Raw genomic sequence first — 57,671 nt, forward strand, 5'->3', positions numbered from 1 at the left:
CCGGAGCCATCAATGGTTCCAGTTCGCCTCGCTGTTCTGCAGCGCCGTGGCAATCGTCTGCAGGTTGTTGTCCGGCAGGCTGTCCGGGAGCAGGTCGGTGCCGGAGCTGACGTACAACTGCGCGTAGGCATTGCGCAGCTCTGCGTAGGACAGATCGCGCTTGAGCTGGGTCTGCAGGTTGTTCAGTTCGCCCTGGATCAGTTCCAGTTCACCGATGTTCTGCGTCTGGAAGCGGTTGCGCAGTTGTTCGGCGATCTGTCCGTCGAGGGTCGCCAGCTCTTCGCTGGTGTGGAACTGGCGCACGGCTTCGCTGTAGTTGGCGCGGGCCACGTACAACTGCGCCAGTACCGCCATCGACATCGCCTGACGACGGGCCGCGGCAACGTCTTCACCCGCTTCGGCGACCTTGATCGCCGCCGGCGCCGAGAGCACGTTGAACAGGTTCCAGGTCACCTTGACGCCGTAGTCCGCCCAGCTCTGGTTGACCAGGAAGGAGTTGCTGTCGTAATGACCGCCAACCGAGAATTCCAGGCCCGGCAGCAGGCGCAGCATGGCCTTGCGGGTTTCCGCGGCGCTGATGCGCGCCTGATAGTCCTGCTCGCGCAGTTCCGGGCGGTTGGCCAGGGCCTTCTGCTCCAACTGGGCGAAGTCAGCCTTGAACTCCGGCACCACATAGCCCTCTTCCGGCGCCAGGGCGAAGTTGGTGTTCAGCGGCAGGTTGACCAGCGCCGCCAGTTCGGTCTTGGCCAGCGACAACGCACGGCGCTGCTCTTCCAGTTGGCGCGTGGCTTCGATCAGCGCGCGCTGGTAGCTGAGCGACTGCACCGGATCACCGACCCGCTGGGCCGCCATGTGTTGGCTGTTGGTGCGGGCTTCGTGGATACGCGCCATCAGGCCGTCGATCTGGGTCAGCAGGCGCTGGGCCGCCACCGCACGCCAGTACGCCGAACGTACGTCCTGGGTGATGGTGTGGATCACTTTGCGCCGGCGTTCTTCGAGGATCAGACGCTGATCGGCCTGCTGCTTGGCGCTGACGTAGCTGACACCGAAGTCCAGCACGTTCCAGACCATGGTCAGGTCCGCCACTTCGCGGTCACGGTCCTGGGAGGTCGACGGTTCCAGGGACTGGGTGCCGGTGCGGACGCTCTGGCTGCTGGAGGCGCTGGTGTTGTTGCGGCCGGCGTAACCGGCCGCCACGGCCATGCGCGGCAGCATGTCGAAGCGCGCCAGGTCGACCTGGCGCTTGGACAGCGCTTCTTCCATCACTTTCAGGCGCGCTTCGAGGTTGTATTTCACCGCGCGGGCCATGGCCTGGTGCAGGGTCAGCGGGCCGTTGAGCGGTTCCTGGTCCTTGAACATGGTCGCCAGGTCGGTGCGTGCACGTTCCTCGCTGGCACTGCGGTCGATTGGCTGGCTGGTGACAGCGCAACCGCTGATGGCCAGCGCCAGCAAGCTGGCACCGAACAATTTCTGGCTTTTTTTCATCCTTGGGCCGCCCCCTGGTACGGCTTTATTTCGCAAGTGTGTGCTGTACGTCATGCCCGCTTCCCGATCTGCGCCGGCTGAGCCAGGGCCATGGCCAACTCGCGCACCTGGCGCTGGTCGGTTTCATTGATGTGATGCAGTTGCTGGCCGAGGGTCGGTGCCCCGAACACCCCGCGCAGCCCCTGGTTGAGGTCGCTCTGGCGCCACTGGCTGCCATTGAAAATGTTCATTTCGCTGACACCCGGCACATCGCGACCAAAGATGTTGGCGAAGGTACTGCTGCCGAACACCCCGCCATCGCCGCCGCCAAAGCCGAGGAATCCGCCCTGGCCGCCGCCGATACCGGCGTCGCTGCTGGCGAAGACCTGGGCGATGAAGCTCGGCGCGCTGCTGCCGTTGCCGAGGAAGATGGTGCCCAGCGGCTGCAGGCTACCGCCGACGGTGCGTATTTCGAACAAGGCCGGCGCCGCCAATGGCGACACCGCCTCGTTGACGACGAAGCCCGGGACTTGCGGCTGCACCACCGCTACCTGCGGCGCGACGAGGGTATCCGGTGGGTTGAGCCGGTAGTTGAGGTCGCCGACGTCCTGCGACTGGATGGTCTGCGACTGCCCCGTGAGGGACACCGCCAGTTCGTTGCCGGCCTGGTCGCGGATGCCGCTGCCGAAGGCGTTCAGGCTCAGGGCCAGGGCTCCCGCCCCGCTCATGTTGCCGACGGTGATGCGATAGGTCTTGGCGTCGATCTGCTGCACCGACTGTACCGAACCACTGGCGCTGCCAGTACCGACCACGCTGAAGTCGCCGGCATCGACGCCGCTGACCGCCTCGTCGAAGGTCAGGGTGAAGTTCAGGGTGCGGTCAGCCGGCTGGACGGGGCCGTCCACCACGATGCCGGTTGGCCGCGGGGCCTTGGCGTCGAGGAGGATGCCGCGGGTATCGGCGACGTTGTTCAGGCCAGCCTGCACGTCGTTGCCACGGGCGTCACGGATGCTGCCGCCGTTGAGGTCGATGGCCGAGCCGACATTGAAGGTGCTGTTGCCGGACATGCCGCTGGTGACATTCAGGCGGAACACCAGGGCATTGCCGTTCGAGCCGGACACGTAGTCGGCGTAGACCACGCGACCGTTGTCCAGGGTAATCGCCAGACGCGGATTGCCGTCGCCGCTGTCCACCAGCACCGCTTCGTCGGTGCGCACGGTGAAGTCCAGGTGCTGGCCGGCGACGTAGGTGCCGCTGGCCGGGACATCCACGCTGCTCACCGACGGCGCGACGCGGTCGATGCTGTAGATGGCGCCCTGCAGGCCACCCGTAATCGGGTTGCCGGCGACATCGACGATGCCGGTGCCTGTGGCATTCAGGTCCAGGCGCACGTTGCCGGCGCCGGCCAGGTTGTCCACCAGGATGGTGTAGGTGCGGTCGTTGACCCGCTCCACCGAAGCGATGCGGCCACTGGCCGAACCGGTGAAGGCCAGCGAGAAGTCGGCGCTGTCGACGCCGGACACACTCTCGTCGAAGGTCACGGTGTAGCGCACCGAACCATTGTTGGTCGGGCTGAGGTCGACGCGGACGATGTCGCCGACCTGCGGTGCCACGGTGTCGATGACCACGCCGGACGCCACGCCCGGGGTGTTCAGCGCCAGGTTCAAGGCGTTGCCGGCGGCGTCGCGCACGGTCCCACCGTCGAGGTCGAGCGTACCGCCCAGGCCTATGCCGCCACTGGCGTTGTTGCTCGGCGCGACGGTGTACTCGAACACCAGCGCATTGCTGCCGCTGCCGGACACATAGGTGGCGTAGCGGGTCACGCCGCCGATGTTCAGCGCGATACGCGGAGTGCCGCTGCTGGTGTCGACATTGACCGTTTCGCTGACGTTGACGGTGAAGCGCAGCACGTCGCCGGCGTTGTAGGCGCCCGGCGCCGGCAGGCCAACGGTGGTGACGGTCGGGACCACGGCATCGACCAGCACGCCGTCGGTTGCCGAAACGCCGTTGAGGCCCAACTGCGCATCGTTGCCGACAGCGTCACGCAAGGTCGCGCCGTTGAGCTGGATGGCATTGCCCACCGTGATGCCGTTGGTGTCCAACAGGCCGGTGCTGACGGTGAGGCGGAACACCAGGGCGTTGGTGCCGGCGCCGGACAGGTACTCGGCGTAGGCGGTCTGGCCGTTGTCCAGCAGCACTTCCAGGCGCGGCGAGCCGTTGCTGGTATCCAGTTGTGCCGCTTCGCTCAGGTGCACGGTGAAGTCGAGGTTCTGCCCGGCGACGTAGGTGCCGTTGGCTGGCACATCGACGCCCGTCACGCTTGGCGCGACCCGGTCGATGGTGTAGTTGACGCCAACCCGCGCACCAACCACCAGGTTGCCGGCGGCGTCGGCGATATCGGTGCCTGGCTTGACGTCCAAACGCACCAGACCGGCGCCGCTGAGGTTGCCGATAGTCACGGTGTAGACCTTGCCATCAACGCTGCTGATGTTGTCGATGCTGCCGTTGGCGGTGCCGGTGAAGAACACCGCGAAGTCGCTGGCATCAACGTTGTTCACCACCTCGCTGAAGGTCACGGTGTAGCTGACCGTGGCGCTGTTGGTCGGCGTCGCATCGGCACGCACGATGTTGGCGGCGTAGGGCAGCGTGGTGTCGACCAGCACGTTGCCGGTGTTGCCCACGGCGCCGAGGTTGAGGTTCAGGGCGTTGCCGGCCGGGTCGTTGATATGGCCGCCGTTGAGGTCCAGGGTGCCGTTGACGGCGATGCCGCTGCTGGCGGTGTCGCCAGACTGCACGGTGTACTGGAAGACCAGGGCGCCATTGGCGGCACCGGAGGTGTAGGTGGCGTAGCGCGTCACGCCGCCCACGGTGAGCACCAGTCGCGGGGTGCCGCTGGTGGTGTCGACCACAACGCCTTCGCTGGTGTTGACGGTGAAGCTGAGCACGTCGCCAGCCTTGTAGCTGCCGTCAGCCGGCAGGCCGACGCTGTCGACCACCGGGACGACCGCATCCACCATTACGCCGCTGGTGTCGCCGACGCTGTTCAGGGTGGTGACGGCATCGTTGCCGGCCCCGTCGCGCACGATCCCGCCATTAAGGTCAATGGCACTGCCGAGGGTGATGCCGTTGGTGTCCAGTTGGCCGTTGACGACGTCCAGGCGGAACACCAGGGCGTTGCTGCCGGAGCCGGACACATAGTTGGCCCAGGCGGTCTGGCCGTTGTCCAGGGTTACCTGGATGCGCGGGATGCCGTCGGTGGTGTCGACGGTGGTGTTCTCGGTCAGGTTGACGGTGAAGTCGAGGGTCTGCCCGGCGACGTAGGTGCCGTTGCCCGGCACGCTGACGCTGGTCACCGTCGGGGCGATGCGGTCGATGATGTAGGTCTGGCCGACCAGGCCGCCCGTCACTTCGTTGTTGGCCGCATCGACGATGCCGGTACCGCTGTTGTTCAGCGCCAGCGTGACCGTACCGGCACCGCTGAGGTTGCCGATCACGACACTGAAGGCGCGGCCGTTGATCCGGGTGACGCTGGCCAGGGTGCCGGTGACGGTCCCGCCGAAGATGACGTTGAAGTCGTTGATATCGACACCGCTGACGTCTTCGCTGAACGTCACGTCATAGCTGACCGAACTGCCGTTGGAGATCGCGCCGCCGGAGCGGGTGACACCGGTCACGCTCGGTACGCCGGTATCCACCAGCACCGCCGTGGTGCTGCCAACACTGTTCAGGGCCAGGGTCAGGTCATTGCCAGCAGCGTCCTTGACGCTGCCGCCGTTGAGGTCGAGGTTGCTGCCGACGCTGATACCGTCGCTATCGTTGTCACCCGCCTGCACGGTGTACTGGAAGACCAGGGTCGCCCCGCTGCTGCTACCCGGGACCAGGGTGGCGTAACGAGTGACCCCGTCGATATCCAGGGCCAGGCGCGGCGAACCGCTGGCGAACACCGCTTCGCTGGCGTTGACCGTGAAGCTCAGCACGTCGCCGGCCTTGTACGAACCGTTGGCCGGCACGTTGACCGTGGCCACGGTCGGTACCACGCCATCAACGAGGATGCCGCTGGTGCTGCCCGGGGTGAAGGCGGTGGCGCTGTCGTTGCCGGCCAGGTCGCGCAGGCTGCCGCCGTTGAGCTGGATGCTGTTGCCGACGGTGATGCCGTTGCTGTCCTGCTGGCCGCTGGCGACCACCAGGCGGAACACTAGCGCGCTGGTACCGCTGCCGGAGACGTACTCGGCGTAGGCGGTGCCGCCGGTGTCGAGGGTCACCTCGATACGCGGGGTGCCGCCACTGGCATCGACTACCACGTTCTCGCTGAAGTTGACCGTGAAATCGAGGTTCTGGCCGAGGATGTAGGTGCCATCGGCCGGGCTGGCGACGTTGCTGATGGTCGGCACTACGCCATCGATGACGATGGCTTTCTGGCCGGCGATCGAGGCGTTGCCGTTGAGGGCAGGCAGCGTCAGCGTCGCGTTATTACTGTGGACGCTCTGGATGGTCGCGGCGTTGAGTTGCAGCGCGCTGGTGCTGTTGTAGTTGAGGTCAGCGCTGACGTCACCGGCCTGCACCGTGTAGCTGAAGCTCAGGGTGTTGCTGCCAGAACCACTGACATAGGTCGCCAGGCGGTCGATCAGCCCGGTTTCCAGCAGAAGGGTCGGTATGCCGTTGGCAACGATCACGTTCATGTCGAAGGTAACCGTGATCGTCAGTTGCTCGCCCACCTTGTAGGCACGGTCCGGTTGCACGACGCTGACATTGGTTACGTTGGGGTTCAGCGGCGCGACGGTGATGGCGATGACATCGGTGTCGGTCTGAGCGCCACCGGTGCCGACGGAGCCATTGTCAGTGGTGTGGATTTGCAGCGCCGCGACGCCGTTGTAGCCCGCGGTCGGGGTGAACGTGAGGCCGTCGAGGGCGGCGTTGACCGCAGCCAGCGAACCGACAAACCTGACAGTGGCATCGCCCGTGCCAGTGCCGACCAGCAGACCCAGTCCACTCTGGGTCGACAGGGTGATCAGGCCATTGGTCGCGGTCAGGGTGACGTCGATCTGGTTGCCGCCCAGGTCCACGTCGCTGACCACGATGGCATTGCCGTTGCCCGTGCTGAATGTCAGCACGCTGTCCTGCGGCACGCTCTGGCTGCCCGGCACGGTGTTGACCGGCGCATCGTTCACGGCGTCCACCACCAGGCTGACGGTCTTGCTGTCGGTCTGCGCGGAACCGCCGGTGTTGCCGTTGTCGTTGATCGACACGGTCAAGGTGACGGTGCTGGTGCTATTGAGCGCGGTCTGGAATTTGACGGCGGAGGCGGCGATGAAGGCGTTGATATCGCTCAGCGAACCCGACAGCGTCAGCGCGCCGGTGCCGGAGCCCAGCACCGTGACGCCGCTGCCGGAGGTGGCGATCAACGTACCGCTGGGCACCGAGAACGTCGCGGTGACCGAGGCGCTGCCGGCATCGACATCGCTGAAGCTGATGCCTGTCAGTGCACCCGGGACATCCTCGACCACGCCGATCGATGGCGGCACCGTCGCCACCGGTGCATCGTTCACCGGGTTGACGGTGAGGGTCATGGTGGTACTGGTGGTGCTGACGCTGCCGGTATCGACGCTGATGGTCAGGGTCACGTTGGCGGTGGCGTTGGCCGCCGTGGTGAAGCTCAGCTTGTTGCTGGCGATGAAGCTGTTGATGTCAGTGATGGTGCCGGTCAGGGTCAGCGCGCTGGACGTACCGCCCACGGTCACGCCGCTGCCGCTGTTGGCGTTGAGCGTGCCCGAGGCGACACTCAGGGTCACGATGGCGTTGCTGGAATCGACGTCGCTGATGCTGATCAGGTTGATGACCGAGGCAATGTCCTCGACCACCTGGGTGTTCGACGGCGCCGTGATGATCGGCGAGTCGTTGACCGCGGTGAGGGTGACGCTGCGGGTCACGGCGGACGCAGCCAGACCACCGCCGTCGGTGACCTGGAACTCGATGTTACGGGTGGTGGTGGTCGGGTTTTCCGACAGGTTGGTGTAGGTCACCGAGCGCAACGCGGCCTGCCACTGCGCCAGGCTCGCCTGGTTGCCGACCGACGTCAGGGTGAGAACGCCAGTGGTGGCGTCCCAGCTTCCGATGATGTTGCCCATGGTGGCGGGGTTGTTGATGAAGCCCAGTTGGTCCTGGCCCACGTAATGGTTGGACACGATCACAGTGGCCTGGCTCAGGTCCGGACCATCCGGGTCGGCGATGGTCACGCCGGAGTCGATGACCACCGGCGTGGACGTGGTGTTGTTACCTTCGACCCAGGACACGGTGCCGGAACTGGAGGTCATGGTCGGCGCATCGTTGACCGCGGTCACGGTCACGCTGGCCGTGTCCAGGGCCGTGGAGAACGCGGTGGTGCCGCCGGCAGCGGAGGCATCGACCTTGGTGCCCTGTTGTCCGGCGCTGGCGCCGGTCTGGTCCCAGGCGCGGAAGGTGACGCTGGCACTGGTGCCGTTGATGCCGTCCGGCACGAAGCGCACGTGATCGCTGGCACGCAGCAGCAGCGCGCTGCTCGCCGACACGGTGCCGACGTTGCTCCAGGTGGTGCCGTCGAGGCTGTACTGCCAGGTGCCGTTGCCGCTGTTCAGGCTGGTGATGGCGATGCCTTTCAGGGCGCCGGTATCGACGTCGGTGTAGTTGGCGCCATACAGCGAACCGACCAGAACGCCGCTGTTGTTGATCGAGCCGTCGGTCAGGCCTGGCAGGGTCGGCGCGGCAGGAGTGAGCACCGGCGCGTCATTGACATCGGTGACGGTGAGCGAGGCCGAGGCGGTGCCCGAGGAGAACGCGGTGCTGCCGCCGGTGACACTGGTGTCGGCGGTACGCGGCACGGCACTGGAGGACGCCAGACCACTGGTCTGGTCCCAGGCGCGGAACGTCAGGGTCGCGGTTTCGCCGTTGGCGCCGCCTGGGACAAAGCGCACGTACGTGGTTTGCGCCAGTAGCAACGAGGCTCCGGTGGACACCGTGCCGAAGTTGGTCCAGCCGGTGACCCCATTGGTGGAGTACTGCCAAGAGCCGCTGCCGCTGACCGCGGTCACCGCGATACCCTTCTGGGCGCCGGTGTCCAGATCGCCGTAGGTGAGGCCGGCCAGTATCGTGCTTATCGAGGTTCCAGTGGAGATGGTGTCTTCGTTCGTGCCCGTCAGGACGTAAGGCCCACCGGCCAGGGTCGGAGCATCGTTCACCGACACCAGGGTCACCACGCTGGCGATCGACAACATGCCGATTTCAGTCCCGCCGTTGGCGACGCCGCCGCTGTCGCGAACGGCGGTCAGGGTGGCGGTGCGTGAAGCGCCCTGCGGGCTGTCGCTGTCGTTGCGGTAGGCGATGTTGTTGACGATGGTCTGCGCCAGCGCCGTGGTTATCCCGGCATGGGTGACGGTCACGGTGGCGGTACTGCCGGAGACGGCAACCGACACGCTCAGGCCGTTGGTGCCCGTGGTCACCGACGTCAGGTCGGTGAGGTTGACAGTGGTGCCGTCGATGACCAGCTTTTCCAGGCTGCCATCGGCCAGGTTGCTGACCTGCATGATCAGCCCGGTGATGGTCTGCCCCGCTTCGATGGTACTGATGGTGGTGCCGCTGAAGAGAATGGCCGCCGTACCGTTCTCGGTGAAGGTCGGGTTGGCGCCGGTGGCGGTCAGGGTCGGTGCGTCGTTGACCGCGTTGATACCTACCGTCACCAAGGCCGCAGCGCTGGTGGCGCCGGCGCCATCGCTGATGGTGACCTGCACGGTGCGCGCCGGCGTGGCAATGTCGGCATCGTTGGTGTTGCGGTAGGTCAGGTTGCGCACCAGCGCAGTGACGGCAGTGGCGTCCGCGGCGCCATTGAGGGTGATCACCAGCGGGCTGCCCGCTGTGCCACCGGTGAAGGTGCCGATCTGGACGCCGCCATAGGAGATGTTGCTGCTAGAGACGCTGATCTGCGTGGGGCCTGTGCCCTCGTTGAAGACAAACAGGACGTCTTCACCGGACACACCGTTGCTGGTGATCGACGCGGTGACGGTGCCACCGGTGAACAGGGTGGTGTCGGCATCGGTGACGGTGGCATTGCCGCTGGCATCGAGCCGCGTGCCAGTGCTGCCTTCGGTGTAGCTGACGGAGTCGCCGTTGAGGTTGGCGATTACCGGCGCGGCGTTGGCCGCGGTGGCGAAATTCAGCGTGGTGTTGTTCTGGATACCCTTGAAGACAATGCCGTCGGCATCGACGAAGGTCTTGGCGTCGGCACGCAGGGCATAGGAAGTGCCAGCGGCCAGGGTGATCGACGGATCGATGGTCCAGGTGGTGCCGGAACCCACGATCTGCGTACTGCCGACCGGGATGGTTTCGACTATCACGTTGTCCGAGGTCCGCACGATGTAGAGGTTGCCGGTGCCCTTGGTGACCGACTCGCTGAAGGTCAGCACGATATTGGCGGTCCGGCTGACACCGGTGGCATTGTCGCTCGGGGTGGACGCCGTGACCTCGGGCGGCGAGCCGTTCTGCACATAAAAATTGCCCGAGCTGGAGTTGGTGGCCGAGAAGATATCGAGGTCACCATCGCCGTCGAAGTCGCCGACGCGGTAGTTCGCGCCGGTGTGGTCGACCAGGGTCAAGCCCGCCAGGGGCGAGTTTGCGAGGGTCAGGATGGTGAAGGTGCCATCACCATTGCTGCGTGCATATTGGAAGGCAGTACCGTTGGCACCGGTCTGGTAGAGAATGTCGGCGTCGCCATCGCCGTCGAAGTCGCCGACCAGCAGGCGTCCGTTGGCGGCGGCCGCGGGGAAGGTTGTAGTGGAGCCGCTACTGAAGCTGCTGCCATTGTTGCGCAGGAAGGTGCCGGTGGCTCCGCTGACCGCGGCCAGGATGTCCAGGTCACCATCGCCGTCGAAATCGGCAACGTAATAGTTGTTGCCCCCATGGTCCGGAAGTGTCAGCCCGGCGAAAGGCGAAGTCGCCTGAGTCAGAATCGTGAAGTTGCCACCGCCTTCGCTGCGGGCGTAGGCCCAGGCGCTGCCAGAGCCGCCCGTCTGATAAAGGATGTCGGTATCACCATCGTTGTCGAAATCACCCACCACCATGCGGGAGCCGACAGCGGGCTGCGGAAAGCTCGCACTGGATTGGCTGCTGAAAACACCATTGTCGTTGCGCAGGAACATCCCGGTGGTGCCGTTCACCCCGACCAGCACATCGATATCACCATCGCCATCGAAGTCACCAACGAAGTAGTTGGAGTTGGTATGGTCCGGCAGCGCTAACCCGGCAAACGGCGATTGCGCCAATGTCAGTTGGGTAAAGGTGCCATTGCCGTTGCTCCGCGAATAAGCCCAGGGGCTGCCATTGGCGAGGGTCTGATAAAGAATGTCGGTATCGCCGTCGCCGTCGAAATCGCCAACCACCACACGACCGGCCGCGCCAATGGTCGAGGAGCCCAGCGGGGCATTCCCGGTGCTCCAGGTGGTCACCAGCAGACCGTCGTAGGCATCCACCGTCAGGGTGGCCGTTTCGATCACACCACTGCTGCGCTCCAGCGTCCAGTTGCCGCCCAGCGCCGCGGCCCCGGTATCGTCCGAGGAGGCCGCCACATCGGCGCCGGTGATGCTTGCCAGGTCATCGATAAACGCCTGGCCCTTGCTGCTGTCGCCGACGCGGCAGCCGTAGAGCATCAGGTCGCCGTCGGCCTTAAGCGCGGCACCGATGCTTTCCAGCGCCGCCTGATGCTGGGCCAGGTTGCTTTCCGCCAGCCAGACATTGCCCACCTGCACGGTGCCGTCTGCGCCATGGGACAGCAGGTGGATCGCGTCCAGGCCTTCGCGGCCCTTGAGGTAGTCGGCCATCTGCTGCAGGCCGTCCTTGCTCGGGTCGAGCACCACGACCTCGGCGTTGGCCGGCAGGCCGGCGATCAGCCCGGCGGCGTTGCCGACCTGGCTGTCGACGAACACCACTTCGTGGCGTTGTGCATTGTCGCTGGTGCTGGCACGGGTGTCGGCGCTGGCGGCGGCCTGGCTGGTGTTGTCTGCGGAGGTGCTGTCCTTGGCGGGCTCGGCGGCGGCCTGCGCGGCATCCTGGGCAACCACGGCAACGGACGCATCGAACATGATTCGCGGCTCGAGGGCCATCAGCAACGGCGCGGCACCGGGGTCGACGGAATGCGGCTGCGAAGCGGATTTACGCGAGAATCGTTCGATGAATTTCATGTTGCACCTCCTGGTGTGCCACCGCCCTGTCCGATGCGGTCAAGGCGGCAAAAAAAGTGGCGGTCCCCATGGGCACCGCCGGTTGTTGCATTAGTTGCGGCTCGGGAACTCGCCCACCAGCGCGATGATGAAGCTGACGGCGAGGAACGGGTTGCGAATACCGAACGGCTGGGAGCCACCCGTGATGGTGCTGGGCAAGGAGCTCAGGGCGACCGGGGTACCCGCGTCGGTGGTGTACAGATTCACCGGGTTCAGGTCCTTGTCGGTGGCCGCGCCCAGGTAACCGTTGGCGATCGGCGTGGGGCTGGTGGCGTTCGCAGTGGAGACCGTCAGTCCCATCTGGTGGATGTGCGCAGGCATCTGGCTGGTCACTTGGGTGACCGACTCGGCGCCCGCCACCTCACCGAGGAGAATGTTCGTCAGGCCGGTGCCCTGACCCCAGTGGAGGGGCGAACGACCGCGGAAGTCCGGCAGGCCGAAGGTCGACTGACCGTTGCCGCCGTAGGTGGTGCCCAGAATCGCGAACAGTGCAGTGTTCTGGGTGAGTGGCAGCAATTGCCCGTTGCAAAAGGAGTAGCCGCGCGGGGCGAAATTTCCGCCAAACATCTTGATTTCGCCAATAAACGGATCGCTCATCGAACACTTCCTTAAGTTGAATAGCGTTAGGGTGAAACTCTTCAGCTCTCGGTGCTGGTCGCCAGACCCACTTCACGGTGGATCACGCCTTCCAGCACATTGCGACCGTCCGGTTCCGGCATCACTTGGGTCAGCAGCAACAGCCATTGCTGCCCCTCGGGACCGAACAGTCGATACACGTCCGATGGCAACGTCACCCCGACGGGCAACGCGAGCATCAGCGAATAGCATTCGTAGCGCGCATCCATCGGCACGCCTTCGCGGACTTCCAACAGTGAAACCCGCAGCCCCTGTTCCGGGGCGAATTGCAGAATGAAGCCCTCGGGATCCGCCGTTTCGAGTTCGGCCCGGCTGGGCATGGTGAAGAGCGGCTCTTGGCTCATGACACTTTCCTGACTGCGGTCTGGGGTTCGCGGCGCAGGCGCAGGTAAACCCCGGACTCGTTGATGACATGGAATCCGAGGCGGCCATACAGCCGCTGGGCACGGTTGTAGTTTTCGACGAACAGCTCGACCACCAGGCCTTGCTCATCGGCGCGGCGCAGCATGTCCTCGATCAACCCACTGCCAATGCCCCGCCCCTGATACTCGGCGACCAGTGCGATATCGATCAGGTTCACGGTGCTCGGCCCCCAATACCGATACAGCCGGCCGATAGCCTGCCCTTCATGCTCAATGATGAGGAACTCGGCGTCGGCGTAATGGGCTTGGTAGTAGGCGTGCTGGGTATGGAATTGCTGGCTGAGGAAGGTTGCGATCTGCTCGGCGGGCCAACCGCTATGAGACATTTCTTCCGCGCGCGTAGCGGCATAGAGGCGTTCGATGAACGCCATATCATCTGAATGCAAGGCACGGAGCGTCACAGCGTACTTCGGCATCAAAGCAAACTTCCCTGTCATGACTACTTTGTGGACTAAATAATTTTGTGACGGGCGTCACAGTTAAGGGCGTGGCAAATTGACAGCAGATTACTCCAACTGTCTTACAATCGCACTACTAAAATCCACTTTCTCTTACGCCTAAAGCGGCCAGTCGTCGCCATGCGGATCCCAATAACGACATGGCCTCTCCGTCCAGCACCACAAGGCCTCTTTGCGGGTGTGACACCTGCTGCGGCGCACCCTTTTCGAGCGCGAAACGAACGCCATATTGAGCCTCCAGCGGCTGCGCCCGCTTCTCTTCGTCGCGGCGCACGGCAATCGGTCCGTGCTGGTCCGACACCAACGCTTCCTGGTCGATGTAAGAGACGCCATTGGCATCCACATCTTTAAGACTCACCGGCAGCGAATCACGCAATACGTCATCGGCGACAAAATGCCCCGACGTGCCCGGCGCCACGCGCCACAGGTCAGCCTCGGCCAGGTAACCACGCAAACGCAGACCACCGCCCGCGACCTGAGCCAGCGGCAGGTCCACGCCGATCCAGCGTCCGGGCGCGAGATTCTTCGCCAGGTCACGCACCACGCCGGCGTGCGGCGCACGCAGGCTCAGGCGTTCGCGCTGGGCCGCCAGGCCACGGTACTCGGCCACCGCCTCGGCCAGGCGCTGTTCAAGAATACCGCTGTCGGCCGCGGTGGCACTGCGCCCCGACTGACGGCGCAATTGCAGTTGCAGGATCTCGATCTCGCGGCGGGTGATGCTCATGCGCGAGGCGAGGTCCGGAGACTCCAGTTCCACCACTATCTGGTTTTCGGCCACTTGCTGGCCATCTTTAACCAACACTTCGCGAATCCGTGCCGGGGCCGGCGCGTGCAAGGCACTGACCCGCTCCGCTTCAAGCATCGCCGGCACCTCGACGCCGCTGCGCCATGGCACCACCAGTACCGCCAGCAACACCAACAGGCCAGCGCCGAGGAACAGCACCTTGCGCGGCTGCGCCTTTTCCCGGTGCTCCCACCAATGTCCCCACTCGCGCCAGATCGGCAGACCGATGAACCACACCAGCTCGACCATCATCAGGAAGATGCCAAGCACCTTGAAGAACAGGTGATAGACCGCCAGGGCGATCCCGAAGAACAGCGCCGCGCGCCAGATCCACGAGGCGTAACCCCAGCACAGCAGGCGCTTGCGCAGCGCCGGCGACCAGCGCTCGGGCGCGGGCTCGCCATAGCCGAACAGGCGCTCGCGCAGGTGCCAGCGGCACAGGGCAAAGCCGCGGCTCTGCAGGTTGTCGACGCCCCACAGGTCGCTGAGCAGGAAATAGCCGTCGAAGCGCATCAGCGGGTTGACGTTGATCGCCACGGTGGTGATCCAGGTGGCGCTGGCCAGCATGAACGCCGCCGTGCGCCCTGCCCCGTCCGGCAGCAACGACCAGGCAAGCAAGGCGATACACGCCAGCACCAGTTCGGCCAGCACGCCGCCCGCACCGATCAGCAGCCGGGTGCGGCGGTCCTGCACGCGCCAGGCATCGCTGACGTCGGTGTAAAGCATCGGCAGCAGCACCATGAACGCCACGCCCATGCTCGGCACCCGGCAACCGGCGCGCTTGGCCATGTAGGCGTGGCCGAATTCGTGGCAGAGCTTGGCGAAACCCAGGGCAATGGCGAAGGCCGCCGCACCGCCCAGGCTGAGCAGGTGTGGAAAGGTCGCGAGGAAGCGCTCCCAGTCGCGCATCACCAGGAAAATCCCCAGCAACAACACCGTCGGCAGGCCATAGCGCAGCAGGTTCGGGCCGAACCGCTCCAGCCACGGCCAGGTGCGATTGAGGAACGCGTCCGGGCGCCACAACGGAATGCGGAAAAACAGGTATTTGTGCAGCAGTTGCGTCCACACGCCCTGGCGCTGGCTGGCCGCCTTGACCTCATAACCGGCGCGCTGCTCGGCGTCGCTGGCGCTGATCAGGTCATGCCCGCGGAGAAACCGCAGCAGCTCGTCCACCGCCTGCGGCCCGAGCGGCGCGCCGGGCTCGGCGTTGGCCGCCTTCAGCACCCGGTTCGGATCGCCCAACGCCCAGTGGCGCAACAGCCGCATGGCCGGCGCGCCCAGTTTGAAATACTTGCCACGCAGCGGGTCGGCCAGGGTCCATTGCGGTGAACCGTCGAGCCCCGGCGCACCCGCCGAAAGCTGCAGGTCGGCACGCAGCGCCGGCAACATCACAGGCCCACCGCCTGACGCAACGCCGCCAGCGGCCGGCGCAACAGGTACAGCGCCAGCGGCGCACGGTCACCGAAGACCTTGGCCGTGCCGCGCAAACCGATACGCGGCGGGGCGGCGTCGAAGGCCGCATCGAGCCGGTAGGCCAGTTGCCCGGCCGCCGTGCTCTGCGCCTGGTACGCGGCGCGTTCCAGGGTCGCGCTGTGGCGGTGCAGCGGGTCGCTGTCGAGGAACAGCGCCACTTCGGCGCCCTGCTCCAGGCCGATGGCATCGGCCACCGGCAGTTCGATCCGCAGCTCGGCCTGGGCCGGGTCGGCGATGTCCAGCAGGCGCTCGCCGGTGCGCACCGGCTTGCCGGTCCAGCGCTGGGCATCGGCGAACACCGCGATGCCGTCGCGTTCGGCGCGCACTTCGCTGCGCGCCAGCAGGTCACGGGCGTAATCACGTTCGGCGCGTTTCTGTTCGACGCGGGCGGCCAGCAGGTCCAGCCGGGCACTGGAGTCGGTATCGGAAAAAGCCCGCTGGGTGTTGGCCTTGAGTTCGGCCTCGGCGACACCCAAGGTGCGCTCGGCAACATCAGCCTGGGCCTTGAGGCTGGTGGCGTCGAAGCGCACCAGCACCTGCCCGGCCTGCACCGGCTGGTTGGGCTTGACCAGGAACTCGGCAACCACCCCATCCAGCGGCGCCGCGACGACCTGACCGTTGCGCGGTACCACTTCAGCCGGCGCCAGCACCGACTGGCGCACTGGCACCAGCAGCACCAGCAACAAGGCCCCGGCGAGCGCCCAACGGGTCCGCGCCGGCCAGCGCAGGCGCCACGGTTTGCCCGGTTGCAAGGCGCGCCAGGCATGACTGTAGCAATCGCCCAACTGCGCCAGCAGCGCCTGTTCGGCCTCGCTCCAGGGATTGTCGCGGGCCAGCCACAAACCGCCGAACACCTCGCCTTCGCGGTCCTTGAGCGGCAGCCAGAACGCATGGGGCGCCGAAAGCGCTTGCCAGTCGTCGCGGCTGGCCTGGTCCAGGCTCTCCGGCGGCACCACGCCGGGCAAGGCGAAGCGATCGCTCGCCGCCAGACGCCCGGCGACCCGCTCGATAAACACCACGAATGGCGCGTTCGGTTCGACCGCGCTGATGCCGGTCAGGGCACGGACCTTGCCGGTGATCAGCAACGCCGCGTGACGAAAACCGAACAACGCCTGGCTGTCGTTGACCATGCTGAAGGACAGCACCTCCACTGAAGCGGCGGCGCGGGCCTGCCGTTCCAGCTTCAGGTAATGCGCCAGAAGTTGTTCCAGCGCGCCGGGAACAGGCGCGTTCATTGCGGCTCCGCAAAGTGCGCGGTGCCGCTCATCCCGGCCAGCAGGCCCGGGGTGTTGGCCGGCACGCTACCGATCAGCAGCAAGGTCTGGCTGCCCTCGTCGATGCGCGCGCCGAGGCGCTTGACCACGGCATTGATCGGCGTGCCGGTTTCATCGGGGACGAAGCTGAACGTCTGCTCGGGCTTGAGCTTGCCGAGCCAGCGCGACGGCACCAGCAAATGGATTTCCAGGGAGCGATTGTCGACGATTTCCAGCAGCGGCGAGCCACTGGCGACGCTCTCGTGCGCCTGGACCCGGCGCACCACGACCTGACCGTCGAACGGTGCCTTCACTTGGCAGCGCTGGACTTGCACCTGATAGACCTGGGATTCGGCCTGGGCCTGGGCCTGCCGGGCTTCGGCGAGGGCCACTTCGAAGCGGCCGACCGAGTTGAGGGCCGCCAACTGCTGCTTGTTGCGCAATTCTTCACGGGCGGCACGCACAGCGGCGCCGGAAGCGTTGGCCTGGGCCTGGTAGGCACTGCAGTCGAAACGCACCAGCACGTCGCCCTTGCTGAACGACTGGCCTTCGGCGAAGGGGATCTCGGTAACGCGGCCGGGCAACTCGCTGGCCAGCACCGCCTGGGACCGCGCACGCAGCACGCCGCGGACCTCACTGGCGGTGGAAGTGGCGCCCTCGAGCAAGGGATCGCTCTCGGTCGCGGCCTGCGCCATGCCACTGATCAGGGCCAAAACCGCCCACCACGCTACCTGCTTCATCTCGCTACATCCTGTAAAAGGTTTGGAATGTTTCAGTTTGAGTATCGGCTGACATGCGCCGAACCTGACCACCGTTGGTCAGCGTCGGCGGTAGCTCTTCTTGCCGCCGGGGGTGAGGCAGTAGACCCCGCCACGCGGCCCGGTGCAGTAGGCGCCGGAGCCACAGCCGCATTCGCTGCTGGCATCCAGCAATGGCCGGGCCACAGCAGAGGAACCACGTCCACCCGTGTAGGCGGCGCAGCTTTTTCTCGAGGCACTGATGGAACCGTCGTTACACAGGAAGGCATCACCATCGCAGCCGGCAATGCCACCCTTGCGTCCGGAGCAAGGCGTGTTGCCAGCCCAGGCGCTGGTGGCTGCGAAGATCAGCAGCAACGTTGGGGCAATCAGACGAATCGAGAACCGCGTCACAAAAACCGCCCTCCACGAAGTGGCCGGATGCTATCAACCTTTTTCTGATCGAGGAAGTGCTCTGCCGGGGGGCTTGATGAAATTTGCGGGGCGGTTGCGAGGAATCGTTCGGAAAAGCTCGCGATCAAGCGGACACGGCGTCAAACCGTGTCCGTTGCGGAGCGTGTTGCGGGGCGTATCGGTTAGCGCTTGCTGTTTCGGGTGTCCTGACCGCCGTAGCTGTTGGAGCGGCTGGTGGAGCTGGAGCCATCGCTGTTGCGAGTGTCCTGGCCGCCATAACTGTTGGAGCGGCTGTTGGACGACTCGCCGTTGCTGTAGCGGGTATCCTGGCCACCGTAGCTGTTGGCGCGGCTGCTGGAACTGCTGCCATCGCTGAAGCGGGTTTCCTGGCCACCGTAGCTGTTCGAACGGCTGGTGGAAGAACGGCCGTCGCTGTAGCGCGTGTCCTGACCACCGTAACTGTTGGAACGACTGGTCGACGTGGTGCCATCGTCGTACCGGCAGTCTTGTCCGCCGTAGCTGTTCGAACGGCAGTTGTCAGCCTGCGCGTAAGACAGCGGCAAGAGCAGCAGGAGGGAACCCAACAGAGCAGCTTTGATCTTCATGAGAATCCTTGCGGTAAGTCGGAATTGCGCGGACGGAGCTGCAGTACAACACCCACGGCGCCCGAAACGTGGCAGCTTGCCACTACAGACCGACAGTCTCGAAACTTGTTTCAGTACGCGCGCAAATATTTTCCCTCAAGAGGACCCGCGATCCTCCAGACAGAGCGCTTGCGCAGCGCAGCAGCGAAGCTGAATCTGCTTTAATACGCCCTTTTTCCAAGGCCCCACCGCCCATGTCCGCATCGCCCCTGCACGTCCTGGTCATTGGTTATGCCTGGCCCGAGCCGACCTCCCCGGCCGCCGGCGGACACATGATGCAGATCCTCGAAAGTTTCCTGGCCCACGGCTGGCGCATCACCTTCAGCAGCTCCGCAGCGGCCGACGAGCACAAGGCCGACCTCGCCAGCCTGGGCATCGGCGAGCAGGTCATTGAACTGAACGACGACAGCTTCGAGCGTTTCATCAGTGAGCTGGCACCGGACGTGGTGCTGTTCGACCGCTTCATGATGGAAGAGCAATTTGGCTGGCGCGTGGAGAAACACTGCCCGGACGCCCTGCGCGTGCTGGAGACGTCCGAGCTGCAGAGCCTGCGCGAAGCGCGTCATGTCCTGCTGCGCCGGCGCCTGACGCATGGCCTGGACCCCAACGATTTCCGCGAACTGTTCGCCACCTCCGGCCCCGACCTCTATCGGCAGATGGCGCCGACCGACCTGACCCAGCGCGAACTCGCAGCGATCTACCGCTGCGATTTGAGCCTGATGATCTCCGACGTGGAGATCAACCTGCTGGTCAACGGCTTCGGCGTGCCGCCTGACCTGTTGCACTGGTGTCCGTTGATGCTGCAGGTGCCGGGCACTGCGCCGCGACCGTTTGCCGAGCGCGCGCATTTCATCAGCATCGGCAACTTGCGCCATGCGCCGGACTGGGACGCGGTGCTGTGGATGAAGCACAACCTCTGGCCGATGATCCGCCGCCGCCTGCCCGATGCGCAGTTGCACATTTACGGCGCCTACGCCCCGCCCAAGGCCACTGCGCTGCATAGCGTCGAGGACGGTTTCCTGATGTTTGAGCGCGCCGACGATGCGCTGGAGGTGATAGGCAAGGCGCGGGTGTGTCTGGCGCCGCTGCGTTTCGGCGCCGGGATCAAGGGCGAGCTCACCGATGCCATGCAGGCCGGCACGCCGAGCGTGACCACGCCGATCGGCGCCGAAGCCATGCACGGCGCCCTGCCCTGGCCCGGTCTGGTGTCCGGCACTGCCGAGGGCCTGGCCGAAGCTGCGGCCAGCCTGTACAACGACGAAGCACGCTGGAACCAGGCCCAACGCGATGCCCGACAATTGCTCGGTGCCCGTTACGATTGGCGCTGGCACAGCCAGGCCCTGGTGGAGCGTATCGAACAGACCTTGCAAGACCTCCCCGCCCAGCGCCTGTACAACTTCACCGGGGCGATGTTGCGTCATCACCAGCACAAGAGCACCCAATACATGGCGCAGTGGATCGAAGCGAAAAACCGGCTTACTGACGACGCAGCAGATAAGTGTCCATGATCCAGCCCTTGCGCGCCCTCGCCTGCTCCCGGGCGGCGAGGATCTGCGCCTTGACCGCCAACAGCGGACCGCTGATGAGGATTTCGTCGGCGCTGCCCAGATAGGCGCCCCAATAGATGTGCAGGTCGGGGTCGTCCAGCTCGGCGAACGCGCACTTGCCGTCCAGCATCACCACTACGTTGTCGATCTGCGGCACTTCGGCCAGCCGTCTGCCGGGGAGAATCTGCAGCGGCTCGCCAACGCGATTCAGCGGAACGCGGTGACGCGCGGCCAGCGCCTGCACGCTGCTGATGCCGGGAATTACTTCGAAGCTGAAGGCCGCGCCTTCCACCAACTCCAGAATCCGCAGCGTGCTGTCGTACAAACCCGGCTCGCCCCAGAGCAGGAAGGCGCCGCATTCCCCGTCGCGCAGCTCGTCGGTCAGCAACCGGCCGTAGAGCGCGGCGCGCTGCTGGTGCCAGTCACGCACGGCGCCAACATAATCGGCCGCCTCGCCATCGCGGCGCGGGTCCTCGACCTGCACCAGCCGGTACGGACGGGTCACGCACTGCTCCAGCATCTGCTTGCGCAGGTGCAGCATGTCGTCGTTGCTCTGGTGCTTGTCCAACACGAAGAAGACATCGGCACGGTTCAGCGCGTCGATGGCTTCCAGGGTGATCTGCCGCGGATTGCCCGGGCCGATTCCGATCAACAGCAGGTGTTTCATGGGTAAAGACTCCCGAAGTGCGCCGGCGCATTGTCGGCGCAGCCGGGCGGGTTTTACCAGATCGAGACGTTGTAGCTGACGATCACCCGGGTTTCATCCATGTCGCGGGCGAACTGCTCGTAGTTGCTGCGATACGTCGAATTACGCAAGCGCACGCTGACATCCTTGAACGTACCGCTTTGCACCTGGTACTTCAGCTCGGTGTCGCGCTCCCACTCCTTGCCCTCGGCCAGGCTGCCGGGGACCTTGACGTGATCGCCATTGATATAACGGGTGAAGAAGGTCAGGCCGTTCAGGCCCAGGGCCTTGAAGTCATAGTCGTAGCGCAGTTGCCAGGAGCGCTCTTGCGCCGCGGCGAAATCATTGACCTGGGCATAGTTGACCAGGTACGGGTTGCTGCCATCCAGGTACGGCATGGCGCTGTCGCCATACATGCGCTGCCAGCCGGCGCTGAGCTTGTGCGCGCCCTGGCTGTAGCCGAGCATGCCGCTGAACGCGCGGTGGTCGATTTCGCCGGCGCGGGCCCGGCCGATATCGTCACTCTTGATCAGGCGCAGGTCGGCGGAAAGGCTGCCGGTCGCCAACGGCTGGCTGGCGGTAAGTCCCAGGAAGTGCTGGAGGTAGATGTTCTCCAGCTTCGCCACCTGGTACTGCGCACTGACCCGCTCGTTGATCCGGTAGTCCAGGCCGGCCAGATCGAAGTGATCGGCGCTGGTGTCGCAGGCATAGCGCTTGTTCTTGCAGTGCACGCGGATGTCCTGGGCATCGGTGGAATCGCGGGCCGTGTATTTGTCCAGGCGCATCAGGCTCAAGCGCAGGTCGCTGACTTCCTCGGACGTCAGCGAGGCGCCATGGAACATCGTCGGCAACAAGCGCCCGTCGTTGTATTTGAGCAGCGCCATGTCCGGCAGCATCGCGCCATAGTTCAACAACGTTTTCGAATAACGGACTTTGCCGGTCAGGCCGAGCTTGGCGTATTGATCCTCGGACTGGCGTGGATCATGTCCACGGGAAGGCAACAGCCCGCTGTTGCTGTCGGCCGGACTCGAATCCAGTTTGAAACCATACATGCCCAGCGCATCAACACCGAAGCCGAACGGCCCGTCGGTATAACCGGACTGAATATTCAGAATAAAGCCCTGCGCCCATTCCTCGCGTTTCGATGCGCCTTGGGTGGAACTGCTGTGGCCGTCACGGAAGTCACGATTGAAGTAAACATTGCGTGTTTCCACACGTGCGCGACTGTCTTCGAAAAAACCGCCGGCGTACGTCGAAAGACTGACGAACACTCCCGCCAGGCCACACAAACGGCGCCCGCAAGAGCAAGAAAGAGGGGCAAACATGAGCAACAGGAAATCCGAATAAAGGCAAGAAACGGCCCCGCGCCAAGCACCCGGGGCCCTACACCGTCGCACGGACTCGCGCGGCGGCCGCGGATTATCGGCAAGCGCTCTGGCCCGGCCCATTGGACCATGGTCGAAGGCCTTCGCCAGACACCCTCGTTACTTCATCCGGGCGCCGAACATTATCAAGTTTGAAAGTTCCATGGCCGGCGCCTTAAAAGTTCACTGTTAGTCCGTGGGCAATTGGCTACACTGTTAACCATGCTGTTATTACAGCCCCGTGGTCGTTGTGTTATTTGCGGTCATCGCAGTGCCCAACACCGTTGATACAGGAGTGGTTACCGTGTCCAGACTTGCAGAGTTTCGCGCCGCCGAGAAAGCCCTTCAGGAACAGATCGCACAACTGGAGGTATTGAAAAAGGACTCCGGCCTTAAACGTGAAATCGAATTCGAACAGAAACTTGTCGCGCTGATGAAGAACTACGACAAAGGCCTGCGCGACATCATCGCAATCCTCGACCCCGCAGCCGCCACCAAATCCGTGGCGCGCACACCGAAACAACGTCGGGCGCGGGTGGTGAAAGTCTACGAGAACCCGAATACCGGTGAACTGATCGAGACCAAAGGCGGCAACCACCGCGGTCTTAAAGCCTGGAAACAACAATATGGGGCGGATACCGTTGACAAATGGTTGCGCAAGTGAAATTCGCTTCACATATTTTTCACAATCAGTGGATCAGGATGGAGGCTGCTAAAGGATTAGCGCCCCATTCGCCCGCTTCGGCGGGCTTCTAATTCCTGCGCCCCGTGAGCTTCGGCCACGGGGCGCAATTGTTTGCGCAATGGATTCAGTTCCGTATCATGGCCGCCTGACTGTTTTGCCGACGCCCCTGGCGCCGGCCTCAATTGCGGAGTGCCCATGAGCCTGCAAGACCTCGATACCCTCCCTGGCGTCACCGCGCAGCCTGATGCCGCCACCCACAACTTCGTCTTCAACCACACCATGCTGCGGGTGAAGGACGTCGCCAAATCCCTGGACTTCTATACCCGCGTGCTGGGCTTCAGCCTGGTGGAAAAACGCGACTTCCCGGAAGCCGAATTCAGCCTGTACTTCCTTGCCCTGGTGGACAAGGCGCAGATCCCGGCCGACGCGGCCAAGCGCACCGAGTGGATGAAGTCGATCCCGGGCATTCTCGAACTGACCCATAACCACGGCACCGAGAACGATCCGGCGTTCGCCTATCACAACGGCAACACCGATCCACGTGGCTTCGGTCACATTTGCATTGCCGTGCCGGATATCCGCGCTGCCTGCGAGCGTTTCGAGCAGTTGGGTGTGAACTTCCAGAAGCGCCTGAGCGATGGCCGGATGAAGCACCTGGCGTTCATCAAGGACCCGGATGATTACTGGGTCGAGATCATCCAGCCGACTGAGTTCTGATTGGGCTGTAGCCAGGTGTCGGGGTTGTGCCAGCACACAACCCCGAAGAACCCAAAAAAATGCCGCGATCATCGCGGCATTTTTGTGTCTGCGCAGTAGCGCTTATTGAGTTCGCCAGGCGGCAACCTGCACCTGTTCCCGCCCACGGGTCGCCAGGCAGTAATACAGCGGAATGGTCACCAGCAGCCCCACCAGCCACGACAGGTCCGCGCCTTCCACCAGATTGGCATACGGCCCGACATACAGCGCCGTGTTGGCAAACGGCAACTGCACCAGGATGCCGCAGGCGTAGGCGATGATCGCGTGCGGATTGCAGCGCCCGTAGATGCCCCCGTCGGCAGCGAAAATCGACGCGATGTCGTAGTTGCCGCGCTTGATCAGGTAGAAGTCGATCAGGTTGATCGACGCCCACGGCACCAGCACCAGCAGCAGCGCCAGGATCAAACCGATGAAGTGCGAGATGAAATCGGCCGTGGCACCCAGCGCCGTCAAGCAGCATCCGAACAGGATCACCCCGGAGAGCACCACACGCACCTTGATGCTGGGCGTCCAGGTGCTGGCGAAGGTCTGGATCGCGGTGACGATGGAAAGCACCGCGCCGTACAGGTTCAGGGCGTTGTGGCTGATGATGTTGAGCAGGAACAGCACCATCAGGATCGGCCCCATCCAGCCGGTGGCCTGTTTCACCGCGTCCATCGCCTCGGTGCCTTCCGGCACCAGCAGTACCGCAATGGCGCCGAAGCTGAAGCAGAGGATGGTGCCCAGGGTCGCGCCGAAGTACGTCGCCCAGAACGGCCGGGCAATCCCCACTTCACGCGGCAGGTAGCGTGAATAGTCGGAGGTGTACGGCGAAAAGCTGATCTGCCAGATAACCCCCAGCGACACCGTGGCGATCCAGCCGGACAGGTTGAAGCTGCCACGGGTGAGGAAGTCTGCTGGCAGGTCCTGGGCAAACATCATGACAAAGCCGGCCAGCAGCGCCGAGCCCATGACCCAGGTGCCGATACGGTTGAGGGTATGAATGAAGCGGTAGCCGATGACCCCGATGGCGGTGGCGCTCAGCGCGCCGAGGATGATCGCCGCCGGCATTGGCACGGCAGGTGCAATGCCATGGATCGACTTGCCCGCCAGAACAATGTTGGAAATAAAGAAGCCAACATAGATCAGCGCCGCAAAGAACACGATCAGCAGCGCGCCGTAACGCCCGAACTGGCCGCGGCTCTGGACCATCTGTGGAATCCCCATCTGCGGCCCCTGGGCCGAGGCCAGGGCGATCACGATGCCGCCGAGCAGGTGCCCGAGGACAATGGCGATCAGCCCCCAGAACAGATTGAGGTGGAAGACCTGGACCACCATGGCCCCGGTAACGATTGGCAACGGCGCGATATTGGTGCTGAACCACAGCGTGAACAAATCCCGCGCCTTCCCGTGGCGCTCTGCTGGCGGTACGTAATCGACCGTATGGTTTTCGATCAACTGGTGTTGCGAAGACGGCTGGGACATGGGCAATAAGCTCGAAAGGTTCCGTTTTTATCTTTGTAGGAAACCACTTGCGGCACGCGGCAAGCGGCGTCGAAGCTGAAGACCATATTATGGTATTCCAACATTTTGACAACACTGATTCGCTCTTTTGCCGACCAACTGATCTGCTTTTTGTCTGCTCCCCTTCTTCCCTCATTAGCAAGAAAGCCCCGTAATCATTAGGCTTTAACCAGAATCGTCGCGTTCGTCCGGGCTGGAAAATTCCCCTTGCAAAATAGGTATTACGGTATACCATCAGACACATCAACGATAAAAACGCGGACAAAACCGCTGCATTCCGAGGACCATGCCATGATCGACGCCACCGTCTACAAGAACGTTCTGGGCTCCTTCCCGTCCGGCGTTACGGTGATCACCACCCTGGACGACGACGGCCAGGTGGTCGGCCTCACCGCCAGTGCCTTCAGTTCCCTGTCCATGGACCCGCCGCTGGTGCTGTTCTGCCCCAACTACAGTTCCGATTCCTACCCCGTGCTGATCCGCAACAAGCGCTTCGCCATCCACCTGCTCTCCGGTCAGCAACAGGCCGAGGCCTATGCCTTCGCGAAAAAAGGCAAGGACAAGGCCCAGGGCATCGAGTGGACCCTGAGCGCGCTGGGCAATCCGTTACTGGCCAACGCCACGGCGATCATCGAATGCGAACTGTGGCGCGAATATGAAGGTGGCGACCACGCGATCATGGTCGGCGCGGTGAAGAACCTTATCGTCCCCGAGCAGGCGCCAAGCCCGCTGGTCTATTGCCGCGGCAAGATGGCCAGCCTGCCGGCCTTCGCCTGAGCCCCTATGCTTGTGACAGGCGCCGCCCTGTCCGTCCAGACACTCGCTGCCTGATCCGACAGGCGACCGATAACAAGAGCCGAGGAAACGCCTCATGAAATTTTCGTTGTTCGTACACATGGAACGCTGGGATGAACAGGTCAGCCACCGACAACTGTTCGAAGACCTGACCGAGCTGACCCTGATGGCCGAGAAAGGCGGGTTCAGCACCGTGTGGATCGGCGAACACCACGCGATGGAATACACCATCTCGCCAAGCCCCATGCCGCTGCTGGCGTACCTCGCCGCACGCACCGAAACCATCCACCTCGGCGCCGGCACCATCATCGCGCCGTTCTGGCACCCTATCCGCGTCGCCGGCGAATGCGCCCTGCTCGACGTGATCAGCAACGGCCGCATGGAAGTGGGCCTGGCCCGCGGCGCCTACCAGTTCGAATTCGACCGCATGGCCAACGGCATGCCGGCCTCCGAAGGCGGCGCGGCGTTGCGGGAAATGGTCCCGGCGGTGCGCGCCCTGTGGCAGGGCGACTACGCCCATGATGGCGACACCTGGAAATTCCCCACCTCCACCAGCGTGCCGAAGCCGATCCAGAAGCCGATGCCGCCGATGTGGATCGCCGCCCGCGACCCCGACTCGCACAATTTCGCGGTGAAAAACGGCTGCAACGTCATGGTCACGCCGCTGATGAAAGGCGACGAGGAAGTGGTCGACCTGAAGAACAAGTTCGAAGCCGCCCTGGCCAACAACCCGGACGTGCCGCGTCCGCAACTGATGGTGCTGCGCCACACCCACGTCCATGCCGAATCCGATCCGGACGGCTGGAAGGTCGGCGCCCAGGCCATCAACCGTTTCTATCGCACCTTCGACGCCTGGTTCGGCAACAAGCAGACCCCGAAAGACGGTTTCCTGGCGCCGAGCCCGGAAGCGAAGTTCGCCGAACGTCCCGAGTTCGAACTGGAAAGCCTGCACAAGACCGCCATGATCGGCACGCCGCAGGAAGTCATCGAGCGCATCCGCTACTACCAGGAACTGGGCGTCGACGAGTTCAGCTTCTGGTGCGACAACAGCCTCTCGCACGAAGAGAAGCGCAAGTCGCTGGAGCTGTTCATCAACGAGGTGGTGCCGGCGTTCCGCTGACAGCCTGCCTGAGACAAGAGCGGGCTCGCCGGGCCAAAACCACGGCGAGGCCCGCTCTACCGCCTTCCCCACGAAATACGCCACCTTCATTGGGTGTCGAGGGGAAATTAAACCTTGGTGTTGATCCGGAAAATGGGAGGACTGGTGTAACCTGCCTGCAGAAACCACAAGGTTTCGAGGCGGCAAGGTTCAGTAGGGACGCAAAAAATGTTTGAGATAGATCGCAACAGCAAGGTGCTGTTGGTCGACCAGATTCGCAGTGCAATCATCAGCCGCATCGAGGCCTTCCAATGGGTTCGCGGCAGTCGCCTGCCCTCGGTCAGGGCGCTGGCAAAGCAGTTGGGCGTGAGCATTTTCACGGTCAGCAGCGCGTATGAAGACCTGGTCGCGCAGCAGATCATCGAGTCCCGCCCCGGCGCCGGCTACTACATCCTCGCCTCCGGCCCCGCCGACACCAGCAAAGACCTGGAAAAGATCATCCCCCCCTCCAGCCTGCATGCCGGATTCCTCTACCGGGCGCTGGACCCTTCGCAGTACGACACCCCCGTCAGTTCCGGTTACTTGCCACCTTCCTGGCTGGCGGACGCCGTTCCCGCGTCGGTCACCGGCCGGCTGATCCGCAACACCTTGTCGTGCAGCGTTCCGGCACCCGCCGCCGGCAGCCAGGAACTGCGCTCGGTGATTGCGAAGAAGCTTCGGGAGCTGCAGATCAACGCCTCCAGCACCCAGATCGTGGTGACCATCGGCGCCACTCACGCGTTCTCGCTTATCCGCAGCGTCATGCTCCAGCCCGGCGATTACCTGCTGGTGGAAGACCCCAGCTACCTGTTGCTGCAGTTGAAGCTGATCAAGGACCGCGACTTCAACATCATCACCGTCCCGAGAACGGCCGACGGCCCGGACCTGGAAGCCATGGAAGCGATCGTCGCCGAGTACCGGCCGAAGCTGTTCCTGACCCAGACCCTCATCCACAACCCCACAGGCGGCAACACCTCGCCGGCCAAGGGTTTCAGGATTCTGTCGCTGGCGCAGAAATATGACTTCCATATCGTTGAGGACGATATCTTCGGCGCGCTGTGCACCCGGCAGATGCTGCGCCTGGCCAGCCTGGACGAGTGGAACCGCACCTTCTACCTCAGTGGTTTCAGCAAGGTGCTCAGCCCGGCGCTGCGGCTCGGCTACGTGGTGGCGCCGCCGGCGTTCGTCGAACGGCTGATCGAGCAGAAGATGTACAACGTGCTGTGTGGTTCGTCCCTGGACGAGACGATCGTGGCCTACACCCTGGAGTCCGGGCGCTACCAGCACCATCTGGATGCGTTGCGCCAACGGGTGATGCAGGAACGCATCAGGGCCCGCGACTGGCTGGGCAAGGTCGGAGTAGAGTCCGACGAGGGTGTCGCGGAGGGGCTGTTTATCTGGGCGCGCTTCCCTGCGCATGTGGATCTTCGCCGCCTGGTCGAGGAGGCGCACGATGCACGGATCTTCCTGGCCCCCGGCTCACTGTTCAGCAATACCCGCGAGTTCGACCAGTACATCCGCCTGAACGTCAGTCACTGCAACGACCTTCGTTTCAGGCAGTTCCTCGACGCCCATCTATGCAGCGAAACTGCCAGCGCTTGAAGTAATCCGCCAGCGTGCTCACCTCACCCAGATCCTCATAGGAATAGATGACGCCATTGAGGATCTGCACCACGTCGTTGTCGCGCAAGGCGGGGATGACGGAGTCCTCGAGGATCTCCAGACCGTTGACCGCAAGGCTCAGGTCATCAATCCAGTACAGTGGCTTACCGTCCTGCCCCGACCATATCCGGGTGTCGGCATAGAAGGACTTCAGCGCCAATCCATTGGTTTTCATCGGCATATCGTTGATCCCGGTTCGACTAATGAAGGTGTGGCTACCGCTCAGGCTTTTCGGTGAGCCTTGAAACGCAGCCGTGTTGCATCCACCGTCCAGCGCCCGCTGCCATCCAGCAGGTCGCTGACCAGTTCTTCGGTGACTTCCTCAAGGAACGGTATTCGAATCTCCATCGGCACTGCCTGCAGGTAATGGCCGCAGTTATTTCTGATCCAGTCGCCGATCGACAGTTCCGCCGACATCGGTTGTTCGAACCAACTGATGTGGCTGACGTGAAAGCCGGCCCGCTCCAGCACCCGCTGGTACTCATGGGCACTGGGCAGATACCAGCGTTCCATGCCCATCAGGTTGATGGACCTGCGTTCCAGCGCGCCACTCAGCGCCCGGCGAATCAGCAAGGCGTGACCGCGGCCGGGAAATTCCCCGACAAAGCGCCCGCCCGGCTTGAGTGCCATGAACGCACCGCTGGCCACCTGATCGGCCTGATGCATTTCGTGCAGCGCGTTGTGACTGAACACCGCATCGAATTCCTGATGAAAATACAGCTCCTCGGCATTACCCCGTTTCACCTCCAGGCCCCAGGCGCGTGCGGCCAGCACCCGCTCCGGGTTGATATCGAAACCCACCACCTCGGCGCCCTGGTTTGCCAGTTGCGCGCTGAGGTAACCATTGCCACAACCGATATCCAGCAGCCGCTCACCCGTCTTCAGGGCCAGCAGGCCCACGACATCATCGGTGCGCTGGGCAGCGCAAAGCACAGGACTCTCCTGCGATTCGGTGCTGGGGCGGAAAAAACTCGGAGCACTCATCTGATGGTTTCCGTCTGGGTATCAGGATGAAAAGTCGCGCCAGTCGCCTGGCGCGGGAAAAAGACTTCAGATGCGTTTGGACAGCCAGACCAGAACGATCACGATGGCGCACACCGCCGGGGTCAACCAGTTCCAGGCCTCACCCATCAGCCAGATCGAGAAGGCGAAGGTGAAGAACGGTTGCAGCAGTTGCAGTTGGCTGATGCGCTGGATACCGCCCAGTGCCAGGGCACGGTTCCACGAGAAGAAGCCCAGCAGCGAGTTGATCAGCGCGAGGAACAGCAGCGCCGCAACGCCCTGGCCCGGCAGGTTGGCGATGGTCTCGCTGTCGTACAGCCAGAGGCTGACCGGCAGCAGCACCGGCAGGCTGATGACCAGGGTCCAGCACATCACCTGCCAGCCCGGCAATTCCTTGGACAGCGCGCCACCCTGCGCATAGCCGAAGCCGGCGAGCAGTACCGCGCCGAGCAGCGCCAGGTCACCGATATAGATGTCCTCGACGTTCGACTTGATCACGGTGTAGGCCAGCACGACGAGGAAACCGAGGCTCGACACCGCCCAGAACAGCTTCGACGGCCGGGTACCGGTGATCAGGGTGCCGAAGATCGCGGTGGACAGCGGCAGGGCCGCGAGCACCACGCCGCCGTGGCTGACCGGAACGTGCTGCATGCCCAGCGCGGTCAGGATCGGGAAACCGTAGACGATACCGGTGGAGGTCAGCAGCATGCGCTTGACCTGGGAGCGGTTGGGCAGTGTTGCCCGACCGATGATCAGGAACGGAATCGCCGCAAACGCAGCCAGTACCGAGCGGAAAAAGCCGACTTGCAAGGCGCTCAGATCACCAGCGAGCATCTTCGCCGCCGGCAGGGTCATGGCGAAGGCCGCGACCGAAATGAGGCCCAGGAAATAGGCTTGCAGGTCCTGATTCTTTGTTTCTTGAAAGCTGGCTACAGTGCTTTGCGTCATTGCAACGGTTCCTTCTGGCTTGGCCGGTAAGGCATCCGCCCGACGTGGGCGGATGCGCACGCCGGTCAGATCTGTTTGTTGTTCAGGTTCGGTTTGTCCAGCGGGCTGGTGCTCAGGAAGAACACCAGGGAGGTACGCGTACCGCTTTCAACCTTGCGCACGCCGTGAGGGATCTCGCAGCGGTTGACCAGCACGTCGGCGTAACCGGTCTTGAGCTGGCTCGACTGGCCTTCATGCTCGATGAAGAACTCGCCGCCCTCGTAGTCCTTGCCGAACTGGATCACCACCGAGTAGCGGTATTCCAGGTTGCTGTAGGTGTCGATGTGCTTGCCGATGAAGTTGCCGGACTCCAGCAGGTTGGCCTGGCAGCGACGGATAAAGCATTCGCCGCCCATGATCCCGTTGAAGAACTCGCGGCTCTTGCCCGAGGACAGAATCTCCACCACACGCTGGCCCCACGGGTCGTTGCGGTACACCGGCAACTCGCCTTTCAGGTCTTCCATGAAGCGGCCGACCGAGAGGTAGTTCTGCTCACCCACGTCGCCAATCTCGATGATGGTCTTGGGGATGACCTGGCAGGCCTCCTCCATGTACGCCAGGTCTTCCCGGGAGAACAGTTGGGAGGCGTTGAGGGCCGCGTAGGCGCTGCTGCCGAGTTGCTGGCTTGCCGCTTGAATGGTCTCTTGCATGATCAGGCTCCTTGAGAACTGGGCGTGGGGTACAGGGTGTCTTGAAGGTCGGTCGAAGCGGCTTGCAGCGGGCCGAAGGGCTCGCGGACGCCGCGGCACAGGTGGTCGCGAATCAGGTACAGGCCCGCCATGAATCCCCAGACTTCGAGGTACGGGCCGTAGGTCGACGGCTGCCGCTCGAAGCTGGCGCGGTAGTTGGCGATATGCCGGTAATGCACGTTGGGGCGACGGTGGTGGACGTCGTGGTTGGGCAAGTCTTGCGGGTAGACATACAGGCGCACCGGCACGTCCAGCAGCAGGCACTTGAGCAGCCATCCGGTCCAGGCGACGAGGCCGTGCGACGGTGGCGTGCGGCCCTGGAAACGTCCCCAGGTCAGCCGACCGTAGTGAGTCTTGTCGCCACGCTCGGCATCGCGGTGATAGAACCAGAGGTGCTCGGTGAACAACTGCAGCCACATCGAATGCTCGAACAGCACGGCACGCGGGATCACATAGATCAGGCCGAAGGCCGCCAGCATGTCGGTGGCCCACAGCAGCGCCAGCAGTACGCCCCAGAACACCAGGCGGAACCGCACTTCACCTTGTGGCGGCCGCACGAAGCAGTCGTTCAGCGTGGCGCGCCAGCGGTGCAGCAGGTACGTCGGACGAAACGGCGTGCTGAACGCCCGCCACCAGTACTCCAGCTCCGGCATGCCCGGGTAGAAACCTTGCGCCTGGATAAAGCGCTGGTCCGGGTCGATGTCGGTGCACAGCACATGGATGTTGTGGTGCTCGCGCACATGGCTCTGGTTGTAGGTGTCCCAGTCCTGGTACAGCAGCGGCGTGGTCAGGAAGAACCGGGCGTAGCGCTGGGCGCGCGCCTTGTCCTTGAGCACCGCGCCGTGGGTCAGGTAATGGAAGGTCGCCTGCATGCTGCGCAGCCGATTGACCATCAACACCCAGGCCGCGAGCACCAGCAACACGGACACCAGCGGATGGAAAACCCCGTCCAGCACCGCCTGGCCGAGCAGCACCAGGCCGATCATCGTGCCCCAGGTGAACAGCAGGTGCGCCACCAGGAACGGCTCGCCGGTCTTGTCCATTTGCGCCTTCAGGACCTCAGGCGCCAGCGCCCTGCCCTTGCCGGTCAGCCAGGTCCACAGCGGCTGGAACGGCAGGTGCGCATAGCTTTCGCGCACGTTGCCCTGCGGCCCGTATTGGCAGTAATGAGTGCCTTGATTGGCACGTTCTTGAGTGCTCATCAGTACACCCTGGTCAGGTAGAGGACAGGGATGGTGCTGTACAGCCAATAGAACGGCTGCATGCGGTTGTGGTCGGCGCCGATCACGATCGGGTTGCGCCATTGCCGGGCGAACACCTGGCCGATGGCGGCGTATTCCGCACCCTGGGCGTAGAGGATCTGCATCAGTTCTTCATTGCTGCGCTGCTGATGCCAGGCCTGATAGAGCGGCAACCGGGCATTGAAGATCGCGGCGTAATCCAGGTCGCTGTCGACGATGCAACCGTTGTCGCGATTGGCCAGGCGCTGCTCGGCGTCCGCGGTCAGCGCGCGCCATTGCGCCTCGCCGCCCGCCGCGCCGGCGATCATGATCGACTCGGTCTGCGGCCCCAGCGCATCGAGAATCTTCTGTTGGCTGATACGCAGCTTGTGGGCGAAGCCTTCGCGGGTTTCCTTGAGGCGATCGAGGGTGGACGCGTCGAACCCTTCGAAGTCGCCGGCACCGATGGCAATCCGTGCATCGATGCCGTGCTTTCTCAGGACCGCCTGCAGGTCAGGCAGGGTCTTGACCACACGCCCGGCTACCAGCCCGATGCCTTCGCCGAGGTAGTCGAAGGTGTAGCGCAGCCGACCGTTCTTGTTCTCGTAGCCGTAGTCCGGGCACACCGGCGACACCAGGGTGATGGTCTCGCCCGCAAGGCCCTTGACCAGCGTCTCGGCGAACCGCGCCATGAAGTGCGGTGGGGAGGTGGTGAAGGACAGGCGCTCGAATGCCCGCTCCAGGTCCACCACCAGGGCGTCCGGCAATTCACGCATGGCCGGGTAACGGACCTTGAGTGCCGGCGTGGTCACCGTGTTGTCGTTGACCGCACATAGCAACAGGCTCAGCAGCGACGGACGACTCTGGTTGATATACGGCTTGTCCAGAATAAGTGTCTTCTTGCCTTCGCTGTTTCGCACTTGCCATTGGAAGCCGGGAAACTTCGACTGAATGAAACGATAGAACGGCATATAACGTGGCAGCCCGGTACTTTCATCACCTTCCTGTTGGAAGCGGGCATACACTGCCGACAACCTGGACACTTCATCTTCAATGCAAAGTGCCTTGACCAGGTCGGCCGGCGGTTGTTGCGACAGAGAGATTGGCGACAACACACGCTTGCTGATCAACTTATGAGTAAGTTTGTTTCTGACGTAATACTTCGCGAGAGTCTGGCTCATGGCATCACCGGTACGAAAGTTCCTGGTCAGCAGGCATTAGTTCGATAAGGTTGATATTCACGTGTTCCGGCTGACTTAATGCCCAGAGCACCGAGTTGGCGACATCAACCGGTTCCAGCGGGGTCAGGGTGCTGTACACCCGGTCGGCCTTTTCCTGGTCGCCGTCGCACTGCACCAGGGCGAACTCCGAACGGGTCTTGCCCGGTGCAACGCTGGTCAGCCGCACCTTGCTGCCCACCAACTCGGTGCGCAGGCAGCGCCCGAAGTGATCGACAAAGGCTTTCGAAGCGGCGTACACATGGCCGCCCTTGTAGTGCACATGGGCACCGATCGAGGTCAGGTTGACCACATGCCCGCGACCGCTTTCGATCAACTTCGGCAATACCGCACGGGTGACGTTGATCAGCCCGTGGACATTGGTATCGAGCATGGTGGTTATTTGCTCGTCCGTTATATCCAGCAACGTTCCCTGGCCTTGAAGCAAGCCGGCACCGTTGACAAGTTTGCTGAAGGCGGCGAACGCGTCGGGTAGTTGATTGATCAATTTAGTAATTGACTGGCTGTCGCGAACATCACAGCTCACCGGATAAAAACGTCCGTGGAATTCATCCGCCAGTGCATCAAGACGATCTTCCCGACGTCCGATTCCTACAACTTTACTTCCCTGCTCTATCAAAAGTCTGGCGCAAGCCAGCCCAATGCCAGACGTCACGCCAGTGACGACGACCGTTTCATCAGTTTTCAAGTGATGCTCCTTTTTATTGCACTTTTCGATGGGTAATTGCAGTTACAGAAGCGTCCGTGCCTGATGAACACGTGCAGGTTAGAAAGCGCGAGGCGGGATGTACCGGTACAGCGAGAGGGGCGCGCGCCAAACTGTCTGGTCGCGGGACCATGACAGTTCGGGAGGGCAGCGGGCAGGCGTGGCTGTTCATGTGCGGATCACGCGCGGGGGGCGTGCGCTGCCCAACCACTTATCCCCTCCCCGCAGAAATTTTCTGCAACCTCTTGCACATCAAATATTATGGTATACCATCAGACAACAAGACCTAATCAACACTCCGCAGGAGCCGCTCATGAGTTTCGAAATCCGCAAGATCGTCACCTACTCCGAAGAAACCCGCATCGAAGGCGGCAAGGCCACCGACAAACCGGTGACCATGGTCGGACTGGCCGTCGTGATCAAGAACCCTTGGGCGGGCCGCGGTTTCGTCGACGACCTCAAGCCTGAAATCCGCGCCAACTGCTCCGAGCTGGGCGCGCTGATGGTCGAGCGCCTGACCGCCGCCATCGGTGGCGCCGACAAGATCGAGGCCTACGGCAAAGCCGCCGTGGTCGGCGCCGACGGCGAGATCGAGCACGCCTCCGCAGTGATCCACACCCTGCGCTTCGGCAACCACTACCGCGAAGCGGTCCAGGCCAAGAGCTACCTGAGCTTCACCAACAAGCGCGGCGGCCCAGGCACCTCGATCCAGATCCCGATGATGCAGAAGGACGACGAAGGCCTGCGCTCGCACTACATCACCCTGGAAATGCAGATCGAAGACGCCCCGCGTGCCGACGAAATCGTCGTGGTCCTGGGCGCTGCCGACGGCGGTCGCCTGCACCCGCGCATCGGCAACCGCTACATCGACCTGGAAGAGCTGGCCGCGGAAAAAAACCAATAACAACAACGTCCATCGGGCCGGGGCGTGCGTTCGGTCCAGACCGCAGCACGCCCGACTCTCAAGGAGCGCCCCACCATGATTCAGCCTGTTGCTGAACGTACACCTGCCGGAACCAGTTACCTGGCCAGCGGCCAGGGTCATCCCGTGGTACTGATCCACGGCGTGGGCCTGAATAAAGAAATGTGGGGCGGACAGTTCGTCGGCCTCGCCAGCGACTACCGCGTCATCGCCTATGACATGCTCGGCCACGGCCAGAGCCCGCGTCCGGCGCCCGGCACCGACCTGCAAGGCTACGCCGCGCAATTGGCCGAACTGCTGGAACACCTGCAGATTCCCCAGGCCACGGTGATCGGCTTTTCCATGGGCGGCCTGGTCGCCCGCGCCTTCGCCCTGCACTACCCGCACAACCTGTCGGCACTGGTGGTGCTCAACAGTGTGTTCAACCGCAGCCCCGAGCAGAGCGCCGGCGTTATCGCCCGTGCCGCCCAGGCCGCCGAACACGGCCCCGACGCCAATGCCGAAGCGGCCCTGGCGCGCTGGTTCAGTCGCGAATACCAGGCGGCCAACCCGGCGCAGGTCGCGGCCCTGCGCCAGACCCTGGCCAGCAATGACCCGCAAGGCTACCTGACCACCTACGAACTGTTCGCCACCCAGGACATGTACCGCGTCGACGACCTGGGCAGCATCCAGGTGCCGACCCTGATCGCCACCGGCGAGTTCGACCTCGGCTCGACGCCGGCCATGAGCCGCGAACTGGCCGAGCGCATTCCCGGCGCGCAAAGCGTGGTGCTGGCCGAACAGCGGCATATGATGCCAGTGGAGTCGCCGCGCCTGGTCAACCAGATGCTGCTGGACTTCCTCGGGCACGCCCGGGCCCTCTCCGACTCAGCCAAGGGGATCGTTGCATGACGCTCACTCGTTTCCAGATGTGCATCGACGGCCAATGGCTCGATGCCCACAGCGGCAAGACCTTCGACAGCCTCGACCCGTCCACCGCGCAGCCCTGGGCGCAACTGCCCGATGCCGATGAAACCGATGTCGAACGCGCCGTCCAGGCCGCCCAGAAAGCCTTCGACAGCAAAGCCTGGCGCGGCCTCACTGCCACCGCCCGGGGCAAACTGCTGCGCCGCCTTGGCGACCTGATCGCCGAAAACAAAGAGCACCTGGCGCAACTGGAAAGCCGCGACAACGGCAAGCTGATCCGCGAAACCCGCGGCCAGGTCGGCTACCTGCCGGAGTTCTTCCACTACACCGCAGGCCTGGCCGACAAGCTCGAAGGCGGCACCCTGCCGCTGGACAAGCCGGACCTGTTCGCCTACACCGTGCACGAACCGATCGGCGTGGTCGCCGGGATCATCCCCTGGAACAGCCCGCTGTACCTGACCGCGATCAAGCTGGCACCGGCCCTGGCCGCCGGCAACACCATCGTGCTCAAGCCGTCCGAGCACGCCTCGGCGACCATCCTCGAACTGGCCCGCCTGGCCCTCGAAGCCGGCTTCCCGGCTGGCGTGGTCAACGTCGTCACCGGCTACGGCCCGAGCACCGGCGCGGCGCTGACCCGTCATCCGCTGGTGCGCAAGATCGCCTTCACCGGCGGCGCCGCCACCGCTCGCCATGTGGTGCGCAGCAGCGCCGAAAACTTCGCCAAGCTGTCGCTGGAGCTAGGCGGCAAGTCGCCGAACATCATCTTCGCCGACGCCGACCTCGACAGCGCCATCAATGGCGCCGTGGCCGGCATCTATGCCGCCTCCGGGCAGAGTTGCGTGGCCGGCTCGCGGCTGCTGGTGCAAGACGAAATCTTCGACGAATTCGTCGAGCGCCTGATCGAACGCGCCAAGCGCATCCGCATCGGCAACCCGCAGGACGAAGGCAGCGAAATGGGCCCGATGGCCACCGCCCAGCAACTGGCCGTGGTCGAAGGCCTGGTCGCCGCTGCCTGCGCCGAGGGCGCGCGCCTGCGCCTGGGCGGCAAGCGCGCCGAGGTCGAAGGTGACGGCTGGTACTACGAGCCGACCCTGTTCGAATGCGATAGCAACTCGATGACCATCATGCAGGAAGAAGTCTTCGGCCCGGTCGCCGCGGTGATCCGCTTCAAGACCGAAGAAGAAGCCCTGGCCATGGCCAACGACTCGCAGTTCGGCCTCGCCGCCGGCATCTGGACCCGCGACCTCGGCCGCGCCCACCGTCTGGCCCGCGACGTGCGCTCGGGGATCATCTGGGTCAACACCTACCGCGCCGTCTCGGCGATGGCACCCATCGGTGGCTTCAAGAACAGTGGCTATGGCCGCGAAAGCGGTATCGACTCGGTGCTGGCCTACACAGAACTGAAAACGGTCTGGATCAACCTCTCGACCGCGCCCATGCCCGACCCCTTCGTCATGCGCTGACAGGTGAACTGAAATGATCGAACCCGGCATCTACAAAGACGTGATGGGCTCCTTCCCGTCCGGCGTGACCATCGTCACCACGCTGGATGCCGAGGGCGGCCTCGTCGGCATCACCGCCAGCGCCTTCAGCGCGCTGTCGATCGACCCGGCGCTGGTACTGTTCTGCCCCAACTACGCCTCCGACACCTACCCGATCCTGCGCGACGCCAAGCGCTTCGCCATCCACCTGCTGGCGGCGGGACAAACCGCCGAAGCCTACGCCTTCGCCGGCAAAGGCAAGGACAAGGCCAAAGGCATCGCCTGGCACCTCAGCGAGCTGGGCAACCCGCTGCTGGAGAACGCCACGGCGATCATCGAGTGCGAGCTGTGGCGCGAATACGACGGTGGCGACCACGCCATCATCGTGGGTGAGGTGAAGAACCTGGTGCTGCCTGAGCAGCCGGCCACGCCGATGATCTATCACAAGGGCAAGCTGGGCGCGCTGCCGCCCCTGGGTTGATTTTCAGGGCCTTATCACCGGCAAGCCGGCGATAAGGCCTGCCCTTTTTCCACCTGTGGAGAAACACTCCGGCATGAACAACGAAAAATACGAAAAAGGCCTGGCCATCCGCACCCAGGTGCTGGGCGAGGACTACGTCAACCGCTCGATCCAGAACGCCGACGAGTTCACCAAGCCGCTACAGGAACTGGTCACCGAGTACTGCTGGGGCCACGTCTGGGGCCGCGACGGTTTGTCGCTCAAAGAGCGCAGCATGATCAACCTGGCGATGATTTCGGCGCTCAACCGACCGCACGAACTCAAGCTGCACATCCGTGGCGCCTTGCGTAACGGACTTAGTCGTGAGCAAATACGCGAAATCCTCCTCCAGGTCGGTATCTATTGCGGCGTACCCGCGGCCGTGGACAGCTTTCGCCTGGCCCGCGAAGCCTTCGCCGAGGCCGACTCGGAGTCAACCAGTTAAATACTGGCTGTTCGAAACCACCGCAGGGAGCACCCGGTTATCGAGTGCTCCGATGTCGCTGGCGCAACAGCCAATTGCAGAGCGCAGATGATGAAACGCCAGCCCCTCGACGACAGCTTCAAGGTCAACCGCAACCCCGTTACCCTGCGTGAAATCGTGCTCGACAAACTGCGCGGCGCGATCATGAATTTCCACCTTCTGCCCGGCGACCGTCTGGTCGAACGCGACCTCTGCGACCGCCTCGGCGTCAGCCGCACCTCCGTCCGTGAAGCCCTGCGCCACCTGGAATCCGAAGGTCTGGTGGAGTTTGCCGACGCCAAGGGCCCGCGCGTTGCCATCATCACCCTCGAAGACGCCCGCGATATCTACGAATTGCGCTGCGTGCTCGAAGGCCTGATCGTCCAGTTGTTCACCCTCAATGCCAAGGCCAAGGACATCCGCGCCCTGGAAAAGGCCCTCGAAGAAAACCGCGAGGCCCTCAAGGACGGCGAGCTGCAACAAGTGATCGACTCGGTGCAGGGCTTCTACGATGTGCTGCTCGAAGGCTCCGGCAACCATGTCGCCGCCACCCAGTTGCGCCAGTTGCAGGCACGCATCAGCTACCTGCGGGCCACCTCGGTGTCCCAGCAAAACCGCCGCGGCGCCAGCAACCAGGAAATGGAAAAGATCGTCGAGGCGATCAAGAGCGGCGATCCACTGGCCGCACACCAGGCTTCCGTGGACCACGTCCGCGCTGCCGCCAAGGTGGCCCTGGACTATCTGCGTTCGAAACAGGACGACGCCGGCAAGATCCGCGAAATCGCCACCCCCATCGCTCTGAAAGAGCCCCGCATAGGTCGCTGATCATGCCCGCCGTCCCGCGTTTCTGCCCGCAATGCTCCGCCGCGCTGCACGCTGGACGGCCCGAAGGCGACACCCACGAGCGGCTGCTCTGCGCCGCCTGCGGCTACATCCATTACGTCAATCCGAAGATCATCGCCGGCTGCATCATCGAGCGCGACGGCAAGTACCTGCTGTGCCAGCGCGCGATTCCGCCGCGCCCCGGCACCTGGACGCTGCCGGCAGGCTTCATGGAGGCCGGGGAAACCACCGAGCAGGCGGCCCTGCGCGAGGTCTGGGAAGAAACCGGGGTACGCGCCGATATCGTCTCGCCCTACTCGATCTTCAGCGTGCCGAAGATCAGCGAGGTGTATATCGTCTTCCGCGCGGTGGCGGTGGAAATCACCGGCCAGTACGGCCCGGAAACCCTCGACTGCCGCTTCTTCGCCCCCGACGAAATCCCTTGGGACGCCATCTACTACCCGGCGATCCGACAGATCCTCGAACGCTACATCGAGGAACGCCAGGCCGGGGTCTACGGCATCTATATGGGCAACGACGACAGCGGCAAGGTCCACTTCATCCGCTGACCCTCAGCCCAGGCGCTGCTTGAGAAACTCGATCAGCGCCTGCACCGGCCGCGCACTCTGCCGGTGCTGCGGGTACACCGCCGACAGTTGCAACGGCTCCGGGGCGAACGCCGCCAGCACCGGCACCAGCGAACCGTCCTCCAGCGCATCGCCGACGATGAACGTCGGCAGGTAGGTGATGCCCATCCCGGCAACCGCCGCTTCGCGCAGCAAGTCACCGTTATTCGCCCGCATCCGTCCGCATACCGTCACCACCCGGACCTTGCCCTGCTCGACGAAACGCCATTGCACCTGGCGGCCATGGCCGTAGGGCAGGCAATCGTGCTCGGCCAGATCGTCCGGCCGCGACGGTGTGCCGCGCCGGGCCAGGTAATCCGGGCTGGCGCAATAGACCCGGTCCATCGCGGCAAGGCGCCGGGCAATCAGCGTCGAGTCCTCCAGCACACCGATGCGCAGCGCCAGGTCGTAGCCCTCGCCCAACAGGTCCACCGAGCGGTCGCTGAGGTCCACCTCGACACTGACCTGCGGATAGCGCTGCAAAAACTCCGGCAACAGCGTGCCCAGATGCGCCACGGCAAACGACAACGGCGCGCTCAGGCGCACAGTGCCGCGGGGCTCGCTGGTCTGCCCGGCGATGCCCTGCTCCACCTGTTCCACCTCGGCCAGCAGGCGCTGGGCCGATTCGTAGTAACTCTGGCCCAGCGGGGTCGGGTCCAGGCGCCGGGTCGAGCGGTTGAGCAGGCGCACACCCAGGCGCTCTTCCAACGCCATCAACCGCCGGCTGACGAACTGCTTGGACAAACCCAGCTTGTCAGCCGCAGCAGTGAAGCTGCCGGACTCCATGACCTGGGAAAAGATACGCATGTCTTCGAACGGGTTCATTGTCGCTTCCTGGTGGACAGTGACACGCCTTATAACCGCTTTTTGACGCGCCGACGAGGGTGCGATCAGGCCTTCAAGCCGGGGTGATCCAGAAGATGTCCTTGCTCTTCAACCGGATCTCCATCCGCCCGTCCTTGCGCACACGCAGCACCGAGTTCTTGTAGACCGCCTGCTCGTCCTTGAAGTACTTGTCGCTCGCCCAGTAAGCGCCGCCCTTCTCCTCGTAGGCCACGAAGTTGCCGTCCTGCTGCAACATCAACCGCCCCGCCTTGACCTTCCTGTCGCTTGCCGCCGACCAGACCACTTTCTGGTCCCGGGTTCTGACCAGTTCCAGCGCACCTTCATGCCGGAAGTACAGGCGATAGGTGCCCATGTCGGAGGTCAGGAAACAGCCCGGAATCAGGTGCTCATCGACCTCCAGGCGATCACGCTCGGCGAACGCGCTGACATAGGGATCGATGTAGAACTGTTGATCGTTATCGTGCGGGTGATCGGCGCGCTTGCCGTCCAGCCGGCAGTCCGTGACCGACTTTCCGCTCCGCGTGATCAGGCGGCTGTCGTTGAACGGGTCATCGGGCTTGCTCTTGTATTGCAGGTTGAACATCTTGGTCGAGCGGTTCCAGGTGATCTTCCACGCGAGGTTGCGGTCTTTGCCATCAACCGCGCCAGGTTTCCCGCCAAACTGCAGGACCTTGCCGGAAACCGCGTGCCTGACGCGAAAACGATGATCGATATGCGGATTGAACACCAAGGGCTCGATCGCCTCCAGCCGCCACTCCTGGATCACCGAGCACAGACGGACCTGATTGTCGCTGCCAAAACGCATCCCGAAGTCGCCCAGGCCAGAGCGAAACGACACCTGGAGACCCTGCGTATCCAGCACCAGCTCCTGGACCAGCGCCTTGACCTCGCCCGGCAGCACATGGGTCATCTCGATTTCCTGCTTGCCCAGCTCGCGCTCGAAGTTCTTCAGCTCATCTCCCAACCGGTAAGGCGTGCAAGGGTCCTGGTCGACCAGGTGCAGCAGCAACATTGCCTTGACCTGCGCCAGGTAAAAACGGGCGTAGGTGTACTGGGTCGCAAAGAAGAACGACACGAAGTCACGCCGGCCCTGGTCTTCCTGGAACGGGGAGAGAAAATCGTATCCGTAGACATTACTCAGCAACGCCTGAAGGATCTTGAGATTTTCCCGAACCTCACTGGCAACCCGGCTACCCAACAAGCCGAGACGGCCGAGCGCGACCATCCGGTCGGCCGCGCCCTGCAGGCCACCCGCCGCGTGTTCGCGAATCGCCCTGGCCAGGGTTTCGAGCAAGCCGTCGTATTCCCGATAAATGCTCTCGATCGTGGTCACGGCGGGCGCAATCGCATACTTCGAGAGGTCGAGGCGATACAGGTCGACCTGCCTGTCGACCCGAGTGATGTTCAAACGGGCAGTGTCCAGCAGGTCGAGGTCGCGTTGCAGGCGCTGGTCGACCTCGTCGAACGGCACACTGCGGTGATCTGCGAGCAGCACGCCCCAGACGCCTTTGACCGCCTGCGGCACAAACGCAAGACCGGTCTGCTCGGCAAGCTCCCGGGCGGAAATCGATAGGCCGTACTGAAGCGGTGAGTTGATCATCGACGCCTTTCTCCCTGTGCGGCTGGACAACCCAACCGGCTGCGAGAACCGATTGTAGGAGGAAGGACCGAACGAATAAATAGCAAATAGCCATCAACCAGCAATGCCGCATGGCCTCTCACGAGGCCATCATTCAGGTGGCGTCGGAGCGCTCAGCGCAGCTCCGGCCAGGTGGTGAGCACATCGAAACCGTCATCGGTGACCACCACCATGTGTTCCCACTGCGCCGACAGTGAATTGTCACGAGTGACCACCGTCCACTGGTCGGCCAGGGTCTGGGTCTGGCGCTTGCCGGCGTTGAGCATTGGCTCGATGGTAAAGATCATTCCCGGCTTGAGCTTCATGCCCAGGCCGCGCTGGCCGAAGTGGAGGATCTGCGGCTCGCCGTGATAGACCTGGCCAATCCCGTGGCCACAATACTCGCGCACCACGCTGAAACCGGCGCCCTCGCCCACGGACTGGATGGCGTGACCGATATCGCCCAGCGTGGCTCCCGGCCGTACGCTCTTGATGCCGGCCCACATGGCGTCGAAGGTGACGTCCACGAGTCGCCGCGCCTCGTCGCTGACCTCGCCGACGTAGTACATGCGGCTGGTGTCGCCGAACCAGCCGTCCTTGATCACGGCAGTGTCGATATTGACGATGTCGCCTTCCCTGAGCACCCGGTTCGACGGAATGCCGTGGCAGATCACCTCGTTGACCGAGATGCAGATGGTCTTGGGGAAACCGTGGTAACCGACGTTGGCCGGAATCGCTTTCTGCACCTTGACGATGTAGTCGTTGCAGATGCGGTCCAGCTCATCGGTGGTGATGCCGGGCTGCACATGGGGCTTGATCATCGCCAGTACATCGGCGGCCAGTTCGGCGGCGACACGGGCCTGGGCGATCTGCTCACGGGTATGAAGGATGACGTTTCTCAATGCTGCGCTCCCATGCCAGTCGACAGCGGCGTGCTGTCCAGCGCGCAAACCCGCTTGAGGTCGAGGCCGCCCTGCTGCTCGGCCTGGATCAGCAGGCGGCAGATTTCATTGTGGTTCAGGTCGGGGTGCAACTCGGCGAGCATGCCGATGCGCATCCAGTGTTCGGCCTGCGCATTGATGGAGCGGCTGAGCGCGTTGCTCGCGACGCGAAGGCTCTCATGCATTGATTCTGAGATTTTTACGATGCCCACGGAAAGTTCCTATATGAAACGCTGACGTTTCGTATATTAGCTGAAAACTTGCGCTAGGTAACATTTCCCGCTTGATCCGCTGTACGGCAGCGCGCTGGAAAAGCACAGTTTCACGCTTACGCTTTACAGGCAGGGCCGCCGGCCCCGCCGAACCCTGTGTCGTGTCAGTCAAGGAAGTCGCCGCGTGCCCTCCATCTACCAGCTCAAACCCCGCTTCCAGGCGCTGTTGCGCCCGGGTGTCAGCCGCCTGCATCAGCGCGGCGTCACCGCCAACCAGGTGACCGTCGTCGCCGCCCTCGTCTCCGTCCTGCTCGGCCTGCTGCTGGCCTGGGGCAGCCAGCACGCCTGGCTGTTCGCCCTGTTGCCACTGTGGATGCTGCTGCGCATGGCGCTCAATGCGGTGGACGGCATGCTCGCCCGCGAATTCGGCCAGCAGTCGCGGCTGGGCGCCTACCTCAACGAACTCTGCGACCTGATCGCCGATGCCGCGCTGTACCTGCCGTTCGCCCTGTTGCCCGGCGTCTCGCCGTTGCTGGTGGTACTGGTGGTGTTCGCCGCGCTCATCAGCGAATACGCCGGGGTCATGGGCCCGCTGGCCGGGGCCTCGCGGCGCTACGACGGACCCATGGGCAAAAGCGACCGGGCCTTCGTCTTCGGTACGCTGGGCCTGGCCGTGGCGTTCGCCATTCCGGCCGCCTGGGTCAACGGCGTGCTGCTGGTGGTCCTGCTGCTTTCCCTCTATACCCTCTACAACCGGGTGCGCCGAGGTCTCGACGAAACCCGCTGATTCTCTCGCCGGATAAGGATCTGTCCCATGCGCCAGGCGCAATCGCTGCACTTCACCACCCATGACGGCGTCGAGCTGTATTACCGCCACTGGCCGGCGCAACGCGAGCCGGGCCAGCCGAAACGCGCGCTGGTGATGTTCCACCGCGGCCACGAACACGGCGGGCGCATGGCCCATCTGGTGGATGAACTCAACCTGCCCGACCACGACTTCTTCGCCTGGGACGCCCGCGGCCACGGCCAGTCCCCCGGCACCCGCGGCGACAGCCCCGGCTTCGCCACCAGCGTGCGCGACGTACAGACCTTCATCGAGCACATCGCCCGCCAACACGACATCGCCGAGGAAGACATGGCGGTGCTCGCGCAGAGCGTCGGCGCGGTACTGATCGCCACCTGGGCCCACGACTACGCGCCGAAGGTACGCTGCCTGGTGCTCGCCTCGCCGGCCTTCAGCATCAAGCTCTACGTGCCCTTCGCCCGCCCCGGCCTGAAACTGCTGCGGGCCTGGCGCGGCAACTTCTTCGTCAACAGCTACGTCAAGCCGGCGCTGCTCAGCCATGACCCCGAGCGGGTGAGGTCCTACACCAGCGACCCGCTGATCACTCGGCCGATTTCGGTGAACATGCTGCTCGGGCTGTACGAAGCCGCCGACCGGGTGGTGGCCGACGCCCAGGCGATCCAGATCCCGACGCAGGTGCTGATTTCCGGCGCCGACGTCGTGGTGCGACGCAAGCCGCAGGAACAGTTCTTCGACCGCCTCGGCACCTTGCACAAGGAAAAGCACATCCTCCCCGGTTTCTTCCACGACACCCTCGGCGAGCGTGATCGTGCCCATGCCCTGGCGCGGATCCGTCGTTTCGTCAGCCAGTGCTTCCAGCAGCCGGTCGAGCGCCCCTCACTGCTCGATGCCGACCGCCAGGGCGCCAGTTGCGCCGAAGCGGAAAGCCTCGCCGCGCCGCTGCCGAAATACTCACCGCGCAACCTTTACTGGCAAGCCACCCGCGCCTCGCTGCGCCTGGGCAAAAAGTTGTCCGAAGGGGTCAAGCTCGGTTTCGACACCGGCTTCGACTCCGGCAGCACCCTGGACTACGTCTACCGCAACCAGCCCACCGGCAAGGGCACGCTCGGCCAGCTGGTGGACCGCAACTACCTCGATGCCATCGGCTGGCGCGGCATCCGCCAGCGCAAGCTGCACGCCGAGGAGCTGCTGCGCAACGCCATCGAACGCCTGCGCCTGCAGGGCCGTCCGGTGCATATCGTCGATATCGCCGCCGGCCATGGCCGCTACATCCTCGAAGCGCTGCAAGGACTGGAGCAGCGCCCCGACTCGATCCTGCTGCGCGACTACAGCGAACTCAACGTCACCCAGGGCAATGCCCTGATCAGCGAGAAAGGTCTGGGCGACATCGCCCGCTTCGTCCAGGGCGATGCCTTCGACCGCGCCTCCCTCGCCGCGCTTGATCCCAAACCCACGCTGGCGGTGGTCTCCGGGCTGTATGAACTGTTCCCCGACAACGACCTGGTGCGCACGTCGCTGGCGGGCCTTGCCGATGCGATCGAAGACGGCGGCTATCTGGTCTACACCGGCCAGCCGTGGCATCCGCAACTGGAGATGATCGCCCGCGCGCTGACCAGCCATCGCGGCGGCGAAGCCTGGGTCATGCGCCGGCGCAGTCAGGCGGAAATGGACCAACTGGTGCAGGCCGCGGGCTTCCGCAAGCTGGAACAGCGCATCGATGAATGGGGCATCTTCAGCGTCAGCCTCGCCCAGCGGGTGCGCGAATGAGCGTACCCCGCGAGCCCGGCCTGATCCGCCGCGGCGTGCTATGGCTGTTGTTGCTCGGCCCGCTGTTTTTCATCAGCTACGGCCTGAGCAACAGTTTCACCGCCCAGCGCGACGACGTCGGCAGCCTGGTCTTCGCCTGGGAGCGGCAGGTGCCACTCTGGCCGTGGACGATCATTCCCTACTGGTCCATCGACCTGCTCTACGGCCTGTCCTTCCTGGTGCCGCGCACCCGTGGCGAAATGGATCGCCACGCCCTGCGCCTGCTCAGCGCCCAACTCATCTGCATCGTCTGCTTCCTGCTCTGGCCGCTGCGTTTCACCTTCGAACGCCCGGAACTGGAGGGCGTGTTCGGCTGGCTGTTCGATGTGCTGATGGGTTTCGACAAGCCCTACAACCAGGCGCCATCGCTGCACATCGCGCTGCTGGTGGTGATCTGGGCGATGTTCGCCCGGCACACCCGCGGCGTGCTGTTGCGCGGGTTGCTGCATGTGTGGATGGTGCTGATCGGCCTGTCGGTGCTGACCACCTGGCAACACCATTTCATCGACCTGCCCACGGGCGCGCTCGCCGGCTTCCTCTGTCTCTGGCTGTGGCCGCGCGAAGGTCCATCACCGCTGCACCTGACCCGTCTGCCCGACACGCCGGAGCGCTACCGTCTGGCCTGGCGCTATGCGCTCGGCGCCGCGCTGTTGGCGGGCGCGGCATTCGTCCTCAAGGGCGGCTGGCTGTGGCTGCTGTGGCCTGGGCTCGCGGCGCTGATGGTGGCGCTGAACTACCTGCTGTTCGGCGCCGGCGGCTTTCAAAAACGCGCCGATGGCTCCCAGCCGTGCGCCGTGCGCTGGTTGCTGGCGCCGTACCTTGCGGTGGCCTGGATCAATTCGCGGCTGTGGACCCGTCGCCACCCGCAAGCCGATGAAGTCTGCGACGGGGTGTTCCTCGGGCGCATTCCGGCGCGGGGCGAAGCCACGGCATTCGCCAGTGTGGTCGACCTGTGCGCCGAGTTGCCAATGAAGGTCACCCCCGGCCAACACTACCGCAGCCTGCCGAGCCTGGACCTGGTGGTGCCGGAACAGGCGCTGTGCCGTGAAGCGGCGGACGCCATCGAAGCGCTGCGCGTCCACGGCCCGCTGCTGGTCTGCTGCGCCCTGGGCTACTCGCGCAGCGCCTGCGCCGTGGCGGCGTGGCTGCTGCTCAGCGGGCGCTGCGCCGATGTCGCCGCCGCCGAAGCGATGATTCGCCGCGCCCGTCCCGGCGTGGTTTTGCACCCAGCGCACCGGCGCCTGCTGGAGCGCCTGCAACCCGGAGCCTGTCCATGAGCGAAGATGCCCAGCTTGCCCTGGCCGCCCGCCTGCTCGCGCGCGGCCCACAGATCGAACGCCTGTCCGACGGCATCAGCCTGCTGGCCCTGGCCTACGGGCTGGCGCCGCTACTGATCGCCGCCAACCACCCGCGACTGGCAAGCCTGCTCTGTGCCGTGCTGGTGCTGCTCGGTATCGCGCAGAAGTATTTCGCCCTACGGGTCGCCCTCGATGCCGACCTGATCGGCAACCTTGCCAGCGACGCCGGGCGCCTGAGCAGCCGCACCCGGGCGCTGGATCAGGCCCTTCACGAACTCGGCCTGAAACCCGCCGCCGGCCGCGAGCGCGACTGGACGTCGCGCTGCCGCGGCGCCTTGCGCCTGCTGCGCGGCCAGGTCCTGTGCCTGGGGCTGCAGGTTTTCCTCGCCGTGCTCACGCTGCTTTCCCTGCCCTGGCTTCCGGCCACATAAGGACGTTTTCATGCTTGCTGCCTTCACCGCCTTCCTCATCACCTCCTTCGCCCGCCTGGTCACCGGCGCCCGCGCCCTATGGCTGGGCTGCAGCCCGCTGCCGGTGCAGCGACTGTATTTCGCCAACCACAGCAGCCACGGCGACTTCGTGCTGATCTGGGCCTCGCTGCCCGAGCCGCTGCGCCAGCGCACCCGCCCGGTGGCCGGCGCCGACTACTGGCTCAAGCCCGGCGTGCGCAGCTTCCTGATCAGCAAGGTGTTCAACGGTGTGCTGCTGGACCGCCAGCGCAGCGAGCCCGACGCCGATCCGCTGCAACCGGTCAAGGACGCCTTGGCCCAGGGCGACTCGCTGATTTTCTTCCCCGAAGGCACCCGCAACCTCGGCGACGAACCGCTGCTGCCGTTCAAGAGCGGCCTGTTTCATCTGGCTGCCGCGCAACCGCAAGTCGAACTGGTGCCGGTGTGGATCGCCAACCTCAATCGCGTCATGCCCAAGGGCCGCACCCTGCCGCTGCCACTGTTGTGCACCCTGAGCTTCGGCGAGCCGCTGCAGCTTGCTCCGGACGAAAGCAAACAGGCTTTTCTCGAACGCGCCAGCCACGCCCTGCTGGCCCTCGCGCCGAAGGAGGTCTGAAATGGAACACAATACCTGGCCCCTGTTCGCCGGCATCGGCGCCCTGCTGCTGCTCGCCAGCCTGATCGGCCGTCTGCTGAAATGGCGCGCCGGCCCCGGCCCGCACGCGGTGATCGACAACCTCAACGCCCGCATCGACGCCTGGTGGGTGATGGTGCTGGTCATCGGCCTGGCGTTCATCTTCGGCAAGACCGGAGTGATCGTGCTGTTCTACCTGGTGTCTTTCTACGCCCTGCGCGAGTTCATCACCCTGACCCCGACCCGACGTGGCGACTACCCGGCACTGGTGCTGGCGTTCTACGTCGCCCTGCCCGGCCAGTACCTGCTGATCGGCTTCGACTGGTACGGGCTGTTCAGCATTTTCATCCCGGTCTACCTGTTCCTCCTGCTGCCAATCCTGGCCAGCCTCGGCGGCGACACCACGCGCTTCCTCGAACGCGCCTCGAAGGTCCAGTGGGGGTTGATGATCGCGGTGTACTGCGTGTCCTCGGTGCCGGCGTTGATGACCCTCGACATCCCCGGCTACGAAGGCCGCAACCTGCTGCTGATCGCCTGGCTGATCCTGGTGGTGCAGATCAGCGACGTGCTGCAGTACGTCTGCGGCAAGCTGTTCGGCAAGCGCAAAGTAGCGCCGCGACTGTCACCGTCGAAAACCCTCGAAGGCCTGCTGGGCGGCGTGTTCCTAGCGACGCTGATCGGCGCGGCGCTGTACTGGATCACCCCGTTCAACATGTGGCAGGCGGCGCTGATGGCGCTGGTGGTCAACGTCATGGGCTTCTTCGGCGGGCTGGTGATGTCGGCGATCAAGCGCGACCGCGGGGTCAAGGACTGGGGGCACATGATCGAGGGCCACGGCGGCATGCTCGACCGCATGGATTCGGTGTGCTTCGCCGCGCCGATCTTCTTTCACTTCGTCCGTTACTGGTGGGCCTGAGCGCGCCAGGCTGGCAAGCTCGATCAACTATCTGGCAGAGCCAGGCAAGCGGCGCCCTCGACAAGCGTGTTCAATGGGCAGCCAGCATTTCCCGCGCGGGAGGTGCCAGGCCTGATCGACAAGAGCCACGATGTCAGTGGCCGGTATCGCCTGCGTGCCAACATCCCAGATAATCGATGCGCCCTCGTCTGGAGGGCATCTGCCACCAGGAGTACCGTCATGGGCAAACTTGCTCTGGCTGCCAAGATCACTCACGTTCCATCCATGTACCTGTCCGAACTGCCCGGCCCGCGCCAGGGCTATCGCCAGGCCGCCATCGACGGCCACAAAGAGATTTCCCGCCGCTGCCGCGAACTTGGTGTCGACACCCTGGTGGTCTTCGACACGCACTGGCTGGTCAACGCCAACTACCACATCAACTGCGCGCCGCACTTCAAGGGCACCTACACCAGCAACGAGCTGCCGCACTTCATCGCCAACATGGACTACGAAGTGCCGGGCAACGACGTGCTCGGCCGTCTGCTGGCCGAGGAATGCAACCGCCAGGGCGTCGAGACCATGGCCCACGACGCCACCAGCCTCGGCCCGGAATACGGCACCCTGGTGCCGATGCGCTACATGAACGCCGACCAGCACTTCAAGGTGGTGTCGGTCTCGGCGCTGTGCACCTCCCACTACCTGAATGACAGCGCGCGCCTGGGCTGGGCGATGCGCAAGGCCGTGGAAGAGCACTACGACGGCACCGTGGCGTTCCTCGCTAGCGGCTCGCTGTCGCACCGTTTCGCCCAGAACGGCCAGGCGCCGGAATTCGCCGACAAGGTCTGGAGCCCGTTCCTGGAAACCCTCGACCACCGGGTCGTGCAGATGTGGGAAAACGCCGAGTGGGACGCCTTCTGCACCATGCTCCCGGAGTACGCGGTGAAAGGTCACGGCGAAGGCTTCATGCACGACACCGCGATGCTGCTGGGTGCGCTGGGCTGGTCGAAGTACGACGGCAAGGCTGACGTGGTCACCCCGTATTTCGGCTCGTCCGCCACCGGCCAGATCAACGCGATCTTCCCGGTCACCCCGCAGGACGGCTCCTCCGTTCCGGCGCCCCAGGCCTCCTCCAGCCAACTGGCCGCCGTCGGCCGCCTGTAACACCGCCAACGCGACGGTCCGCTATGCCGGACTGTCGCGAAGGGCTTTCTCCGAGCTCAACGTCACGCCCTCCTCCCCCGCGATTCCCCGCTAAAACCTGGCAGCCTCGATCAAAACCGACAGCAGGCTCGGTCAAGAACCTATCGTTCGTTAGGCATTTAATGCAAAGTGTAACAGGCGCTCCAGACGCCCCTTGCTGCCTCAGCCAACTCCAACTATTCAGGCCGCCCCCATGATCAACATCGAAACGCCCACCTATTACACCGCGACCAAGAAGTACAACCTCAGCTTCCCGATCCTGGAAAACGATATCGAGGCCGATGTCGTGGTGATCGGCGGTGGTTTCTCCGGTATCAACACCGCCCTGGAGCTGGCCGAGAAAGGCATCACCAACACCGTGGTGCTGGAAGGACGCTACCTGGGCTTCGGCGGCACCGGGCGCAATGGCGGGCAGATCATGGCGGGCATCGGCCACGACCTGGAGAAAATCAGGAGCAGCGTCGGCGACAAGGGCCTGCAGGAAATCTTCGAGATCAGCGAACTGGGCGCCGGCATCATCAAGGACCGGATCGCCAAGTACGACATCGATGCGGACTTCTGCCACGGCTACGGCTACATGGGCTTCAACGCACGCCAGGAAAAGACCCTGCGTACCTGGGAAAAGGAATTCAAGAAGGTCAACAGCAAGGACGAAATCCGCTTTCTCGGCGGCTCCGAGGTCAAGCAGATCATCGGCTCCGACGCCTACGGCAGCGCCCTGCTGCACATGGGCGGCGGCCATGTGCACTCGCTGAACCTGCTGCTCGGTGAAGCCAAGGCCCTGGTTGGCCACGGCGTGCGCATCTTCGAACACAGCGCCGCGCTGGAAGTCACCTACGGCGAGAAAATCACCGTGCGCACCGGCCGTGGTTCGGTCAAGGCCAGCAAACTGCTGTGGGCCTGCGACAGCTTCCTCAACAAGCTGGAACCGGAGCTGCACAGCCGGACCATCAACACCTACGCCTTCCAGTTGATGACCGAGCCGCTGTCGGACGAAATGATCCAGCGCATCAGCCCGATCCGTGGCGCCTACAGCGATATCCGACCGGTGATCGATTACTACCGGGTCACCAACGAAAACCGCCTGCTGTTCGGCGCGGCCACGCCCTTCATCGAGCACATCCCCAACGACCTCAAGGCCTGGAACCGCGCCTTGATGCTGAAGATCTTCCCGTACCTGAAGGACGTGAAGATCGACCTCGCCTGGGGCGGCCCGATGGCCACCAGCGCCAACCTGTTCCCGCAGATCGGCACACTCAGCGGGCGGCCGAACGCGTTCTATGTGCAGGGCTATTCCGGGTTTGGCGTAACCCCGAGCCACATCATCTGCAAGATCCTCGCGGAGGGCATGGCGGAAGGCTCGAGCCGCTATGACCTGATCAGTTCGGTGAAGCATGCGCGGATCATCGGCAAGGACAATTTCCGGCCGCTGATTCTCAGTGCGGGGAAGACGGTGCACCAGGTGTCAGGGTTCTTCAACGGGCGGCGTTGAAGGCTTCGCTGCAATCAACCGCGCACCACATCATGAATATGACTAAAGATGCGCTGAAACCAATTCAATTCCATTCATCCAGGGGCTAAGGATAGAATTATTCTCAATTGGAAAGAACATAGATACCGCTGAGTGAAAGCCTGAATACATTCAGGCTTTCACTCAGAAATAAGGACATCCGCCCCCGATGAACAACGAGTTTACGTTTACCGTCAACAGCATTTGTTTCGACGAAAATTATCGCCCCGCCGAAAACACCCGCACCACCACCAACTTTGCCAACCTCGCCAAAGGTCAGAATCGCCAGGAAAACTTGCGCAATGCGCTGACCATGATCGACAACCGCTTCAATGCGCTGGCGCACTGGGATAACCCTAAAGGCGATCGCTACACCGTCGAACTCGAAATCATTTCCGTAGAGATGAATGTTGGCGTTGAAAGCAGCGGCAGTTCCCTGCCTTTGATCGAAATCCTGAAGACAACCATCGTTGACCTGAAAACCAACGAGCGCATTGAAGGCATTGTCGGAAATAACTTCTCCTCTTACGTGCGGGACTATGACTTCAGCGTGCTGTTGCTGGAGCATAACAAAGACCAGCAGGGTTTCAGCACCCCCGACAATTTTGGCGATCTTCATGGAAAGCTGTTCAAGCACTTCGTCAATTCGAGTGCCTTCAAGGAGCATTTCACCAAACCACCGGTCATCTGCCTGAGCGTTTCGAGCAGCAAAATCTACCACCGAACTGAAAACCAGCATCCGGTATTGGGTATCGAATACCTGCAGGATGAGTACTCATTGACCGATGAGTACTTCAATAAAATGGGTTTGAAAGTTCGCTACTTCATGCCGCCGAACAGCGTTGCGCCGTTGGCCTTCTACTTTGCCGGCGACTTGCTGGGTGATTATTCCAATCTGGAGCTGATCAGTACCATCAGCACCATGGATACCTTCCAGAAGATTTACCGACCCGAAATCTACAATGCGAATTCTGCTGCCGGCAAATCCTATCAGCCCAGCCTGCAGCACCAGGATTACTCATTGACCCGAATTGTTTACGATCGGGAAGAACGTAGCCGCCTGGCTATCGAGCAAGGAAAGTTTGCCGAGGAGCACTTCATCAAACCGCACCACGCTGCCCTTGAGCAATTTTCCGCTAATTACGCTCTTTGACCTTTCGACTACACAAGGCTATCCACCGTGAAAAAACTACTTCCCACCTCAACTGCTGGCAGCTTGCCAAAACCTTCCTGGCTGGCCCAACCGGAGACGCTTTGGTCACCGTGGAAACTGCAAGGTGAAGAACTGATCGAGGGCAAACAAGATGCCCTGCGCCTGTCGTTGCAAGAACAACAACAGGCCGGCATTGATATCGTCAGTGACGGCGAGCAAACGCGCCAACACTTCGTCACCACCTTTATCGAGCACCTCGAAGGCGTCGATTTCGAGAAGCGCGAGACCGTCAGGATCCGTGACCGCTATGACGCGAGCGTACCGACGGTCGTTGGCGCGGTAGCCCGGAAAAAACCGGTGTTTGTCGAAGACGCCAAGTTCCTCCGTCAGCAAACCGGGCAACCCATCAAGTGGGCGCTGCCAGGTCCGATGACCATGATCGACACGCTTTACGACAACCACTACAAAAGCCGCGAAAAACTGGCCTGGGAATTCGCCAAGATCCTCAACCAGGAAGCCAGGGAACTGGAAGCGGCCGGCGTCGATATCATCCAGTTTGACGAGCCCGCCTTTAATGTCTTCTTTGATGAGGTGAATGACTGGGGCGTCGCTACCCTGGAAAGAGCAATTGAAGGCCTCAAGTGCGAGACCGCCGTGCATATTTGCTATGGCTACGGCATCAAGGCCAATACCGACTGGAAAAAGACCCTGGGTTCTGAATGGCGGCAATATGAAGAAGCCTTCCCCAAGCTGCAGAAATCCAGCATCGATATCGTCTCGCTGGAATGTCACAACTCCCATGTGCCCATGGACCTGATTGAACTCATTCGGGGCAAGAAGGTGATGGTCGGGGCTATCGACGTGGCCAACCACGCTATCGAAACCCCGGAGGAAGTGGCCAATACCCTGCGCAAGGCCCTTCAGTTCGTTGATGCCGACAAGCTCTATCCGTGCACCAACTGCGGCATGGCGCCCCTGCCCCGCCCAGTTGCACGAGGCAAGCTGAATGCGTTGAGCGCAGGCGCGGAAATCGTCCGAAGAGAACTCGCCAGCCAGCGCTGAGTTGAACGGACTGCACTCACTATTCAGGATCTGCCATGTCGCTTTCCAGTACGGCTATCGAGCCCTTGCGCTTTCGCGAAGCGCTCGGGCACTACGCATCCGGTATCACGGTGATTACCTCCCACGTTGAGGGCGAACCGGTTGGTTTTACGTGCCAGTCGTTCTACAGCGTGTCGATGAATCCGCCGCTGGTTTCATTCAGCGTGAAGTCCAGCGCGTACAGCTATCCGAAAATCCGCCAGGCAGGCCGATTCGTGGTGAATATCCTGTCGGGTGAACAGGTCAGGATTTCCAACCAGTTCGCCCGGCAAGGCACGGACAAATGGCATGGCGTCGAATGGCAGGAATCGCCGCTAGGTAATCCGATCATTGCCGGCAGCCTGCACTGGCTTGATTGCGAGATTCACGCGGAACATGTCGCCGGTGATCACCTGATCGTGATTGGAGAAGTGAAGGCGTTGAGCCTGCAAGAAACTGCGGCGACGCAGCCATTGCTGTATTTCAAAGGGCAATATTGCAACCTCGCCGCAGCTGGCGCGGAGTACGCGTAGCGCTACGCGCAGGCAAGCGGCGCTCCGCTCGCCTGTGCGCCCTCAGCTCAACATCGCCTGAATCTGCTGCGTCGCCTGCCGCGTGCTGTCGGCCAGCTTTTTCACTTCCTCGGCCACCACCGAGAAGCCCCGCCCTACTTCCCCCGCCCGCGCCGCCTCGATCGCAGCATTCAGTGCCAGCAGGTTGGTCTGTTCAGCAATGCTCTTGATCACCCCCACCACCGTGGCGATCTGCGCGTAGGTGGTCTGGTTCTGCGACAGCATCTGCTCATGACTGGCCTGGGCGCTGCGTTCATCGCTGATGTCACGCACTGCGCCGATCACCCGCAACAACACGCCACGCTCGTCACGCACCGCGCAGCCGCGCTCGCGACACCAGATGTAGCCACGCGACTTGTGGCGCATGCGGTACTCGAAGACGTACTCGCCACTGGCGCCAGGCTTGAGGATCTCGCGGTCGAACACCGCCATGATCAGCGGCAGGTCGTCCGGGTGGGTGATGCTGACCTGGGCGTTCCAGCCGTCGGGCAACTCGCTGGGGCTGTAGCCCATCAGCGCCCGGAACTGGTTGGAAATGCGCATGTTGCTGTCGGGGTGCTGCACGTCGCCCTGGACCACGCTGATGTCCCAGGTGCCTTCGGTGAGCGTGGATTGCAGTTGCGCCCAGATCGCCGCCTGCTGCTGGTGCGCCTGCAGTTGCTGCGCCTGTTCGCGCAGTGCGTCTTCCAGGCGCTGGCAGCGCTGCTCCAATTGCCGCGCTTCATCCCGCGCGGCCTCGTCCTGGCGGTGGGCGTGTTCGAGCTGGTCAGTCAGTTCGCTGCAACGGGCGCGGGCTTCGTCCAGCAGGCGCTGGTCCTGCTGGCGTTCGCCGGCCAGTTCGCGCAGGGCCAGGAGCAGCGCCGGGTGACGCTCCAGTTGCGCGCTGCGCGGCCCGTCCCAGCGCTGACCCTGGCTGATCTGCGTCAGTCCTTGTTCCAGCTCCCGCACCCAATGATCGTTCCTGAAAAACATCAGCGCACACCGTTCGGCAGTGAAACCCCGAGTTGACCGGATTGCCGCGCCGGCGTCTTGCACGCAAGTGCCGGGTACTTGACCGTCCCTGCCAACACAGGGCCTGCGGCTGGCAGGCAAACACATGCCATCGACAGCCTCAGGCAAGACGCCCCCCGCGCAACCGGGTAGAGTCGGGCGCGGCGTTCGCTGGCGGCGGGCTCCCTTGTCCTTTTCCATGCACTGGCGTCCTCGATCGTGAAAGCTGCGCAACCTTCCGGGCCAAACCGCTGGCCCAATGTCCTGCGGGCGTTGCATCACCGCAATTTCCGTCTGTATTTCATCGGCCACGCCATCTCCACCCTCGGCACCTGGGTGCAAACGGTGGCGCTGTCGTGGCTGGTCTATCGGCTGACCGACTCGGCCGCGCTGCTCGGTATCACCACTTGCGCGACCTTGCTGCCGCAATTGTTGGTCGGGCCGATCGCCGGGGCCTGGATCGATCGCCACGACAAGCGCCGCCTGCTGATGTTTATCGAAAGCCTGCTCGCGGTGCAGGCGCTGGGGCTGGCGCTGCTGACCTGGCTGGAACTGATCACGCCGACGCTCATCGTGATCCTCGCCACCACCCTCGGCATCCTCAACGCCGTGGACACCCCATTGCGCCAGTCGCTCCTCAGCCGCCTGGTCGACGACCGCGACGATCTGCCCAACGCCCTGGCCCTCAACGCGATGCTGTTCACCTGCTCGCGCTTCGTCGGCCCGCCCCTGGCCGGCCTGTTGCTGGCGCTCACTGGCGAGGCGCTGTGCTTCGCGCTGAACGCGCTGTCCTACGCCGGCCTGATCCTCGGCCTGTTGGCGATCCGCCTGGCGCCCGGCGAGAAAGCCAGCGGCAGCATGCGCAACATGTTTCGCGAAGGCCTCGACTACACCCTGCGCTCGCCCTCGCTGCGCGCGCTGATCATCGGCGTGCTGATGGTCAACCTCACCGCCTCCACCTATGCCGTGCTGCTGCCGGTGTTCGCCCGCGACATCTTCGCCGGCGACGCCCGCACCCTCGGCTGGCTGTGGGGCGCCGCCGGGCTCGGTTCGCTGCTCTCCACCGTGCTGCTGGCGGGGCGGCAGAGCGCGGCGAAACTGCGCGGGCTGATCCTGTTTTCGGCCATCGCCAGCGCCCTCGGCCTGCTGCTGTTCGCCAGCAGCCGCACCCTGCCGTTGTCGCTGCTGGCGATGATGATCCTGGGGTTCGGCGTGACCATTAATAACGTCGGTACCAATATCCTTTTGCAAAGCCAGGCGCCGGAAGCGCTGCGCGGCCGGGTGATATCGATCTACACCTCGACCCGCTTCGGCTTCGATGCCATCGGCGGCCTGCTCGCCGGGCTGCTCGCCGCCCATATCGGCGGCCCCTGGGCCATGTACATCGCCGCCGCGCTACTGTCGGTCTACTGTCTCTGGCAACTGCTTCTGCTGCGTCGG

General features: G+C 63.6%; 48 protein-coding genes and 4 pseudogenes (1 of these 52 running past the window's edge). 25 read left to right on the forward strand and 27 right to left on the reverse strand.

Annotated features, from left to right (window positions below):
• Window positions 1-9 precede the first annotated feature (9 nt).
• The 11 genes and pseudogenes from NTD88_RS13910 to NTD88_RS13955 form a co-directional block, all read right to left on the reverse strand.
• Window positions 10-1,485, reverse strand: a complete 1,476-nt coding sequence (locus NTD88_RS13910; RefSeq protein ID WP_262129951.1) for a TolC family protein — start codon at window positions 1,483-1,485, stop codon at window positions 10-12.
• A 50-nt stretch (window positions 1,486-1,535) separates the two neighbouring features.
• Window positions 1,536-11,666 carry a DUF4347 domain-containing protein gene (locus tag NTD88_RS13915; protein WP_262154309.1) on the reverse strand — a complete coding sequence of 3,377 codons (10,131 nt, stop codon included), beginning with the start codon at window positions 11,664-11,666 and terminating at the stop codon, window positions 1,536-1,538.
• Between the two features lie 90 nt (window positions 11,667-11,756).
• Entirely contained in the window at window positions 11,757-12,302 is a 546-nt protein-coding gene (locus tag NTD88_RS13920; RefSeq protein ID WP_095157498.1) for a phage tail protein, read from the reverse strand.
• Between the two features lie 41 nt (window positions 12,303-12,343).
• A complete protein-coding gene (locus tag NTD88_RS13925; RefSeq protein WP_095157496.1) occupies window positions 12,344-12,685 on the reverse strand; it encodes a DUF6916 family protein in 342 nt (113 codons plus the stop codon).
• The gene (locus tag NTD88_RS13930) at window positions 12,682-13,179 is read right to left on the reverse strand and encodes a GNAT family N-acetyltransferase (protein ID WP_095157494.1); all 498 of its coding nucleotides are present in this window, start codon (window positions 13,177-13,179) and stop codon (window positions 12,682-12,684) included. The genes NTD88_RS13925 and NTD88_RS13930 overlap by 4 nt, the downstream gene beginning before the upstream one ends.
• A 118-nt stretch (window positions 13,180-13,297) precedes the next feature.
• Window positions 13,298-15,397, reverse strand: a complete 2,100-nt coding sequence (locus NTD88_RS13935) for a site-2 protease family protein (RefSeq protein ID WP_262154308.1) — start codon at window positions 15,395-15,397, stop codon at window positions 13,298-13,300.
• Window positions 15,394-16,398 (reverse strand): annotated as a pseudogene (locus NTD88_RS13940) (efflux RND transporter periplasmic adaptor subunit); the annotation flags it as partial. The pseudogene NTD88_RS13940 and the gene NTD88_RS13935, both read right to left, overlap by 4 nt.
• Before the next feature lie 83 nt (window positions 16,399-16,481).
• Window positions 16,482-16,713 (reverse strand): annotated as a pseudogene (locus tag NTD88_RS29245) (HlyD family secretion protein); the annotation flags it as partial.
• Window positions 16,710-17,471: an efflux RND transporter periplasmic adaptor subunit gene (locus tag NTD88_RS13945; RefSeq protein WP_262154306.1), complete on the reverse strand. Its 762-nt coding sequence runs from the start codon at window positions 17,469-17,471 to the stop codon at window positions 16,710-16,712. The pseudogene NTD88_RS29245 and the gene NTD88_RS13945, both read right to left, overlap by 4 nt.
• A gap of 78 nt (window positions 17,472-17,549) precedes the next feature.
• Window positions 17,550-17,882: a hypothetical protein gene (locus NTD88_RS13950; protein ID WP_410017277.1), complete on the reverse strand. Its 333-nt coding sequence runs from the start codon at window positions 17,880-17,882 to the stop codon at window positions 17,550-17,552.
• Window positions 17,883-18,064: 182 nt separating this feature from the next.
• The gene (locus NTD88_RS13955) at window positions 18,065-18,487 is read right to left on the reverse strand and encodes a hypothetical protein (protein WP_175651889.1); all 423 of its coding nucleotides are present in this window, start codon (window positions 18,485-18,487) and stop codon (window positions 18,065-18,067) included.
• A gap of 233 nt (window positions 18,488-18,720) precedes the next feature.
• Here NTD88_RS13955 and NTD88_RS13960 point away from each other — a divergent pair, with 233 nt between their 5' ends.
• Window positions 18,721-20,034, forward strand: a complete 1,314-nt coding sequence (locus NTD88_RS13960) for a glycosyltransferase family 4 protein (RefSeq protein ID WP_262154305.1) — start codon at window positions 18,721-18,723, stop codon at window positions 20,032-20,034.
• On the opposite strand, the gene cobF is transcribed toward NTD88_RS13960, so the two are convergent.
• A complete protein-coding gene (cobF, locus tag NTD88_RS13965; protein WP_262154304.1) occupies window positions 20,003-20,740 on the reverse strand; it encodes a precorrin-6A synthase (deacetylating) in 738 nt (245 codons plus the stop codon). The genes NTD88_RS13960 and cobF overlap by 32 nt on opposite strands.
• A gap of 53 nt (window positions 20,741-20,793) precedes the next feature.
• Window positions 20,794-22,083 (reverse strand): OprD family porin, encoded by a 1,290-nt coding sequence (locus tag NTD88_RS13970; protein ID WP_262154303.1) that lies wholly within the window; start codon window positions 22,081-22,083, stop codon window positions 20,794-20,796.
• 343 nt (window positions 22,084-22,426) lie between these two features.
• Between NTD88_RS13970 and NTD88_RS13975 the strand changes: the two genes are divergently transcribed.
• Window positions 22,427-22,786, forward strand: coding sequence for a histone-like nucleoid-structuring protein, MvaT/MvaU family (locus tag NTD88_RS13975; protein WP_095157477.1), 360 nt, complete (start codon window positions 22,427-22,429; stop codon window positions 22,784-22,786).
• A 216-nt stretch (window positions 22,787-23,002) separates the two neighbouring features.
• The gene (gene gloA / locus NTD88_RS13980; protein ID WP_110971193.1) at window positions 23,003-23,524 is read left to right on the forward strand and encodes a lactoylglutathione lyase; all 522 of its coding nucleotides are present in this window, start codon (window positions 23,003-23,005) and stop codon (window positions 23,522-23,524) included.
• 102 nt (window positions 23,525-23,626) lie between these two features.
• Here the strand turns inward: gloA and NTD88_RS13985 are convergent, their stop codons facing one another.
• The gene (locus tag NTD88_RS13985; protein WP_262154302.1) at window positions 23,627-25,027 is read right to left on the reverse strand and encodes a purine-cytosine permease family protein; all 1,401 of its coding nucleotides are present in this window, start codon (window positions 25,025-25,027) and stop codon (window positions 23,627-23,629) included.
• Between the two features lie 330 nt (window positions 25,028-25,357).
• Here NTD88_RS13985 and NTD88_RS13990 point away from each other — a divergent pair, with 330 nt between their 5' ends.
• From NTD88_RS13990 to NTD88_RS14000, 3 genes are all read left to right on the forward strand, one after another.
• Window positions 25,358-25,843 (forward strand): flavin reductase family protein, encoded by a 486-nt coding sequence (locus NTD88_RS13990; RefSeq protein ID WP_095157472.1) that lies wholly within the window; start codon window positions 25,358-25,360, stop codon window positions 25,841-25,843.
• Between the two features lie 94 nt (window positions 25,844-25,937).
• On the forward strand, window positions 25,938-26,981 hold the full coding sequence (locus tag NTD88_RS13995; protein ID WP_262154301.1) for an LLM class flavin-dependent oxidoreductase: 1,044 nt from the start codon (window positions 25,938-25,940) through the stop codon (window positions 26,979-26,981).
• 207 nt (window positions 26,982-27,188) lie between these two features.
• On the forward strand, window positions 27,189-28,601 hold the full coding sequence (locus tag NTD88_RS14000; RefSeq protein ID WP_095157469.1) for a PLP-dependent aminotransferase family protein: 1,413 nt from the start codon (window positions 27,189-27,191) through the stop codon (window positions 28,599-28,601).
• Here the strand turns inward: NTD88_RS14000 and NTD88_RS14005 are convergent.
• From NTD88_RS14005 to NTD88_RS14035, 7 genes are all read right to left on the reverse strand, one after another.
• The gene (locus NTD88_RS14005) at window positions 28,552-28,842 is read right to left on the reverse strand and encodes a hypothetical protein (RefSeq protein ID WP_095157467.1); all 291 of its coding nucleotides are present in this window, start codon (window positions 28,840-28,842) and stop codon (window positions 28,552-28,554) included. The genes NTD88_RS14000 and NTD88_RS14005 overlap by 50 nt on opposite strands.
• A gap of 41 nt (window positions 28,843-28,883) precedes the next feature.
• Entirely contained in the window at window positions 28,884-29,594 is a 711-nt protein-coding gene (locus NTD88_RS14010) for a class I SAM-dependent methyltransferase (RefSeq protein WP_315975155.1), read from the reverse strand.
• Window positions 29,595-29,711: 117 nt separating this feature from the next.
• Window positions 29,712-30,611, reverse strand: a complete 900-nt coding sequence (locus NTD88_RS14015) for a DMT family transporter (protein WP_095157463.1) — start codon at window positions 30,609-30,611, stop codon at window positions 29,712-29,714.
• Window positions 30,612-30,676: 65 nt separating this feature from the next.
• Complete coding sequence (locus NTD88_RS14020) at window positions 30,677-31,300, reverse strand: 2OG-Fe(II) oxygenase (RefSeq protein WP_095157461.1); 624 nt, start codon at window positions 31,298-31,300, stop codon at window positions 30,677-30,679.
• 2 nt (window positions 31,301-31,302) lie between these two features.
• Window positions 31,303-32,541, reverse strand: coding sequence for a hypothetical protein (locus tag NTD88_RS14025; protein ID WP_262154299.1), 1,239 nt, complete (start codon window positions 32,539-32,541; stop codon window positions 31,303-31,305).
• A complete protein-coding gene (locus NTD88_RS14030) occupies window positions 32,541-33,584 on the reverse strand; it encodes a hypothetical protein (protein ID WP_262154298.1) in 1,044 nt (347 codons plus the stop codon). The genes NTD88_RS14025 and NTD88_RS14030 overlap by 1 nt, the downstream gene beginning before the upstream one ends.
• Window positions 33,585-33,744: 160 nt before the next feature.
• The gene (locus NTD88_RS14035) at window positions 33,745-34,485 is read right to left on the reverse strand and encodes an SDR family NAD(P)-dependent oxidoreductase (RefSeq protein ID WP_262154297.1); all 741 of its coding nucleotides are present in this window, start codon (window positions 34,483-34,485) and stop codon (window positions 33,745-33,747) included.
• Between the two features lie 331 nt (window positions 34,486-34,816).
• Between NTD88_RS14035 and NTD88_RS14040 the strand changes: the two genes are divergently transcribed.
• The 7 genes from NTD88_RS14040 to NTD88_RS14070 all read left to right on the forward strand — a co-directional run bounded on the left by NTD88_RS14040 (window position 34,817) and on the right by NTD88_RS14070 (window position 40,165).
• Window positions 34,817-35,407, forward strand: a complete 591-nt coding sequence (locus NTD88_RS14040; protein ID WP_095157450.1) for an amino acid synthesis family protein — start codon at window positions 34,817-34,819, stop codon at window positions 35,405-35,407.
• A gap of 75 nt (window positions 35,408-35,482) precedes the next feature.
• Window positions 35,483-36,316, forward strand: coding sequence for an alpha/beta fold hydrolase (locus NTD88_RS14045; protein ID WP_262154296.1), 834 nt, complete (start codon window positions 35,483-35,485; stop codon window positions 36,314-36,316).
• On the forward strand, window positions 36,313-37,794 hold the full coding sequence (locus NTD88_RS14050; protein WP_262129966.1) for an aldehyde dehydrogenase: 1,482 nt from the start codon (window positions 36,313-36,315) through the stop codon (window positions 37,792-37,794). The genes NTD88_RS14045 and NTD88_RS14050 overlap by 4 nt, the downstream gene beginning before the upstream one ends.
• A gap of 13 nt (window positions 37,795-37,807) precedes the next feature.
• Window positions 37,808-38,293, forward strand: a complete 486-nt coding sequence (locus tag NTD88_RS14055; protein ID WP_262154295.1) for a flavin reductase family protein — start codon at window positions 37,808-37,810, stop codon at window positions 38,291-38,293.
• Window positions 38,294-38,366: 73 nt separating this feature from the next.
• Complete coding sequence (locus NTD88_RS14060) at window positions 38,367-38,756, forward strand: carboxymuconolactone decarboxylase family protein (RefSeq protein WP_095157442.1); 390 nt, start codon at window positions 38,367-38,369, stop codon at window positions 38,754-38,756.
• A 90-nt stretch (window positions 38,757-38,846) separates the two neighbouring features.
• The gene (locus tag NTD88_RS14065; protein WP_095157554.1) at window positions 38,847-39,599 is read left to right on the forward strand and encodes a GntR family transcriptional regulator; all 753 of its coding nucleotides are present in this window, start codon (window positions 38,847-38,849) and stop codon (window positions 39,597-39,599) included.
• A 2-nt stretch (window positions 39,600-39,601) separates the two neighbouring features.
• The gene (locus NTD88_RS14070) at window positions 39,602-40,165 is read left to right on the forward strand and encodes an NUDIX hydrolase (RefSeq protein WP_175649658.1); all 564 of its coding nucleotides are present in this window, start codon (window positions 39,602-39,604) and stop codon (window positions 40,163-40,165) included.
• Between the two features lie 3 nt (window positions 40,166-40,168).
• On the opposite strand, the gene NTD88_RS14075 is transcribed toward NTD88_RS14070, so the two are convergent.
• The 4 genes from NTD88_RS14075 to NTD88_RS14090 all read right to left on the reverse strand — a co-directional run bounded on the left by NTD88_RS14075 (window position 40,169) and on the right by NTD88_RS14090 (window position 43,839).
• Window positions 40,169-41,047, reverse strand: a complete 879-nt coding sequence (locus NTD88_RS14075) for a LysR family transcriptional regulator (RefSeq protein WP_262154293.1) — start codon at window positions 41,045-41,047, stop codon at window positions 40,169-40,171.
• 73 nt (window positions 41,048-41,120) lie between these two features.
• Window positions 41,121-42,668, reverse strand: coding sequence for a hypothetical protein (locus tag NTD88_RS14080; protein WP_262154292.1), 1,548 nt, complete (start codon window positions 42,666-42,668; stop codon window positions 41,121-41,123).
• Between the two features lie 152 nt (window positions 42,669-42,820).
• Complete coding sequence (gene map, locus NTD88_RS14085) at window positions 42,821-43,588, reverse strand: type I methionyl aminopeptidase (RefSeq protein WP_262129970.1); 768 nt, start codon at window positions 43,586-43,588, stop codon at window positions 42,821-42,823.
• Entirely contained in the window at window positions 43,585-43,839 is a 255-nt protein-coding gene (locus NTD88_RS14090) for a ParD-like family protein (RefSeq protein ID WP_175649654.1), read from the reverse strand. The genes map and NTD88_RS14090 overlap by 4 nt, the downstream gene beginning before the upstream one ends.
• 184 nt (window positions 43,840-44,023) lie before the next feature.
• Here NTD88_RS14090 and NTD88_RS14095 point away from each other — a divergent pair, with 184 nt between their 5' ends.
• The 11 genes from NTD88_RS14095 to NTD88_RS14145 all read left to right on the forward strand — a co-directional run bounded on the left by NTD88_RS14095 (window position 44,024) and on the right by NTD88_RS14145 (window position 55,202).
• A complete protein-coding gene (locus tag NTD88_RS14095; RefSeq protein ID WP_095157428.1) occupies window positions 44,024-44,626 on the forward strand; it encodes a CDP-alcohol phosphatidyltransferase family protein in 603 nt (200 codons plus the stop codon).
• 27 nt (window positions 44,627-44,653) lie between these two features.
• The gene (locus tag NTD88_RS14100) at window positions 44,654-46,411 is read left to right on the forward strand and encodes a bifunctional alpha/beta hydrolase/class I SAM-dependent methyltransferase (RefSeq protein ID WP_262154291.1); all 1,758 of its coding nucleotides are present in this window, start codon (window positions 44,654-44,656) and stop codon (window positions 46,409-46,411) included.
• Window positions 46,408-47,727: a phosphatase PAP2/dual specificity phosphatase family protein gene (locus NTD88_RS14105; protein ID WP_262154290.1), complete on the forward strand. Its 1,320-nt coding sequence runs from the start codon at window positions 46,408-46,410 to the stop codon at window positions 47,725-47,727. Before NTD88_RS14100 ends, NTD88_RS14105 begins: the two co-directional genes overlap by 4 nt.
• Window positions 47,724-48,179 (forward strand): hypothetical protein, encoded by a 456-nt coding sequence (locus NTD88_RS14110; RefSeq protein WP_262154289.1) that lies wholly within the window; start codon window positions 47,724-47,726, stop codon window positions 48,177-48,179. The genes NTD88_RS14105 and NTD88_RS14110 overlap by 4 nt, the downstream gene beginning before the upstream one ends.
• Before the next feature lie 10 nt (window positions 48,180-48,189).
• Window positions 48,190-48,813: a lysophospholipid acyltransferase family protein gene (locus tag NTD88_RS14115; RefSeq protein ID WP_262154288.1), complete on the forward strand. Its 624-nt coding sequence runs from the start codon at window positions 48,190-48,192 to the stop codon at window positions 48,811-48,813.
• Window position 48,814: 1 nt separating this feature from the next.
• Window positions 48,815-49,747 carry a phosphatidate cytidylyltransferase gene (locus NTD88_RS14120; RefSeq protein WP_110971215.1) on the forward strand — a complete coding sequence of 311 codons (933 nt, stop codon included), beginning with the start codon at window positions 48,815-48,817 and terminating at the stop codon, window positions 49,745-49,747.
• Between the two features lie 219 nt (window positions 49,748-49,966).
• Complete coding sequence (gene hpaD / locus NTD88_RS14125) at window positions 49,967-50,887, forward strand: 3,4-dihydroxyphenylacetate 2,3-dioxygenase (RefSeq protein WP_262154287.1); 921 nt, start codon at window positions 49,967-49,969, stop codon at window positions 50,885-50,887.
• A gap of 232 nt (window positions 50,888-51,119) precedes the next feature.
• Complete coding sequence (locus tag NTD88_RS14130) at window positions 51,120-52,418, forward strand: NAD(P)/FAD-dependent oxidoreductase (protein ID WP_262154286.1); 1,299 nt, start codon at window positions 51,120-51,122, stop codon at window positions 52,416-52,418.
• Between the two features lie 187 nt (window positions 52,419-52,605).
• Entirely contained in the window at window positions 52,606-53,589 is a 984-nt protein-coding gene (locus NTD88_RS14135) for a DUF1852 domain-containing protein (RefSeq protein ID WP_262154285.1), read from the forward strand.
• A gap of 27 nt (window positions 53,590-53,616) precedes the next feature.
• Window positions 53,617-54,651, forward strand: coding sequence for a methionine synthase (locus tag NTD88_RS14140; RefSeq protein ID WP_262154284.1), 1,035 nt, complete (start codon window positions 53,617-53,619; stop codon window positions 54,649-54,651).
• A 35-nt stretch (window positions 54,652-54,686) separates the two neighbouring features.
• Entirely contained in the window at window positions 54,687-55,202 is a 516-nt protein-coding gene (locus NTD88_RS14145; RefSeq protein ID WP_262154282.1) for a flavin reductase family protein, read from the forward strand.
• A 48-nt stretch (window positions 55,203-55,250) separates the two neighbouring features.
• On the opposite strand, the pseudogene NTD88_RS29250 reads toward NTD88_RS14145, so the two are convergent.
• Together NTD88_RS29250 and NTD88_RS29005 are read right to left on the reverse strand one after the other, a co-directional pair.
• Window positions 55,251-55,418 (reverse strand): annotated as a pseudogene (locus tag NTD88_RS29250) (methyl-accepting chemotaxis protein); the annotation flags it as partial.
• Window positions 55,419-55,574: 156 nt separating this feature from the next.
• Window positions 55,575-56,510 (reverse strand): annotated as a pseudogene (locus NTD88_RS29005) (PAS domain-containing protein); the annotation flags it as partial.
• Between NTD88_RS29005 and NTD88_RS14160 the strand changes: the two are divergent.
• On the forward strand, window positions 56,451-57,671 hold the 5' portion of the coding sequence (locus NTD88_RS14160; protein ID WP_262154281.1) for an MFS transporter. 39 nt of this gene lie beyond the right edge of the window; 1,221 of the gene's 1,260 nt are visible here — the first part of the coding sequence; it begins with the start codon at window positions 56,451-56,453; the stop codon falls past the right edge of the window. The pseudogene NTD88_RS29005 and the gene NTD88_RS14160 sit on opposite strands and share 60 nt — an antisense overlap.

Origin of the sequence: Pseudomonas sp. 20P_3.2_Bac5 (genome assembly GCF_025466035.1) — a bacterium.
Classification (GTDB): domain Bacteria; phylum Pseudomonadota; class Gammaproteobacteria; order Pseudomonadales; family Pseudomonadaceae; genus Aquipseudomonas.

What these genes read in the sequence shown, in the direction of transcription:
- NTD88_RS13910 (WP_262129951.1), bottom strand. Translation starts at nt 1,485, where the DNA reads ATGAAAAAAAGCCAGAAATTGTTCGGTGCCAGCTTGCTGGCGCTGGCC.
- NTD88_RS13915 (WP_262154309.1), bottom strand. Translation starts at nt 11,666, where the DNA reads ATGAAATTCATCGAACGATTCTCGCGTAAATCCGCTTCGCAGCCGCAT.
- NTD88_RS13920 (WP_095157498.1), bottom strand. Translation starts at nt 12,302, where the DNA reads ATGAGCGATCCGTTTATTGGCGAAATCAAGATGTTTGGCGGAAATTTC.
- NTD88_RS13925 (WP_095157496.1), bottom strand. Translation starts at nt 12,685, where the DNA reads ATGAGCCAAGAGCCGCTCTTCACCATGCCCAGCCGGGCCGAACTCGAA.
- NTD88_RS13930 (WP_095157494.1), bottom strand. Translation starts at nt 13,179, where the DNA reads ATGCCGAAGTACGCTGTGACGCTCCGTGCCTTGCATTCAGATGATATG.
- NTD88_RS13945 (WP_262154306.1), bottom strand. Translation starts at nt 17,471, where the DNA reads ATGAAGCAGGTAGCGTGGTGGGCGGTTTTGGCCCTGATCAGTGGCATG.
- NTD88_RS13955 (WP_175651889.1), bottom strand. Translation starts at nt 18,487, where the DNA reads ATGAAGATCAAAGCTGCTCTGTTGGGTTCCCTCCTGCTGCTCTTGCCG.
- NTD88_RS13960 (WP_262154305.1), top strand. Translation starts at nt 18,721, where the DNA reads ATGTCCGCATCGCCCCTGCACGTCCTGGTCATTGGTTATGCCTGGCCC.
- cobF (WP_262154304.1), bottom strand. Translation starts at nt 20,740, where the DNA reads ATGAAACACCTGCTGTTGATCGGAATCGGCCCGGGCAATCCGCGGCAG.
- NTD88_RS13970 (WP_262154303.1), bottom strand. Translation starts at nt 22,083, where the DNA reads ATGTTTGCCCCTCTTTCTTGCTCTTGCGGGCGCCGTTTGTGTGGCCTG.
- gloA (WP_110971193.1), top strand. Translation starts at nt 23,003, where the DNA reads ATGAGCCTGCAAGACCTCGATACCCTCCCTGGCGTCACCGCGCAGCCT.
- NTD88_RS13985 (WP_262154302.1), bottom strand. Translation starts at nt 25,027, where the DNA reads ATGTCCCAGCCGTCTTCGCAACACCAGTTGATCGAAAACCATACGGTC.
- NTD88_RS13990 (WP_095157472.1), top strand. Translation starts at nt 25,358, where the DNA reads ATGATCGACGCCACCGTCTACAAGAACGTTCTGGGCTCCTTCCCGTCC.
- NTD88_RS13995 (WP_262154301.1), top strand. Translation starts at nt 25,938, where the DNA reads ATGAAATTTTCGTTGTTCGTACACATGGAACGCTGGGATGAACAGGTC.
- NTD88_RS14000 (WP_095157469.1), top strand. Translation starts at nt 27,189, where the DNA reads ATGTTTGAGATAGATCGCAACAGCAAGGTGCTGTTGGTCGACCAGATT.
- NTD88_RS14005 (WP_095157467.1), bottom strand. Translation starts at nt 28,842, where the DNA reads ATGCCGATGAAAACCAATGGATTGGCGCTGAAGTCCTTCTATGCCGAC.
- NTD88_RS14015 (WP_095157463.1), bottom strand. Translation starts at nt 30,611, where the DNA reads ATGACGCAAAGCACTGTAGCCAGCTTTCAAGAAACAAAGAATCAGGAC.
- NTD88_RS14020 (WP_095157461.1), bottom strand. Translation starts at nt 31,300, where the DNA reads ATGCAAGAGACCATTCAAGCGGCAAGCCAGCAACTCGGCAGCAGCGCC.
- NTD88_RS14025 (WP_262154299.1), bottom strand. Translation starts at nt 32,541, where the DNA reads ATGAGCACTCAAGAACGTGCCAATCAAGGCACTCATTACTGCCAATAC.
- NTD88_RS14040 (WP_095157450.1), top strand. Translation starts at nt 34,817, where the DNA reads ATGAGTTTCGAAATCCGCAAGATCGTCACCTACTCCGAAGAAACCCGC.
- NTD88_RS14045 (WP_262154296.1), top strand. Translation starts at nt 35,483, where the DNA reads ATGATTCAGCCTGTTGCTGAACGTACACCTGCCGGAACCAGTTACCTG.
- NTD88_RS14050 (WP_262129966.1), top strand. Translation starts at nt 36,313, where the DNA reads ATGACGCTCACTCGTTTCCAGATGTGCATCGACGGCCAATGGCTCGAT.
- NTD88_RS14055 (WP_262154295.1), top strand. Translation starts at nt 37,808, where the DNA reads ATGATCGAACCCGGCATCTACAAAGACGTGATGGGCTCCTTCCCGTCC.
- NTD88_RS14060 (WP_095157442.1), top strand. Translation starts at nt 38,367, where the DNA reads ATGAACAACGAAAAATACGAAAAAGGCCTGGCCATCCGCACCCAGGTG.
- NTD88_RS14065 (WP_095157554.1), top strand. Translation starts at nt 38,847, where the DNA reads ATGAAACGCCAGCCCCTCGACGACAGCTTCAAGGTCAACCGCAACCCC.
- NTD88_RS14070 (WP_175649658.1), top strand. Translation starts at nt 39,602, where the DNA reads ATGCCCGCCGTCCCGCGTTTCTGCCCGCAATGCTCCGCCGCGCTGCAC.
- NTD88_RS14075 (WP_262154293.1), bottom strand. Translation starts at nt 41,047, where the DNA reads ATGAACCCGTTCGAAGACATGCGTATCTTTTCCCAGGTCATGGAGTCC.
- NTD88_RS14080 (WP_262154292.1), bottom strand. Translation starts at nt 42,668, where the DNA reads ATGATCAACTCACCGCTTCAGTACGGCCTATCGATTTCCGCCCGGGAG.
- NTD88_RS14100 (WP_262154291.1), top strand. Translation starts at nt 44,654, where the DNA reads ATGCGCCAGGCGCAATCGCTGCACTTCACCACCCATGACGGCGTCGAG.
- NTD88_RS14105 (WP_262154290.1), top strand. Translation starts at nt 46,408, where the DNA reads ATGAGCGTACCCCGCGAGCCCGGCCTGATCCGCCGCGGCGTGCTATGG.
- NTD88_RS14110 (WP_262154289.1), top strand. Translation starts at nt 47,724, where the DNA reads ATGAGCGAAGATGCCCAGCTTGCCCTGGCCGCCCGCCTGCTCGCGCGC.
- NTD88_RS14115 (WP_262154288.1), top strand. Translation starts at nt 48,190, where the DNA reads ATGCTTGCTGCCTTCACCGCCTTCCTCATCACCTCCTTCGCCCGCCTG.
- NTD88_RS14120 (WP_110971215.1), top strand. Translation starts at nt 48,815, where the DNA reads ATGGAACACAATACCTGGCCCCTGTTCGCCGGCATCGGCGCCCTGCTG.
- hpaD (WP_262154287.1), top strand. Translation starts at nt 49,967, where the DNA reads ATGGGCAAACTTGCTCTGGCTGCCAAGATCACTCACGTTCCATCCATG.
- NTD88_RS14130 (WP_262154286.1), top strand. Translation starts at nt 51,120, where the DNA reads ATGATCAACATCGAAACGCCCACCTATTACACCGCGACCAAGAAGTAC.
- NTD88_RS14135 (WP_262154285.1), top strand. Translation starts at nt 52,606, where the DNA reads ATGAACAACGAGTTTACGTTTACCGTCAACAGCATTTGTTTCGACGAA.
- NTD88_RS14145 (WP_262154282.1), top strand. Translation starts at nt 54,687, where the DNA reads ATGTCGCTTTCCAGTACGGCTATCGAGCCCTTGCGCTTTCGCGAAGCG.